The 57,671-nt window shown below is 43.4% G+C and carries 44 protein-coding genes (2 of these 44 cut by a window edge); 14 read left to right on the top strand and 30 right to left on the bottom strand.

Annotation, left to right across the window (positions count from 1 at the left end):
* Positions 1–177, top strand: partial view of a 6-bladed beta-propeller gene (locus QYT14_RS04165; RefSeq protein ID WP_288323974.1) — the 3' portion only. The gene continues 930 nt to the left of window position 1, outside the view; only the last 177 of its 1,107 coding nucleotides appear in the window; its start codon lies off the left edge, out of view; it ends in the stop codon at positions 175–177.
* A 374-nt stretch (positions 178–551) separates the two neighbouring features.
* On the top strand, positions 552–1,322 hold the full coding sequence (locus QYT14_RS04170; protein ID WP_288323975.1) for a TIGR02757 family protein: 771 nt from the start codon (positions 552–554) through the stop codon (positions 1,320–1,322).
* A gap of 1 nt (position 1,323) precedes the next feature.
* On the opposite strand, the gene QYT14_RS04175 is transcribed toward QYT14_RS04170, so the two are convergent.
* The 10 genes from QYT14_RS04175 to nagB all read right to left on the bottom strand — a co-directional run bounded on the left by QYT14_RS04175 (position 1,324) and on the right by nagB (position 20,634).
* Positions 1,324–3,243 (bottom strand): glycoside hydrolase family 97 protein, encoded by a 1,920-nt coding sequence (locus tag QYT14_RS04175; RefSeq protein WP_288323976.1) that lies wholly within the window; start codon positions 3,241–3,243, stop codon positions 1,324–1,326.
* 23 nt (positions 3,244–3,266) lie between these two features.
* Positions 3,267–6,077 carry an NPCBM/NEW2 domain-containing protein gene (locus QYT14_RS04180; protein WP_288323977.1) on the bottom strand — a complete coding sequence of 937 codons (2,811 nt, stop codon included), beginning with the start codon at positions 6,075–6,077 and terminating at the stop codon, positions 3,267–3,269.
* A 303-nt stretch (positions 6,078–6,380) separates the two neighbouring features.
* On the bottom strand, positions 6,381–8,057 hold the full coding sequence (locus QYT14_RS04185; protein WP_288323978.1) for a RagB/SusD family nutrient uptake outer membrane protein: 1,677 nt from the start codon (positions 8,055–8,057) through the stop codon (positions 6,381–6,383).
* Positions 8,058–8,078: 21 nt separating this feature from the next.
* Positions 8,079–11,411 carry a TonB-dependent receptor gene (locus tag QYT14_RS04190; protein WP_288323979.1) on the bottom strand — a complete coding sequence of 1,111 codons (3,333 nt, stop codon included), beginning with the start codon at positions 11,409–11,411 and terminating at the stop codon, positions 8,079–8,081.
* A gap of 254 nt (positions 11,412–11,665) precedes the next feature.
* Positions 11,666–12,631: a FecR domain-containing protein gene (locus tag QYT14_RS04195; protein ID WP_288323980.1), complete on the bottom strand. Its 966-nt coding sequence runs from the start codon at positions 12,629–12,631 to the stop codon at positions 11,666–11,668.
* 65 nt (positions 12,632–12,696) lie between these two features.
* Complete coding sequence (locus tag QYT14_RS04200) at positions 12,697–13,245, bottom strand: RNA polymerase sigma-70 factor (RefSeq protein ID WP_288323981.1); 549 nt, start codon at positions 13,243–13,245, stop codon at positions 12,697–12,699.
* A 108-nt stretch (positions 13,246–13,353) separates the two neighbouring features.
* A complete protein-coding gene (locus QYT14_RS04205) occupies positions 13,354–16,131 on the bottom strand; it encodes a sugar-binding domain-containing protein (RefSeq protein WP_288323982.1) in 2,778 nt (925 codons plus the stop codon).
* A 63-nt stretch (positions 16,132–16,194) separates the two neighbouring features.
* Positions 16,195–17,613, bottom strand: a complete 1,419-nt coding sequence (locus tag QYT14_RS04210) for a sialate O-acetylesterase (RefSeq protein ID WP_288323983.1) — start codon at positions 17,611–17,613, stop codon at positions 16,195–16,197.
* A gap of 236 nt (positions 17,614–17,849) precedes the next feature.
* The gene (locus tag QYT14_RS04215) at positions 17,850–19,838 is read right to left on the bottom strand and encodes a glucosamine-6-phosphate deaminase (protein WP_237038256.1); all 1,989 of its coding nucleotides are present in this window, start codon (positions 19,836–19,838) and stop codon (positions 17,850–17,852) included.
* Positions 19,839–19,842: 4 nt separating this feature from the next.
* A complete protein-coding gene (gene nagB / locus QYT14_RS04220) occupies positions 19,843–20,634 on the bottom strand; it encodes a glucosamine-6-phosphate deaminase (RefSeq protein ID WP_237038255.1) in 792 nt (263 codons plus the stop codon).
* A 563-nt stretch (positions 20,635–21,197) separates the two neighbouring features.
* On the opposite strand from nagB, the gene QYT14_RS04225 reads away from it, so the two are divergent.
* The gene (locus QYT14_RS04225; RefSeq protein WP_288323984.1) at positions 21,198–22,406 is read left to right on the top strand and encodes an ROK family transcriptional regulator; all 1,209 of its coding nucleotides are present in this window, start codon (positions 21,198–21,200) and stop codon (positions 22,404–22,406) included.
* Positions 22,407–22,584: 178 nt separating this feature from the next.
* Here the strand turns inward: QYT14_RS04225 and QYT14_RS04230 are convergent, their stop codons facing one another.
* The 5 genes from QYT14_RS04230 to QYT14_RS04250 form a co-directional block, all read right to left on the bottom strand.
* The gene (locus QYT14_RS04230) at positions 22,585–23,319 is read right to left on the bottom strand and encodes an HAD-IA family hydrolase (RefSeq protein ID WP_237038253.1); all 735 of its coding nucleotides are present in this window, start codon (positions 23,317–23,319) and stop codon (positions 22,585–22,587) included.
* 102 nt (positions 23,320–23,421) lie between these two features.
* A complete protein-coding gene (locus QYT14_RS04235; protein ID WP_288323985.1) occupies positions 23,422–24,768 on the bottom strand; it encodes a glucose-6-phosphate isomerase in 1,347 nt (448 codons plus the stop codon).
* Positions 24,769–24,780: 12 nt separating this feature from the next.
* On the bottom strand, positions 24,781–25,776 hold the full coding sequence (locus QYT14_RS04240; RefSeq protein WP_005936570.1) for an NAD(P)H-dependent glycerol-3-phosphate dehydrogenase: 996 nt from the start codon (positions 25,774–25,776) through the stop codon (positions 24,781–24,783).
* A gap of 10 nt (positions 25,777–25,786) precedes the next feature.
* Positions 25,787–27,517, bottom strand: coding sequence for a lysine--tRNA ligase (gene lysS, locus QYT14_RS04245; protein WP_288323986.1), 1,731 nt, complete (start codon positions 27,515–27,517; stop codon positions 25,787–25,789).
* Positions 27,518–27,591: 74 nt separating this feature from the next.
* The gene (locus QYT14_RS04250) at positions 27,592–28,332 is read right to left on the bottom strand and encodes a DUF6064 family protein (RefSeq protein ID WP_288323987.1); all 741 of its coding nucleotides are present in this window, start codon (positions 28,330–28,332) and stop codon (positions 27,592–27,594) included.
* A 93-nt stretch (positions 28,333–28,425) separates the two neighbouring features.
* Between QYT14_RS04250 and QYT14_RS04255 the strand changes: the two genes are divergently transcribed.
* The 4 genes from QYT14_RS04255 to QYT14_RS04270 all read left to right on the top strand — a co-directional run bounded on the left by QYT14_RS04255 (position 28,426) and on the right by QYT14_RS04270 (position 32,084).
* Positions 28,426–28,974 (top strand): TlpA disulfide reductase family protein, encoded by a 549-nt coding sequence (locus QYT14_RS04255; RefSeq protein ID WP_288323988.1) that lies wholly within the window; start codon positions 28,426–28,428, stop codon positions 28,972–28,974.
* A gap of 6 nt (positions 28,975–28,980) precedes the next feature.
* The gene (locus QYT14_RS04260) at positions 28,981–29,790 is read left to right on the top strand and encodes an N-acetylmuramoyl-L-alanine amidase (protein WP_237038248.1); all 810 of its coding nucleotides are present in this window, start codon (positions 28,981–28,983) and stop codon (positions 29,788–29,790) included.
* Positions 29,791–29,928: 138 nt separating this feature from the next.
* On the top strand, positions 29,929–30,426 hold the full coding sequence (locus QYT14_RS04265; protein ID WP_237038247.1) for a hypothetical protein: 498 nt from the start codon (positions 29,929–29,931) through the stop codon (positions 30,424–30,426).
* Positions 30,427–30,449: 23 nt separating this feature from the next.
* On the top strand, positions 30,450–32,084 hold the full coding sequence (locus tag QYT14_RS04270; RefSeq protein WP_237038246.1) for a flotillin family protein: 1,635 nt from the start codon (positions 30,450–30,452) through the stop codon (positions 32,082–32,084).
* 136 nt (positions 32,085–32,220) lie between these two features.
* Here the strand turns inward: QYT14_RS04270 and QYT14_RS04275 are convergent, their stop codons facing one another.
* The gene (locus QYT14_RS04275; RefSeq protein WP_288323989.1) at positions 32,221–33,108 is read right to left on the bottom strand and encodes a WYL domain-containing protein; all 888 of its coding nucleotides are present in this window, start codon (positions 33,106–33,108) and stop codon (positions 32,221–32,223) included.
* A 130-nt stretch (positions 33,109–33,238) separates the two neighbouring features.
* On the opposite strand from QYT14_RS04275, the gene QYT14_RS04280 reads away from it, so the two are divergent.
* The gene (locus QYT14_RS04280; protein ID WP_288323990.1) at positions 33,239–33,547 is read left to right on the top strand and encodes a hypothetical protein; all 309 of its coding nucleotides are present in this window, start codon (positions 33,239–33,241) and stop codon (positions 33,545–33,547) included.
* A 121-nt stretch (positions 33,548–33,668) separates the two neighbouring features.
* Here QYT14_RS04280 and xpt read toward each other — a convergent pair whose 3' ends face one another.
* The 11 genes from xpt to QYT14_RS04335 form a co-directional block, all read right to left on the bottom strand.
* Entirely contained in the window at positions 33,669–34,235 is a 567-nt protein-coding gene (gene xpt, locus QYT14_RS04285) for a xanthine phosphoribosyltransferase (protein WP_288323991.1), read from the bottom strand.
* A 137-nt stretch (positions 34,236–34,372) separates the two neighbouring features.
* Positions 34,373–34,996 (bottom strand): nitroreductase family protein, encoded by a 624-nt coding sequence (locus QYT14_RS04290; RefSeq protein WP_237038242.1) that lies wholly within the window; start codon positions 34,994–34,996, stop codon positions 34,373–34,375.
* Positions 34,997–35,009: 13 nt separating this feature from the next.
* Positions 35,010–36,362 carry a dipeptidase gene (locus QYT14_RS04295; RefSeq protein WP_288323992.1) on the bottom strand — a complete coding sequence of 451 codons (1,353 nt, stop codon included), beginning with the start codon at positions 36,360–36,362 and terminating at the stop codon, positions 35,010–35,012.
* Positions 36,363–36,513: 151 nt separating this feature from the next.
* Positions 36,514–37,590, bottom strand: a complete 1,077-nt coding sequence (gene aroC, locus QYT14_RS04300) for a chorismate synthase (protein ID WP_237038240.1) — start codon at positions 37,588–37,590, stop codon at positions 36,514–36,516.
* Between the two features lie 275 nt (positions 37,591–37,865).
* A complete protein-coding gene (locus QYT14_RS04305; protein WP_288323993.1) occupies positions 37,866–38,810 on the bottom strand; it encodes an alpha/beta hydrolase in 945 nt (314 codons plus the stop codon).
* 3 nt (positions 38,811–38,813) lie between these two features.
* A complete protein-coding gene (locus QYT14_RS04310) occupies positions 38,814–39,557 on the bottom strand; it encodes a shikimate dehydrogenase (RefSeq protein ID WP_237038238.1) in 744 nt (247 codons plus the stop codon).
* 17 nt (positions 39,558–39,574) lie between these two features.
* Positions 39,575–40,315 carry a bifunctional demethylmenaquinone methyltransferase/2-methoxy-6-polyprenyl-1,4-benzoquinol methylase UbiE gene (ubiE, locus tag QYT14_RS04315; protein ID WP_237038237.1) on the bottom strand — a complete coding sequence of 247 codons (741 nt, stop codon included), beginning with the start codon at positions 40,313–40,315 and terminating at the stop codon, positions 39,575–39,577.
* Between the two features lie 83 nt (positions 40,316–40,398).
* Entirely contained in the window at positions 40,399–41,343 is a 945-nt protein-coding gene (locus tag QYT14_RS04320; RefSeq protein ID WP_288323994.1) for a phosphoribosylaminoimidazolesuccinocarboxamide synthase, read from the bottom strand.
* 32 nt (positions 41,344–41,375) lie between these two features.
* Positions 41,376–42,497 carry a DNA-processing protein DprA gene (locus tag QYT14_RS04325; RefSeq protein ID WP_288323995.1) on the bottom strand — a complete coding sequence of 374 codons (1,122 nt, stop codon included), beginning with the start codon at positions 42,495–42,497 and terminating at the stop codon, positions 41,376–41,378.
* Positions 42,498–42,502: 5 nt separating this feature from the next.
* Positions 42,503–44,560, bottom strand: a complete 2,058-nt coding sequence (locus QYT14_RS04330) for a RecQ family ATP-dependent DNA helicase (RefSeq protein ID WP_288323996.1) — start codon at positions 44,558–44,560, stop codon at positions 42,503–42,505.
* Positions 44,557–45,540 (bottom strand): PhoH family protein, encoded by a 984-nt coding sequence (locus QYT14_RS04335; protein ID WP_288323997.1) that lies wholly within the window; start codon positions 45,538–45,540, stop codon positions 44,557–44,559. The genes QYT14_RS04330 and QYT14_RS04335 overlap by 4 nt, the downstream gene beginning before the upstream one ends.
* Positions 45,541–45,700: 160 nt before the next feature.
* Between QYT14_RS04335 and QYT14_RS04340 the strand changes: the two genes are divergently transcribed.
* Together QYT14_RS04340 and truA are read left to right on the top strand one after the other, a co-directional pair.
* The gene (locus QYT14_RS04340; RefSeq protein WP_237038234.1) at positions 45,701–46,375 is read left to right on the top strand and encodes a DUF5715 family protein; all 675 of its coding nucleotides are present in this window, start codon (positions 45,701–45,703) and stop codon (positions 46,373–46,375) included.
* Between the two features lie 40 nt (positions 46,376–46,415).
* Complete coding sequence (gene truA, locus QYT14_RS04345; RefSeq protein ID WP_237038233.1) at positions 46,416–47,165, top strand: tRNA pseudouridine(38-40) synthase TruA; 750 nt, start codon at positions 46,416–46,418, stop codon at positions 47,163–47,165.
* 8 nt (positions 47,166–47,173) lie between these two features.
* Here the strand turns inward: truA and QYT14_RS04350 are convergent, their stop codons facing one another.
* On the bottom strand, positions 47,174–47,941 hold the full coding sequence (locus QYT14_RS04350) for a TIGR03915 family putative DNA repair protein (protein WP_237038232.1): 768 nt from the start codon (positions 47,939–47,941) through the stop codon (positions 47,174–47,176).
* Positions 47,938–49,212 carry a putative DNA modification/repair radical SAM protein gene (locus QYT14_RS04355; RefSeq protein WP_288323998.1) on the bottom strand — a complete coding sequence of 425 codons (1,275 nt, stop codon included), beginning with the start codon at positions 49,210–49,212 and terminating at the stop codon, positions 47,938–47,940. The genes QYT14_RS04350 and QYT14_RS04355 overlap by 4 nt, the downstream gene beginning before the upstream one ends.
* 145 nt (positions 49,213–49,357) lie before the next feature.
* Here QYT14_RS04355 and QYT14_RS04360 point away from each other — a divergent pair, with 145 nt between their 5' ends.
* Positions 49,358–50,278 (top strand): DMT family transporter, encoded by a 921-nt coding sequence (locus QYT14_RS04360; protein WP_288324190.1) that lies wholly within the window; start codon positions 49,358–49,360, stop codon positions 50,276–50,278.
* A gap of 9 nt (positions 50,279–50,287) precedes the next feature.
* Here QYT14_RS04360 and QYT14_RS04365 read toward each other — a convergent pair whose 3' ends face one another.
* The gene (locus tag QYT14_RS04365; protein ID WP_288323999.1) at positions 50,288–51,547 is read right to left on the bottom strand and encodes a hypothetical protein; all 1,260 of its coding nucleotides are present in this window, start codon (positions 51,545–51,547) and stop codon (positions 50,288–50,290) included.
* A gap of 121 nt (positions 51,548–51,668) precedes the next feature.
* On the opposite strand from QYT14_RS04365, the gene QYT14_RS04370 reads away from it, so the two are divergent.
* The 3 genes from QYT14_RS04370 to QYT14_RS04380 all read left to right on the top strand — a co-directional run.
* The gene (locus tag QYT14_RS04370) at positions 51,669–52,847 is read left to right on the top strand and encodes an AAA family ATPase (RefSeq protein ID WP_237038229.1); all 1,179 of its coding nucleotides are present in this window, start codon (positions 51,669–51,671) and stop codon (positions 52,845–52,847) included.
* Between the two features lie 42 nt (positions 52,848–52,889).
* Positions 52,890–56,435: a pyruvate:ferredoxin (flavodoxin) oxidoreductase gene (nifJ, locus tag QYT14_RS04375; protein WP_288324000.1), complete on the top strand. Its 3,546-nt coding sequence runs from the start codon at positions 52,890–52,892 to the stop codon at positions 56,433–56,435.
* Between the two features lie 878 nt (positions 56,436–57,313).
* On the top strand, positions 57,314–57,671 hold part of the coding region annotated (locus QYT14_RS04380; protein WP_289826310.1) for an RNA-binding domain-containing protein (this coding region is incomplete at its 3' end). The annotated region continues 1,074 nt past the right edge of the window; 358 of 1,432 annotated nt are visible.

The raw sequence follows: 57,671 nt of genomic DNA on the forward strand, positions 1-57,671 counted from the left end.
GATTTTCGTCCGGCTATTGCTTTGGATGATTATACACTGTTGAAAGTAGTGCAGGCTTCCCAAGTCCTCAGGTATGCCGAGAAAAATCCTTCGGTCTTGGAAAATGAGAGATTGAAGAACTTGCAGGAAGATGATAATCCGGTGCTGATGGTCGTGACACTGAAGCAACAGCCCTGAGAAGTTTCCTCTCCTTATCTTCGTTGTTCAGCCAAGTAGCCTTTGTCGTTATAGAGCAAATGCATAGCTTCGGAAAGCCTATTGCGATTGCTTAACCACGGAGGTGGTTAAGTCTGCTCACCGCCGTGGTTAGAGTTAGTCACGGTCGTGGTTAGAGTTAACCACGGAGGTGGTTAATGTATATTTTACTTTCGTTGATAAAAGAAGGAACGGAAGCATTGTATGCTGACTGAGTACTTCATATTATTGTATCATCAGCTGTTGTTGATGGATTTCGATGCATCGGAAAAAACCGGCGGAACTTGCCAATGGTGAAAAGGTGAATATGAAGTTCACTTTGTCGGTATTGTTTGGAACTGCAAACAGTGAAATTAATGAAAGAAAACAAGAAAGAACAAGAGTATTTTGTCTCCTATATCACCAAGCAGCAGTGTATTGGTGAAGAAGTATCGGTTGCCGGTTTTCTTCGGAAATATGCTTCCCGATACCATAATGCCGCTTTTATATCATCCGATCCGGTTCAGTTTCCGCATCGCTATCATCGGAAGGAAGATATAGAAATAAGCGGTTTCCTGACAGCATATCTGAGTTTTGGTGCCCGGCCTCAGATACTGAAGGCGGCAGAGAGGCTGGATGCCGCCATGCATCGTAAACCTTTGGCTTATGTATTGTCGGAAGATTGGAAATCGGATTTCTGTGGGGAGGACTCTTTCTATCGTACGGTGTCGAAAAACAAAATGGCAGAATTGTTTCATTGGTTGCATGGAATATATACAGCATACGGCTGTATGGAGGCGGCTTTGATGGTGTGTCGGGAAGGTTCTCCGATGCAGCGTCTATGCCGCTTATTGGGTGTGTCGGACAAGGCGCCGCAAAAGAAACTGAATATGTTTCTTCGTTGGATGATACGGCGTGACTCGGAAGTTGATTTCGGTATTTGGACTTCTTTTTCGCCTTGCGACTTATTGATTCCACTGGATACTCATGTCAGTGAAGTGGCCCATCGGCTTCATCTTACTCAAAGTAAATCTTATACACTGAATAACGCAAAGACCATTACCCGGGCACTTGCCGAGGTCTTTCCGGGCGATCCGTGTCTGGGAGACTTTGCGTTATTCGGTTATGGAATTAATGAAGGAGAATGACTTATATCTTTTCTATTTTTGCCAAATATCCTCCTCCCGAGAGTAAGTCAAGTTTTAGTGTATTGCCGGATTTGATTTTGCGGTTGCTGATGACGATTTGTTTGTAGTCACCGCTTTTATCCGATGCGATGGTCATCCGGTAAGTGCCTTTGGAAAGGAAATCCGTCTTGAGCTCGCCTTTATAGGGCGTTTCACCGTTAAGTACGGAAAGATACCATGTATCGCCGCTTCTTCTGGCTAAAGCTGCCAGTTCTCCGATGCGGCTTTCGGGCAGTACCTTGGTTTCATCCCAAACCACCGGAACTTCTTCGATAAACATCCGTCCCGGACAGGTTAACATATCTTCCATGTCAGCAGCAAAGATCAGCATGGGGGAGGTAAACACGTAGATACTTGCCAACTGATGGGTGAAGCTGACCGAAGGCGGACAGAATTGTCGGAAATTCAATGGTGTATAATCCGCAGCACCTGCCAGCCAACGGGTAAAAGGCAACACTGTATTGTGATAAGGCCATGCCGGACCGGGTGCCCAACTATTCTCAGCTCCTACGGATTCCAATCCGCGTACAGCTTCTTTTGCCAGAAGGTTGGGATATGTGTAGCTGTCTCCCGTTGGTTTGTTTACTCCATGAAAGATGACCATCAAATGTGCTTTGGCTGCATCTTTCAAAATATTTTCCATTAAGTTGACGGTAAAGAGGTTCTCGGTATGGAAGAAATCAATCTTCAGTCCTTTGACACCTGCTTCGGTACATTTCTTCATAAAGCTGGCTCGTTCGTCAGCATCTACCAGCCCTATGTCGGTTTTGTTGCCCGAACGGGGAGAGGAAGGTCGCCACACCCAAATGTCTACCTTCTTGGCTTTGGCATAGTCTGTCAGTTCTTTTAAAAGCTCCCATTTGGAGCGTCCGTTGGCATTCTTTTCTGTTTCTCCCCAAAGTTCCCAACCATCGTCTACCACTACCGATTGTAGTCCTAGTTCGGCTGCCCCATCTACATATTTTTTATGGTTGGCTACGCTGAGTCGGTCATTGCCTTCTACCAGCCATGTGAAAACAGAACGTCCTGGTTTAATCCATTCCGTATCTTTTCCTTTTGGGAAAAGGGTGGGATTGGGACGGTCAGATACTTGGGCGATGATTTGGTTATTGACTAAACCGTCTAGGTCTTCGGCCAGCATCAGTACGCGCCATGGGGTGGCGATTTCATTTTCTCCGTTGCGCGGCGAGGTAATCCACGGTATGTTACGAACTTCTTCATGCCAGTATTTGGACTGTGGGATACCGGTGATGATTCCACTTTCCACATGTCCTTTGTTTTCTACATAGCCAAACTGTACACGGTTGTTTTCTTTGCCGAATAAAACAGCCCCGTGAAAGTTGAAAAGATTGGCTTCTGTGATGGCGGCATAGGTTCCGTCCGGCAAAAGGAATGTGGCAGGAGGAGCCAGCAATTCGTCTTTGATGGCATCGGTATTCCGGTCTTGATAGGATTGTATCCATCCATATTGGAATGGGCCACTGGCATACCATACGTGTGTGCCTGATGGGAAAGTGTAGGCTGTTTGTTCACCGTAAATGCAACGGGGGCCGTCCGAGGGGATACGATAACGGAGGGCTACTCCGTCATCGAATTCCCATGAGTCTATGTAATAGATACTTCCGTCCTTTTTTTCTATAGTATATGTCTTATACTTTCCGGATGTTGTATTGGCGGTGCTACTCTTTACTTCTTTTCCGAGTAACTGGTTGTCTACATTCATTCCCAAGGGGGAGGAAAGGATGACAGGCTGTCCTTTGAATGAGACGGTGAAGTTGAGTTGGCCTGCCTCTACCCCGATGTTCATTTTGGCCTGTTGTGCTTGAAGGAAGCACGGGATGGAAAAGGCAAATGCCAGATAAGTCAGTTTTCTGAATTTCATGATATTTATATAGGTTTAATTAGTTATTCAATTACATACCAAGTATATCCCCTTGCCGGGATTTTGACGGTAAGGTTCACTGTGTAATCTCTGTTCAGGGTATAGTTTGCCGGTGTACCTTCCTGCTCGCGGATGCTGGCTGTTTTTGTCAGTCCGGTGTAGTAGAGCGGAAGTTGGATATTACGTGTCATTTCTTTGTCGGTAGGGTTATAGAACATGGCCAGCCCTTTTTCTTTTCCGGCAGGATTAACGTGCATGATACCATCCCAGTCGCGGGCATCCGGTTTGCGCAAGTGGATGATATCGCTATTCAGTATGTTTCGGTATTTCTTATACCAGCTGATAATTTCCACCACTACTTTTTTAGTCTCGGGAGTATCATACAAACGCGGGCCGCGATAGCAGGCTTGTACTCCTGCACCATAATTTTGGAACATCAGTGTTTTGTATTCGTATAAATGTTCACTCAAAGGCTCCAGTGTGGCAGCTGCTCCGCCTCCTTGGTATTCCACCAATGGGACAAAGCTCCATAAGGAGGAAGGAATACGTTCGAAAGTGCAGTCATAGTTCAGTTGGCGGGTGTGGATAAGCTGTCGGTCGCGTGGTAATGACCAGTTGACTTCACGATAGCCGATGCCTACCTTGGTAGAGCCGTTCAAGAAATAAAAGTCGGGTACATTGAGGTAGATTCCGTTTTCGCACATCCAGTGATAAAGTTCTGTTATCTTATAAAATTGATTCCATTGCGAGTCCTTCAGTCCTTTATGGTGGGGATGGACGGTCGAGGCACAGAAATCTCCCGGATAAGAGCCATCGTGTTCAAAGCAACGCATTCCGGTTTTCTCGAAGAAAGTCTTTATCTTATGGAAATATTCATAGCCCCAGTCGCTGCACAGGCAGGGCGAACTGCCGAATGTCATGCCGCCTCGCTTCCCTGTTTTCGGATTGATGACATCCACCTCGTCGCTGATCCAGCGGCTGGCAAGCAGAGAGTAGCACCCCATTTCGATGCCTTTGTCACGGGCGTAGTCCACAAACGCTTTGTATTTGGCTATGTTTGCATCCGATATGTCTTCGGCATTCAGGCCCGAACCAAAACTCAGGATAATCATTTCATAGCCTGTTTCGGCACATTGGTCGATGGCACGGTACACTGTTTCCGGATGGGTTGAGGTGAGATGCATGAAGATGGGATTTTCTGTAGTCCACGGTGCGATGGTGCGGTACATTTTGCGGGTAAACAGTCCTTTACGTTCACGGTCGTAGCTGTCGAACGGCATTTCGTAGACACTGAAAGAACGGAAAGTTCCTTTGGACGGAACGGCCTGGTCGGGTCCCATTTTGGGAGAAACTTCCAGTATGCAAGGGGTTTGCAGCAAATAGTTCCGTTGCGAGGTATAATCGGGATCGGTCACCCATTTTTCGGTAATGTCTGTTTCTTTTTCCGTGAAACTTCCGGCACAGGCATAATCGCTTTCTATATGGATATTGGGCAAAAGGAACTTGGAAGGGTCACCCCCTCCGGGAGATTCAGGTTCGGCAAAAGCGAGGTATTCCAATTGGAATGTGTCGATGTTGATAGGCAGGCCGGATTGGTTTACCACTTCAAATCGTTTGCGGATGACGGGAATTTTATCGTATACCGATACATGGAGTTTCACAATGACATCTTTTAGTTCCTTGTCACCACGCAAAGTAAAGATGATTTCACTGCCGGTTGCCGTTTCTTTATTGAGTGCCCAGCGGCTGCGTGCCCATTTAATATCTTCCTTGATGGGGGCAATTTCAAAGTCTTCCACCAAAAAAGATTCGGGAATGCTAGTCATGTTCTCTATCCATCTATCTTCAATGTAAGCTCGTTCCGGCTGTCCGGCCAATCCCCCGATTAAGTGTTTCTTACCATCAATTTGTATGCTTCCTTCACTGCTGACAGCACGAAGCATACTTTCTCCGGTCATTCGGTTGATGATATTGGTTGTGGCCAGATTCGGAAAAATCCGGAAAGTGCGGGATACCATTGGATTGGCTACGATAATGCTTTTACCGTCTGCTGAAGCATAGATGCCTGCTTTGGCTTTTTCGGGTGTGATCAACCAGTCAAAGTCGGTTTTTGTAGAGGCGGCCACGGATAAGACAGGGAGCTTGCTGATTTTATCTGCCAGTTTGCGGGATACATTGGTTGCCATTTCCGGCCCTTTTCCTGCATATCCCGCATGGACGGTTTCGGGCTGGGTTGATTTATACTCAATGGTCGGAGTAATCCACAAAGCATTGTCACCACTGCCACCATCGTCTGTTGGTTCTACCAATAATTCTAATATACGGATTCCTTTTAAGTCTACATCTATGGAGAGAGGTGATTCCTTGCCGTGCAGGATGCCACTGTTGTAAAGCTCTTTGCCGTCGCCTTTCACAATAAAGCAAACAGATCCTTTATCTATTTTGCCACTTGTGCCGGCCAGTCCCAAGAATTGTTTATCATTGCCTTCTTTGCGAAAATAAAGTTTTGTTCCGTTTACTAATGGAAGGATGGCCAAGCTTTTGTCCGAAATATCGATTTTGCTGTCTGCGATACCTATTTGGGAACGCAGACGCGTGGCATCTCCGTGAAGGTCTATTTTCAGGATGCTTTTGGCATGGGTACCTATCACTTCATTGTAAGTTTTTCCATTGATGGCGGCTTGTTCTCCGGTGACAGACTTTCCATCCTGTACTTTTCCATACTCTTGCCACATTTGAGATAGGTCTAGTTCTGATAGTTTTATCGTATGTTGGGCTTGCCCACTCAGGCAGACAAAGAGAGCGCCGGCTAGTAATAAATTCTTTTTATTCATATAAATCTTTTAAATGTGTTTTTATTTATTGTCAATATCTGTCTTTTCCGGTTGGACAGGTTCCTGATGGTAGTATCAGGTGTCTTCTGGTGGCAGGACTGCAACAAAAGGACAGAAATGGCTTTTTATGTAACAAAGGAAAGAATAATAAATGTATAAATCAATGGATTTTCTTGTTTAAAACATGGATTATGTTTTTGTGTTCCATTGATTTGAGATAAGAGTGTGTCAAAAGCTCTAAATGACAGTTATATCGTAAATCATTATTTTGACACACTCTTTCCTTTTTAGTATTTCTATTTCCTATTCATACGGATTGAATGTTCCGTTGTCCCAATCTTGCGTTTGCTCCAACTTGGAATTGGTTTCTAAATGCTTGTTGGGAATGGCATAGAAATAATAGTTGTTTTGGAAATTGATTTCATATTTCTGGTCTAATACCACCACCGAATCTTTAAAATAGGTCGTATAGTCTTTGTCTATGTCTATATTGTCTTTTATTTTGTCGAATTCGATGGGGGAAATCTTTAGTTTGGGCAAAAGACCATGACGTCGGGTTCCATTCATTTCGGATGCGAACATGCGTCGTCGGCGCAAATCCCAGTAGCGTTTGCCTTCATAGGCAAATTCTATTTTACGTTCCAACATGATGGCAACTATCATTTCATCGTGTGACATGTTTGCTTTCAGACCATACATGCCATTGCTTCCGGCTTCTATTCCGGCGCGTTGGCGAATGCGTTTTAAAACTCCGTAAGCTTCATCCAGTTTCCCATTTTCGGCAGCACATTCGGCATAGTTCATCAAGACTTCGGTAAAACGTATTTCTATCCAGTCGGTACTGCTTCTTTCAGTATAATAGGGAGTATAGCTTACATTGATGGCTTTCCGGCAATAGAAACCGCTGCTGCTGGGGTTCAGGGTAGAGTGTCCTTGGTATGTCCATTGGATTCTACCTTTTTTACCACTCAATTCCCATATGCATCCATTATAGGCTATGGTGCTGGTGAAGCGGGGATCACGGTTTTGCCAGAAGTGAAGCGGGTCATAATCGGGCGATTCTGTAATGGGAGTACCAGTAATCATTGGGTAAGATTCTACCATTTCCTTTGTAGGTTGGTTGCAGCCCGAATAATTTTGTGCTTCCGACAAAGGGCGTGTCGCAGCATCCCAATGGTGGGTCAGGTCGGGTTCCTGGTAGCGTGTAACGAATAATACTTCTTTATTCATTTCATCAAACCAGATATTCTCATAACTATCGTACAGCCCATATCCGTTGGCTTCTATTTGTTCGGTTGCCATTTTGTTGTACGTATATGCTGTTTCCCAGCGTTCCGCTTTGTTCTCTGGATTGAATTGCGGACTGGCATAATAGAGCAGAATCCGGCCTTTCAGTGCCATTACGGTTGCTTTTGTAAAGCGTCCTTCGTCATCTCCTGTCCATTTCCAGGGCAGGGCATCGATAGCATCGTCCAAATCTTTGATGATTAAGTTGATGCATTCCGAAGTTTTGTTACGGGTGACATATAAGTCATCGGTCAATGCCTGCGGTTCCAGAATTATAGGAACTCCACCGTATAAACGTACCATCTGGAAATATCTCCAAGCTCTTAAAACAAGTGCCTGGGCTTTTAATGAGGTTTTGGTTGCGTTATCTATATTTCCGGTTTCGATACTGCTTAACATGATATTGATGTTACGGATTTCTTTGTATGGCCAACTATCTATTGAGGCTGTGGTGAGCTGACCGTATAAAATACCTGTTTCACCATAAGCTTCGTCTGAATACCCGGCTACGTTCTGATCCCAGCCCGGAAGGTTGTCACGATACAATTTGTTCAGATAAGCAGTAGCATATTGGGCATTGTTCCAAACATCTTCTTCGGTGATGGCAGATAAGTCTTTTTTATCTAAAACATCAATACATCCCGAAAGGGCGGCAGCTGTTAATACGCTATATAATAAATATTTTATTTTCATGATATTTTCATATTTAAAGAGTTAGAAACTGACATTGATACCAAATGAATAAGTCCGCATCAACGGGTAATTCATGATGCTTGAGTTCTCCGGATCATAAGCTTTAATTTTATCTTGCAGCAGGAACAGGTTGGTTCCCATCAGGAAGAATTTCATTTGTGAAAGACCCCATTTGGATACCAGTTGTTGCGGCAGCTGGTAAGTGATATTCACATTCTTCAAGCGCAGGAATGAAGTATCTTGAATCCAGAAAGTCGATTCCTCAGAAGCTCCGTTGTCGGCTCCTGCCCTTGGGAACTTGGCATCCGTGTTCTCCGGTGTCCAATAATCTGCCCTCCATGCATATGCGGAAGCTTCCATTCCTTCCCATTCTGTACGCTGGTCATAAAAACGTTTACCTCCGGCTACACCTTGGAAGAATAAGTCCACACTTAATCCTTTCCATGCCCCACCCACGGAGAAGCCGTAATTGATGGGGGATTTGGTATGCTTTATAATCCATTCTTTATCATTATCGTCAATCTTTCCATCCGGTTCGTCCGAGTTTGCACCTCTTATATCCCTGTAATTCAGCATTCCCAGTTCCGGTTTTTTCCCAAAGATGGTATATCCTTCGGGCAGTGCGTCGAGGTCGGCTTGTGTACGGATGATGCCGGTTGCCACATATCCCATGCTGCGGTCTGTGTTATATCCTAATTCTGATTTATAAGGACGTAAGTTTTCAGCTTCGTCTTTAGTGATTAGCTTATTGGTGGCGTAGCCAAAGTTGGCATTGATATTATAGGTAAAGTCTTTTCCTATTTTGTCTTTGTAGGAAAGTTCTATTTCGAAACCTTTCGTGTCAATCGTTGCGTAGTTTTCTTTAGGCATGACTCCTCCGAAGGTGGAAGGCAGGCTGGCCAGGCGGTCTCCTAAAATATCGTAGGTATGTTTATAGAATCCACCGGCACTTAATGACAGGCGGTTGCGTAAGATCTGCATATCAAATCCGTAATCTATATCTAATGACTTTTCCCAAGTGATTTCGGCATTGGGGATTACATCAGCGGAAACTCCGTTGCTTAGCGCACCGAAATAGGCGCCTGAATTCAAGTTGTAGCGTTGCATCCATTGCCAGCCTCCCACAGCATCATTTCCCAGCAAGCCTATGGAGCCGCGGAGTTTCAGGTAATCAATGAAACGGACGTTGTTTTTGAAGAAATTTTCTTCTGAGATCCTCCATGCTGCCGATACTGACGGGAAGAATCCCCAACGGTGTTTTGGGTCGAAGTTGACAGAACCGTCATAGCGGAAGGAGGCTTCCAGCAGGTATTTGTTGTCGTATGTATATCCCAGGCGGCCTACATAAGAAAGGCGACCGCTTTCTGAACCTTTACCGTTGAATGTCGAATCTTTAGGATCGGAGCTTCCGGCAAAAATCTGGTCTACGGCCGAAGAGATGAAATAGTTGCGTTGTCCGTCCATCCAGTCGGTTGTGCCTTCATACTGTTCGTATACAAACAGGGCGTTGATATCGTGCTTGCCGAAGGTATTGTTGTAAGTCACCATGGCATTGAGCTGGTAGCTATTGTCGTTATTGTATTTTTCGTATAGGAAATCTCCGTCATCTCTGGTTTTCACATAGTCTAGTTCATTGGTCTGTATATGGTTGTGTGAACCTGTGGTCTTGAAAACATACAGGTCGTAAGGACGGCTGAACTGTTTAATGAAAGTATGCCGTTCATATTTGTTGTATGCCAGTTTCAGGCTTAAGCCTTTGATGAAAGGAACATCATATTGGAAGGCTACGTTTACTTCATAGTTGGAATAACGCTTTTTATTGTATCCGCTATTTCCATTGATTACTTCCATCGGGTGCCATGCCAGGTAGGTTCCGTTGGGTTTCCCGTCAATATAAGGGGCAAAAAGTCCGCGGCGCAGTAATCCGTTGTATAGGTTGTTCATATTGTCGTTGTCATTGTCCCATTTCCAATAAGGTTTATGGTCGTTGCGTGTATCCATGTTCAAGTTCAAAGATACTTTCAGGTCTTTGGTGATATTGGCGTCAATATTGCTGCGGATACTGTATTTTTTGAAATTAAGGTTGTCGAATGAACCTGTTTCGTAATAATAGTTTCCACCGATAAAATAGCGCACCTTGTCATTACCACCGTTTACATTCAGCGAATGGCGGGTGACAACGGGGGATTTCCAGGTCTCATCCATCCAGTCGTATGAGTGATTTTTGTAATATTCCAGTTCATCTTCGGCATAATATTGAGCATCGCCTTCAGGAACCAAATGGTTGCGCAAAGCTTCATTGGTGTATAAAGCTTGCTCGTATGCATTGAACATATCTGGTATCTTGGTTGCTTCCGATACACCGATTGATCCTGTATAATTGATGGTCGGTTTGCCTATCTTACCTTTTTTGGTAGTAACCAGGATAACACCGTTGGCGGCACGCGAACCATAAATGGCCGCCGAAGCGCCGTCTTTCAAAACGGAAAGGTTTTCTACTTCACTGGCGTCCAGCCCATCGAAGGCAAACTTGTCACGGACCACGCCGTCAATGATGTACAGCGGGTCGGTGCTGTTCCAAGTACCGTCGGCACGGATGGATACGGATGAGCCACCTCCCGGTTTGCCGGCTGTTTGGGTGATGTTGACTCCGGCCAACCGACCGCTTAGTGCATTGGAAAGGTTGGAGGCAGGTACATTTTCGATTACTTCGGAATTAATGGAAGCTACCGAACCGGTCAGGTTGACTTTTTTTTGGGTGCCATAGCCTATCACAACGACTTCTTCAAGGGCTTGTGAATCTTCCTGAAGGATGATGGAAACCATGCTTTTATTGCCTATCGCTATATTTTGGCCGATGTAGCCGATATAAGAGATAGCTAAGGTTGCTTTGTCCCCTACTTCAAGGGTAAAATGCCCATCTATGTCTGTAATGGTTCCGTTGGTCGTTCCTTTTTCCAGTACACTGGCACCGATGATGGCTTCCCCATTTTTGTCAATGACCGTCCCCGTCACCTTTTTTTTAGTTTGCTGTGCAACATGAGTTTTATCGTTTTTGGGGGAGAATACGATGTAATTGTTGGTATGTTCGTATTTTAGATTGGAACTTTTCAACAGTTCTTTTAGCATTTCGCTTACTTTGGCTTTCTTCTTTGACAAAGTAACAATGCTCTTCACATTCAGTTCTCTGTTGCTGTACACTACCAAATAGTCTGTCTGTTTTTCTATTTCAGAGAAAAGGGTTTCTACCGTTACAGCGTTTGAAGGTAGTTCTATTACAGCGTTTTGTGCTTTACCGGTAGAAGCAAATAAGGGGAAAGCACAGAAAAACGTCAAAAATATAGTTACTTTCATAATATTTAATGTCCTGTTTTGCGTTTTTAGGCATAAAAGATGCCCTAACAAAGGTTTTATTTTCATATCTTTGTTTCCGATTAAGTTAATAATTTCTAGATTTTTGAAAGGGTTTGGAATACGTTATGCTTAATGTCGGGTTGGCAGGTGTTGGCGCATCTGCCGACTTCTTTTTTGATTAAGGCATACGTGTGGATGGATATTCTTCTTATGTTTTCATGGTTCTTCTTGATTTTATGGATTAGACAATAAGGTTAACGGTATAAAGTAATTTCATTCGTATTCTCTTTTTGTTTTATTTTGAAAGGGTGTATTTTCTGGATAATCCGCAAGACCTCCATTACCCCGTCGCGCTGGCGGAACTTTCCTGTGTATTCGTATTCCAGTATGGAGGTGTCTTTGACGATGATTTTCACGTCATAATAAAGTTCCAGTTTTTTCAATATATCTTTCAGCTTTTGTTTGTTGAAAGCATAAAGACCGTCTTTCCAGATGATGGGGTCTTTAGTGATGGGTACCACCAAGAAACGTCCATTGGCAGTTGCGGTTAGCTGTTGTTCAGGGCTTAACAGAACTCCTTGTTGTTCTTGTTCGGGATGGTAGACGCGTACGGATCCTTCCAACAGTGCAACGGTCACTTCTTCGGTAGGATAGTTGAACACATTGAATTGGGTGCCGAGTGCTTTTACATCCACCTTACCGGTAGAGACTATAAACGGCAAAGAGCCTTTCGCCACTTCAAAGAAAGCTTCTCCGCTGAGTTTTACCCGGCGTTCCTCACCGAATATGGAAGGATAGGTGAGGGTGGAACCGGCATTCACCCATACTTTGCTGCCGTCCGGCAGTACAATATGTGCGCGTTGTCCGGACGGGACAGAGAGTTTCTGAGTGACAGGTTGTGGTATATCCATAGTGATAAACGAGTAAGTAACCCACCATGTGGAAACCATACAGGCAATGACGATAGCTGCATAGCGTAACAAATGGAATGACAATCTTTTCTTTTTTTCTATCTGTCGGGCTTTCATGAAATGCTTCAGGCTTTCCTTACCTAATAATTCGTTTTTTTCTTGTGGGTGGAGTTTTACCAGTGATTGCAAGTGCTGGCAATTTATCATTTCCTTCTTCAGTTCTTGGTTGGAAAAGGCCTCCTGCAGTAAAGCTTTCCTTTCTTCTTTACTGAGTTCTCCTGCGTAATATTTTATAATTCGATGGTCCATTTTTTATCTGTTCTGTATAGTAAACGAAGGAAGAGAAAGAATCCGCCAAAAGAAAATGAAAAAAATCAGGGAAGAGCAAATAAAAAAAGAAGTAGAGGCAGGCAGTCTTTTAATTCCTCGCGTAATTTTTTGTATGCAATGGCCATTTGTGATTCTACGGTATTGATGGAAATTTGCAGTTCTGAGGCTATTTGCTGTTGTTTTTTACCTTCCAGTTTGTTCATGACAAAAATGCTTCGGCACCGTTCGGGGAGTTTCTGCAGAGCTTGTTTCAAACGTTCTTCTATGCCGGTTTCATCGGGGAAGTTAGTATTGAGGATTTCCAAAGAATCATATTTCATGCGTAAGGCCATATCAAATTCGCTTTGCATTTCGGCTACAGCTTCCTGTTCGTTCACCCGTTTGCGTAAGTAGTCGAGGCATTTGTTTTTGATGGAAGTAAACAGGTAAGCTGTAAGGTTGGTGTATGCGTCCAACCGGTCGCAGTGTTCGTATAAATGTAGGAACACGTCTTGAACGATGTTTTCGGCATCACTTTCGGACAATATATATTCGCGTGCGAAATAAATAGCACGCGAATACCATGTGATATAGAACTGTTCAAAGTTTGTCATGACGAATCACTTAAATGATTTAAATGCAAAATTAAGATTTTATATTGAAATATTTAAAAATGATAAGGATGAATGACTTATGGATGTTTTTTTACTATAAAAGAGTCTTTATAGCAGTTGCTGTATTTGTTCTTTTTTGAGTTCCGTATCAGGATGGAATGCCGGACTGCTCATGTATTTTTTCAAGCTATATAACAGTTGTCGGGCTTCGGGGCGTTTATCCATGTCTTGCCAAAAGTCTATACCTGAAACCAATATTTTTCCTTTACCTACTTTAGCTTCGAACAATAAGGCTAAGGGGCGATTGGTAAACCAGTCGTCGATGACGCGGACAATGGGATGTAGCTTGGGAGAAAGTTCGCAGAACTCAATTGCTCCGGAATGGCTCATGGCATCCCACCATTGGTAATCGCTATGATATTCTGTGGGGAATTCACTTAGAGCCGGATGTGCGGGATTGCATAATATGCCCAAGGTGTGAGGTGCTTGTTTGGCAGTCCATGCCGTATTCCAGAAAATGCTGGAGAAGCCTATCTGGATATCGCCCCCCAGTTCTTTGGACAAACTTCCTTTCTTTAGTGAAAGTAATACTGTGGCTCCTTTCTCAAGTGTGTTTAGGGTGATGGCATCCAAGCGATCGGTCATACAGATTTTATTTTCATTGGGAATGGCTTGTTGGGCTGTTGGGTATACCCAGATGTTCCAGTCATTTTTTCTATTGTTTACTGAAACTTCTAACACCAAGCGTTGTGGTGTGGTTACGGTAGTGAGTGGAGCAACTATTTCTCCTAAAGCAAAATTATTGCCGACAGGTATTTCTTTTGCATTCCATTCTCCTGATTGGAGGATGTTTCCTGTAACATCACGTAAAGTCCATCCGGTAGTTGCGTTTTTCAGAGGGCTATCTCCGTAGTGAGCGACCTCTACAGATGCTTTCAAAGTTTCATTGTTTGTGAAAATTAGTTTGGGCAGGCGTGCCAATGGTACGGTGGCATTGCAGAAACGGCTGTATTCTTCGGGAGAGATATATCCTTTCTCTTCCCAAAAGGCATCAAGCACACCTACCAGTGCGGTGCCTTGTCCCGGAAAATCGTATAAACCCAGCAATTGGAATCCTCCGAAGTCTTTAGTGCGGAGGGCGGCTTCTATGTCGGCTTTGTAACAAAGTACTTGTAATTTTCCAGATGCTAGAAGGAAACTATCGGCAAGGGCTTCCATGCCATTCTCTTGTAGACTTTCTTGGAATATTTCAAAGTTGGTAGGGCGCATTACACCTGTATACTTTTTCATTTCTTTAAAATTGGGATAGACGCACCATTGTCCTATTTCATGGCTTACTATGGGCTGAGTGAACCGGTTAATATATTCAGACCAATCGTAGTCCGTACGTGGTGTTTGGGCATTGATGATACTATTCAACCCTTGTCCCCATCCCTGTATGCGTGGCGAGGGATCGCTTAAAAAATCACTGACAGGCAAGTTGGGCCATCCGCCTGCAGTGCTATAAATTCGCCTGTTATCTTGTTTTTTCCAATAGGAGGTAAATTCGGCCAGATAATTATTGCTTCCTGCACCGGCAGGTTCATTGCCGTACATCATCATGCAGAAAGAAGGATGATTGCCAAAAGTTCTCACTATAGCTTCGCTTTCTTTTAGTATAAAGGCGTCCAATGGTTTCCCATCTCCGATGGTGGTGCTGCTGTTTGCCCAGGATGAGCACTCTATTTCCAGGTACATTCCCATTTTGTCGGCTGCACAAAAAGCAGCTTCGGGAGGACACCAGGAATGAAAACGTATATGATTCATACCGTGATTACGGCAGGCTGTGAATATCTTTTCCCATGAGGCTTGGTCGGTAGGTGGGTAGCCGGTTTTGGGAAAAACTGCACAATCCAGTGTTCCACGTAGAAAGACAGGACGTCCGTTGATGGTGATGTGGCGGTTTATTACTCTGAAATCGCGCATACCGAACTGCTCTGTATGAGTATCGGTAACCGTTGTTTCTTGATTGGTCAGGCTGGCTTTCAATGTATATAAATTCGGATTGAACTCATCCCACAGACAAATATTGTCTCCTAATGGAAGTATTGTTTCGGTTTTGTTCTCGCCGGGAAGGAGCACTACTTCTTGTTGTATGCTTTTCCCATTGGCTTTTAAGGTTAGAATAGCGGTGACTTTTGTCTTTTTTCTGTTTTTCAAGCATGTTTTTACGCGAATGTTTTTAGCACTGATATCAGGATAAATATCTGTGTGTGCTATGTTTACTTGTGGGCGGACTTGCAGGCACATGTCGCCTATTACTCCGTTCCAGTTACCTTGCGTGTGGTCTGAAATACTGTGTGAGTTTTCTCCCGGATCAATGTCTTTTATTCTGTTATCTATACGTAAAGTGAGTGTATGCTTGCCGGGAGTGAGTACATCGGATAAATCATATTGATGGGGAGTTCCGAGTGTGTTCTGCATGCCTATTTCTTTATCATCTACCCATAAACGTGTTTCCCAATGGCATCGTTCCAGAAAAAGAGAGATATCTTGCTGTTTCCAGTCGGTTGGAATATTTACTTCTTTCCGATACCATGCTGCACCTTTGTAGTATTTTACTGGTTGTAGCCAAAAAGGTATTTTGATGTTATCGGAGTTACGATATTTGGCATAACGTTCATTCTTAAAATAAGACTCATCGTTGATGCTTCCTGTCCAAGGTGTGCTAATGTCAATATCTTTTCCTAATCCATTGGAAGCCATGGAACCGGGCAACAGGATGCTGCCGCTCCAATTGGTGGAGTCTGTAGTAAATTGCCATTTACCTGTCAGATTAATCCGGTTTTCAGGTTGTGAACATGAAAGTGTTAACAGGGATAAGAATAATAAAGTGTTGATTTTCATTTGTTTGATTGCTTATGGTAATTGGTTAATGATATGTCAAATGTTGTCTCCTGCCCGTATTTTTTATTTCCTATCTGTGCGGAAAGGTGCTACAGGAAGTCCTTCTGCATTGAATAAATTTCCTACAGTCGCATCATCGAAACAGTAACGGACAGCAATCGGCTGTTTTACTTTGGGTGAAGAAACTATCAGCAGGTTTTCTTTGATATGTGCATTGGCAGGTACGAAATTTCCGTCATTTCCGGCTATCGTTACTCCTCTGATTTTTTTGTCGGGACATACTAATTTCTTTTCTGTATGACTAAAAGAGAGGATAGCTTTTCCTTTTTTGATGGTCATTTGTGTGAAGAAAGGTGTTTCATAACCTTTTTTTAATACTTTGTAAGTTTTTCCCAATACCAAATTAGCCAGTCTAAAGCCGGCTTCAGCTTTTTGGGCGGGATGGATGTTGTCAGGGTCACCAATATCGGTAGTGGTTATCAGTCCTACATTATCAACTCTATGTGCTACTTGTTCTTGTGCTTCACGTATCAATGCGGGACCATTATTGGTAGAGTGATAGTTGTATGGAGCTATTTGAACCATATAAAAAGGAAAATTTTTACCGAAGCCTTTTCGCCAACTTGCAATCATTTTTTCCATGAGCAAATTATATGATGACGGATTGTCTCTGTTTGATTCTCCTTGATACCAAATGGCTCCGGCAATGTCGTATGGCATTAACGGATGAATCATGCTGTTGTAAAGAACTCCCGGTGTTACCGGCCACCAGGGGTAAGGTTTGTTTATTATTGCTTCGGCAATGACTTTGTTGTTTATGACCGTGTCTTGCGGAGTCCATACTTCTGCAGGAGTTCCTCCCCATGCGGAAACAATTAATCCTATGGGTACATTGAGTTTCTGTTGCAGACGTTTGCCGAAAAAATAAGCTATGGCACTTCGCTTTTGCATTACTTCGGGGGTACATTGTTCCCATTGTGCATAGCAATTTTCTTGTGGAGATTTGCTCCCTTGTTTGCTCAGACTGAAGAAACGTATGTGAGGATGGTTAGCGTTGTTAATTTCTTCTTGCTGGTTATGGATTCCGTTATTGGGGCTCCATTCCATGTTTGACTGTCCACTGCATAACCATACTTCGCCCAATAGGATATCTTTCAGTATTATTTTGTTTTCTTTCCTGTTATTGGTGAATATTTGCAGGGTGTACGGACTCCCATGTCCGCAGGTGGGAATTTTGGTGCTCCAACGTCCGCAGTCATCTACAGAGGTTGAAATGGTATCATTGGGCATCCAGCTTCCTACTAATTTGACCGTAGTGCTTGCTTCTCCCCAGCCCCAAATAGAAACAGTACTTTGCTGTTGGAGTACCATGTGGTCCGAGAATATGGTCGGTAAATGTATTTGGGTAGAAGTTTGCCCATTTGTAACTGCATTATAGCATAATGCAAGAAAAATAGAAATAGTTTTAATAGTTCTTTTCATTATATTGTATAGATTAAGGTGAATGAATATTCCTGATAGAGGAATAGATTTACAAAAGAAATAATAATTGTTGTATAATCCCATAGATATTTTAGCTTAAATGATGGATTATATTTCTATTTTTGAGGGGGAATATTGTTTGGATGAAAATAAAAATCCCCGGTCAGGATATCACATCCTCCGGGGATTTACTTTTACTTTAAAGGTTAGTATAAATAGGTTAGGTCTTATACTTCTTATAGTGGAACATACTCTACAAACGCTTCCATTGCTTCATAGCATGCCAAACCTAGCTGGTCATACAATGCTGCTGTGCCGCGGTTGCGGTCTTCACTACGTTGCCAGAACAGACGTTCGTCATTACCCAAGAACGGTGCACTTTCCATCTGAGACTGGTGTTTCAAGATGGAGTTACGTTTAGCACGCAGTTCTTCGGGGCTGAACGGAACAGCCATTTCGATATTCTCTATTTCCCATTCTGCCCATGCACCACGGTACATCCATGTGCGGCAGTCTTTCAGCCATTCAGCTCCTGCTTCCTTTTCAATATCGATGGCGGCAAGAACAGCATCGGTACATACGCGGTGGGTTCCGTGCGGGTCAGCCAAGTCGCCGGCTACGAATATCTGGTGAGGCTTCACTTCGCGTAACAAATTCAGTACGATTTCTACATCGGCTTCGCTGATAGGATTCTTTTCAATCTTACCGGTTTCGTAGAACGGCAGGTCGAGGAAGTGGCAACGGCTCAAAGGAACTTGGTTGAAAGTACAAGCTGTGCGGGCTTCACCGCGGCGAATCAGGCCTTTGATGGTCAGGATGTCGCGTGTGTCCATATCGCCTTCCTTTTTTGCTGCAAGGAATTTCTTGATTTCAGCATACTTGTTTTTGATGGTCTCGTTGGAGTTGTCATCGAACAGTTGGTTGAAACCATTGATAAAGTGCATGAAACGTACCACTTCCTCATCACCTACGGCAATATTTCCGGAAGTCTCGTATGCAACGTGCACCTCATGACCTTGTTGAACCAAACGGCGCAAGGTGCCACCCATTGAGATAACATCGTCGTCAGGGTGCGGAGAGAAGATTACCACACGTTTGGGAAACGGTTTTGCGCGTTCGGGACGATAGGTATCATCTGCATTCGGTTTGCCGCCCGGCCATCCGGTGATGGTATGCTGCAAATCATTGAATATTTTAATGTTCACGTTGTAAGCAGAACCATAGAGTGCCAGCAGTTCGCTCAATCCGTTTTCATTATAGTCTTTGTTGGTAAGCTTCAGAATAGGCTTTTTCGTCTTCAGACATAACCATACGATGGCACTGCGAATCAATTTGTCATTCCACTCACAGTTGGTTACCAGCCATGGACGTTGGATACGGGTCAAGTGAGATGCTGCTGCCAGATCAATGCAGACATTTGCATTGTTGTGCAGCTGCAGGTAAGAAGCGGGAAGTGTGTCACTTACTTTATCTTCTACTGCTTTTTTGATGATATCGGCTTTGTCGTCGCCCCATGCCAACAGATAAACCTTGCGTGCTGCCATGATAGTGGCAACGCCCATAGTGATGGAACAAGGAGGAAGATTGTCAACACCCAGATTGTGTGCGGCTTCGGCACGCGAAGTGGAGTCAATCAGAATCAGTCGGGTAGGTGAGCTGAGGCTTGAGCCCGGTTCGTTCATGGCAATATTACCTTCACGGCCGATGCCCATTAAAATGATATCCATACCGCCAAATGTCTGGATGCGTTGTTCATACAGACGGCAGTATTCGATTACGGCTTCCTGAGGAATAGTACCGTCAATCGTAAACACATTCTGCTTATCGATATCTATCTGGCCCAAAAACAGTTCGTTGAGTTGTGCGAAACTGCTTCCTGCACCTTCGGCGGCCAAAGGATAGTATTCATATAAGTTGAAGATGACTACATTGCGGAAACTCAGTCCTTCGTCTTTATGCTTACGGACGAGTTCGGCATATAGCGGACGCAATGAAGCACCTGTTCCGGCACCAATCACGCAGAATTTTCCTTCGCGCTGGCGTTCCTGAATCTTGGCAGCTATTTCATTGGCGATGTGTTGCACTCCTTCGTCCACCGTTTCGTAGATGTCTGTCGGCACCTTTTCAAAACGGGTGAGAACGGAACGCTCTACCGCATTTTCGGGTTTATAATACTTCGGAGATACTCTGTTAAGAGAAATCTGCGAACTTAAATTTGTTCTCATAAAGTTACAAATTAGCTTTTTCGATGTCTTTGAAATACTTGTAAGTACTTACTTTCAGTTCATCTGTAGCTGATTCATCACAAACAATGATGCCATGTTGATGCATTTGCAATGCACTGATAGTCCACATTTGGGTGATACCGCCTTCGACAGCATGTTGCAATGCGCGGGCCTTGTTGTGACCGTTGCAGATAATCAGCACTTCTTTGGCTGAAAGAACAGTTCCTACACCTACTGTTAACGCAGTTTTGGGAACTTTGTTCACGTCATTGTCAAAAAAGCGTGAGTTTGCAATGATGGTATCGGTAGTCAGTGTCTTGATACGGGTGCGAGAAGACAGAGAAGAGCCCGGTTCGTTGAAAGCGATGTGGCCGTCAGGACCGATACCGCCCATAAACAGGTCGATGCCACCGATTTCGGCAATCTGCTTTTCGTAGTTTGCACATTCAGCTTCCAAGTCTGCTGCGTTTCCGTTCAGGATATGTACATTTTCTTTCTTGATGTCGATATGGTTGAAGAAATTCTTCCACATGAATGTGTGGTAGCTTTCAGGATGGTCTTCGGGTAGACCGACATATTCATCCATGTTGAAAGTAACAACGTTCTGGAAAGATACTTTTCCTTGCTTGTTCAGTTCAATCAGCGCTTTGTACATACCCAGCGGTGATGAACCGGTAGGACATCCCAATACGAATGGCTTTTCGGGAGTAGGGTTTGCCGCATTAATTTTACTTGCTACATAGTTTGCTGCCCATTGTGACAGTTTTTGATAATCAGGTTCGATAATTACTCTCATGGTTCTTTCTTTTTAAAGTTTTAAGTTAACTATTCGTTTTATTCTATTTATTGTCTGTTTTAGGATGAACTATTCACCCGAGATGCAATATTACTGAAAATCGGGGACATTCCCTTCAATAAATTGTTTTTTTCTTCCTGAAGGAGTGATTTTCTTTGTTTTATTAGCATTCTCTTTCGTTTTTATGGAAAATAACATTAAAAAACGGTTTTTCTAAAATGAAAAAGAGAGAATGGGATGGAAGGTCGGATGCATGCTATCTTCTTTAATTTATTAGGAAAGAAATAGGGGGGGATGCAGGTCATGGCTGATATTGATATGTAAATGATTTAGTAATGGAGTGCAATGAGTGAATTTATTTATTATATAGGGCTTATTTAATAATCGCCTGATTTGTGGGTGCGTAAACGGTATTGACAAATAATTCTTTGAAATTAGAAATAATTGACAGAAAGGTATAATATATTAGGTTTTATAAAATCTTTTTGCAAAATTCTCTCTTTGTGGAATGTGCTTTCATAAAAAAATAACTATATTTGTGAGCATTAACGGAATATTTTAATATGGGTGATAAGTTGTTGAAAGAGATAGAAAAAGGCTCTAAGTTGGCTGTGATGAAGAAACGTATCATCACACATTATATTTATAATGGTAGTTCTACCATTACTGATTTGGCAAGAGAAATGGATTTGAGTGTACCTACTGTCACAAAATTCATTGATGAAATGTGTGAGGATGGGTACATCAATGACTATGGAAAGTTGGAAACCAGTGGAGGCAGACATCCTAGTCTGTATGGACTGAATGCAGAGTCTGGCTATTTTGTCGGAGTAGAGGTGCGCCAGTTCTCTATTCACATGGGGTTGGTTAACTTTAAAGGTGACGTGATGCAGCTAAAGATGAACGTACCTTTTAGAGCGAAGAATACTCCTGAATGCTTGGATGAGCTGTGCAAGATAATAAAACAATTCCTTCAGAAACTTCCGATAGAACAGGATAAGGTATTGAATATTAATGTGAATCTTTCGGGACGTGTAAATCCTGATTTGGGATACAGTTATAGTATCTTTAATTTTGATGAGCGTCCGCTGTCGGATATTATTTCTGAAAAATTGGGCGGTTTCCGGGTGTCGATTGATAATGATACGCGTGCAATGATATATGGTGAGTATATGCAGGGTGCGGTGAAAGGTGAAAAGAACATCATTCTCATCAATGTCAGTTGGGGGCTGGGTATGGGCATTATCATTGATGGAAAGCTTTATAAAGGAAAATCAGGTTTCTCCGGCGAATTCGGACATAATTACGGATATGAAAATGAGATTATCTGTCATTGTGGAAAGAAAGGATGTATAGAGACTGAAGTTTCAGGTTCTGCCTTGCAGCGTATTTTATTGGAGCATATTAATAATGGAGAGACTTCTATTATTTCGAACAGTAGGAAGAACCTTGAGGAAATAACGCTTGATGATATTATTGCTGCTGTGAACAAAGAAGATTTGCTTTGTATTGAGTTGGTAGAAGAAATTGGCGTGAAGTTGGGAAGGCATGTTGCCGGATTGATTAATATATTTAATCCTGAACTGGTGATTATCGGCGGTGATCTTTCTCGCACAGGAGATTATCTGATACAGCCTATTACGACGGCAATCCGCAAGTATACGCTCAACTTGATGAATCGCGATTCTGTGATTGTGGAATCTAAATTGAAGGAGAGAGCCGGTATTATCGGTGCGTGCATGCTTTCTAGAAGCAAATTGTTTGAGTCTTAGCCTTTCTTTCGGTATATCTAGGGCAGATTAAATCCGCCCGAATGTACACGGTAAATCTTGAGGATGTGTAGACACTCTCATAAACTAAAAGTCACCCTCGCCACAGGTCGTTGTAGCGAGGGTGATTTTGATAAAGGGAGAGTTTTGACAGCTCCAGGTAACAATGTAACAGTTCTTTTTATTTGTATGCCAGTTCTCGTTTTAATATTTCCCAATCCTCATTAAATGCAGGCATGGAAGGAAATAACAGGTTTGCCCCTTCATCCCATAGCACTTGGTCGGGCAAAGGACCGGTGTTTACCGCAATCGTAAAGATGCCCGCAGCTACTCCGGCTTGTACTCCTAATGGCGCATTTTCTATAACGAGTGCTTCATTGGGCTGGAGGTGGGCTTTCTTTAAAGCCATTAAGTAAGGTTCGGGATTAGGTTTACCGTATTTTACGTCGAAAGCGGTAACCATCAGTTCCTTTTTAAATATGCCGGGGAAATTGTGGTTTAGTCTGTCTAATAGAGAGGTCTGTCCCGAACCGGTTACTACCATCGGAATGAGGCCTTCTTCTTTGATTTTTATCAGAACCTCATAGGCACCGGGCATTCTTTCTGCTATAGGGCATTTGTTGAATTCCTCAGTTTTTGCCTGATAAATCGCTTTGATTTCTTCTTCTGTAGCGTCATGTCCGCGTTCACGGCGGCTTACGATGTTTATCGTTGAGGCTCCTGTACGGCCTTCGTGCATGTAAGCTTCATCACGACTGAGCCCGAAGCCGAAACGGAGCATCACTTTGTGCCATGATTCGGCATGATTGGGCATAGAGTTGAATAATACGCCATCCATATCAAATAATACGGCTTTCAGATGGATGGCATCGTATCCGTGAGATTGGAGATAATTGTTTATTGCTTTTTGGAACATTCTTTTATTGTATCATAATGAAGCACGGATTACACAGATTCGCAGTCTTTAGTGGAACTGCATTCATCCGTGAAATCCGTGCCTAAATAAAAATCTTATAAATTATAATCTAGCTTGGATTGCTTTAGATTCTTCTTCGTATCCCGGTTTGTTCAACAGAGCGAACATATTCTTTTTGTATGCTTCCACACCCGGTTGGTTGAAAGGATTAACACCAAGAATATAGCCACTGATGCCGCAACCGATTTCAAAGAAGTAAATAATTTCTCCCAAATAGAATTCGTTCAGTTCAGGAACAATCAGACGCATATTGGGAACACCACCGTCTACGTGTGCCAATTGAGTACCCAGTTCTGCCATCTTATTTACTTCATCTACACGTTTTCCGGCCAAGAAGTTTAATCCGTCGAGGTTTGCCTCATCCGAAGGAACTTCAAGTTTATGATTCGGCTTCTCGACAGAGATTACTGTTTCGAAGATAGTACGTTCGCCTTCCTGAATCCATTGTCCCATAGAGTGGAGGTCTGTTGAGAAGTCTACAGAAGCGGGGAAGATACCTTTGTTTTCTTTACCTTCAGATTCTCCATACAGTTGTTTCCACCATTCTGATACATAATGCAATTTAGGCTGGAAGTTTACTAGAATTTCAATCTTTTTGCCGTCTTGGTATAAGGCATTACGGGTTGCTGCGTAAACGGCTGCGGGATTTTCTGCGAAAGGTGTATTGGGATTGCTGCAAAGAGACTCCATTGTGCGCGAACCTTCCACTAATTTAACGATGTCATATCCGGCTACTGCAATAGGCAATAAACCTACGGGGGTCAATACAGAGAAGCGACCGCCTACGTTATCCGGAATAATGAATGATTTATAGCCTTCCTTGTCGGCTGTTACACGTGCTGCTCCTTTTTTGGCATCGGTAATGGCTACAATTACTTTTTTTGCCATTTCTTTGCCACGTTGGTCTTCGCATTGTTTTTTCAGCAGGCGGAAAGCCAAAGCTGTTTCTGTAGTAGTACCTGATTTAGAGATATTAATTACACCGAATTTCTTGTCTTTCAAGAACTCTGTCAGTTCGAACAAGTAATCTTCACCGATATTATGTCCTGCGTAAATGATAGTCGGAGCATTTTTCTTTTCCTGCAACCATTGGAAGCTATTAGACAAAGCCTCAATGATGGCGCGTGCACCAAGATAACTGCCACCGATACCGGCAACGATGACTACTTCACAGTTTTCGCGAAGTACCCGAGCTGTTTCTTGCAAATCAGTCAAGTGTTCGGCAGTAATTGATGAAGGCAAGTGTAGCCAGCCTAAGAAATCATTACCTTTACCTGTACCGTTTTCCAGTGTTTCAATGCAGGTTTTTACCTGAGGTGCATAAGCAGCGATCGTTTCTTTTGAAACAAATCCGGCTACTTTGTCGATGTTTAAACTAATATTCTTCATTGTATCTGAATTTTATCTGAATGAATCAGTTAATAATTTTATCTCAATCATGGGCGAGATGCGCTCGTACAATATATTGTAAACGGCATCTACGATGGGCATGTTCACGTGCAAGTGCTTATTTAACTCCTTAATACATTTTGTGCCGTAGTAGCCTTCTGCTATCATTTCCATCTCTATTTGTGCGCTTTTTACGGAATACCCCTTACCAATCATTGTACCAAACACACGGTTTCGGCTGAAATTGGAATAAGAAGTAACAAGTAAGTCTCCCAAATAAGCAGAATCGTCGATAGAGCGTTCTACGGGGTGTACGGTGTTGAGGAAACGATTCATTTCCTGTATGGCATTCGATATCAATACTGCTTGAAAGTTATCGCCATATTTCAAACCACTGCAAATACCGGCAGCAATGGCATAAATATTCTTCAATACAGAAGCATATTCGATACCTGCTACATCGGGGCTTACTGAGGTCTTGATATAATGTCCGGCCAGTTGGCGGGCAAAGATTTTGGCTTTGTCAATATCCTTGCAACCGATAGTCAGATAAGAAAGACGCTCCAAAGCGACTTCTTCTGCATGGCAAGGTCCTGCGATAACGGCAATGTTGTCTTCGGGAACACCGTATACTTTATTAAAATAGTCGGAAACAATCAGGTTCTCGTCGGGGACGATACCTTTAATAGCTGTGACGATGAACTTGTCCTTTATTTTGGTTTTCAGCTTTTTGAGGTGGCTTTTTAGATAAGGAGAGGGAGTTACAAATATCAGCGTATCCGACTCCTTGACTATCTTGTTTATATCTGACGAAAAGTTGATGCGCTTGATGTCAAAGCGCACACTGGTCAGATAAGCCGGATTATGGCCGAGACGTTTGAATTCTTCAATTCGGTCGTCACGACGCATATACCAGTTGATTGATTCAGACTGAGCCAAGACTATCTTTGCAATAGCCGTGGCCCAGCTGCCACCACCCATTATTGCTATTTTACCGGGCAATTTCATGTTTTGTCAATTAGATTTTGCTAATCCATCCGGCTACTTCATCTACCGTCGGATTGGTCAATTCCAATTTATATTTCTTATTTATACCACAGATGTCTTGGTGTAACTTCTGCGGGTTTACATCTTTCATATCACTCACTAAGTTGTAACCGGCTTTTTGAATGGCGGGAACCCACTCTTCTGCAATGCCTAGTTCCATGAACTTGGTTGCCGGGTCTTTCGGAGTAATTTTTTCAGGACGCATCTGCGGGAAGAACAATACTTCCTGAATATAAGGTTTGCCTGTCATCAGCATCACTAATCGGTCGATACCGATACCGATACCCGAAGTGGGAGGCATACCATATTGTAATGCACGCAAGAAATCCTGGTCAATAATCATTGCTTCGTCATCACCCTTGTCGGCCAGCTTCATCTGTTCCTTGAAACGCTCTTCCTGATCAATCGGATCGTTAAGCTCAGAATAGGCATTCGCTAATTCTTTACCATTTACCATCAATTCAAAGCGTTCTGTCAGTCCCGGTTTAGAACGGTGCATTTTTGTCAGCGGTGACATTTCTACCGGATAGTCAGTAATGAAAGTCGGTTGGATATAAGTACCTTCACAGAACTCTCCGAAGATTTCGTCTATCAGTTTTCCTTTACCCATTGTTTCATCAATCTCTTCCATTTTCAGCTCTTTGCAAACCTGACGTATTTCCTCTTCAGTCTTATCGTTGAGGTCATAACCGGTCTTTTCCTTAATGGCTTCCAAAATGGGCAAGCGGCGGTAAGGAGCCTTAAAACTGATTGTTTTTCCGTCAATAATACTATCTGTACTTCCGTTTACAGCAATACAGATGCGTTCCAATAATTTTTCGGTGAAGCTCATCATCCAGTTGTAATCCTTGTACTGAACATAAAGTTCCATACAGGTAAACTCTGGATTATGGTTCTTGTCCATACCTTCATTACGGAAGTTCTTGCCGATTTCGTATACACCTTCAAAACCACCTACGATGAGTCGCTTCAGATAAAGTTCTGTTGCAATACGCAGATAGAGGTCTATATCCAATGAATTATGGTGTGTTGTGAATGGACGTGCACTTGCTCCACCGGGAATGGATTGAAGGATAGGAGTTTCCACTTCTGTATAACCGGCTTCATCCAAAGCGGTACGCAGTGTTTTAACTACGATGGCACGTTTCTCAAAAGTTTCTTTTACACCTTCGTTGACAATCAGGTCGACATAACGTTGGCGATAACGCAATTCCGGATCTTCGAATTTGTCATAAGCTACGCCATCCTTATATTTTACGATAGGCAGCGGTTTCAGGGATTTAGACAGTACAGTCAGCTTTTTGGCATGGATACTGATTTCACCCATCTGTGTTTTGAACACGTATCCTTCGATACCAACGAAGTCACCAAGATCCAGCAGACGTTTGAATACTACATTGTATAAATCCTTATTTTCATCCGGACAGATATCATCACGGGTAATATATACCTGAATACGGCCTTTGGAGTCTTGCAATTCGATAAATGATGCTTTACCCATTACACGGCGGCTCATCATACGTCCGGCTACCGATACTTTGCGGGGTTCTGCTTCATCTTCTTTGAACTCGGCTTTTATATCTGTAGAAAATGCGTTGGTTACATACTCAGCTGCGGGGTACGGGTCAATGCCCATAGCGCGCATTTCATTCAGACTGTTCCGTCTGATAATCTCCTGTTCACTTAGTTCTAATACGTTCATCCTGTTAAAACATTAACTCAATTTGGAGGCAAAAATACGAAAGATTTTGCAAAGTACCTCATTTAGACTTATTTTTATTTCGATAAGTCTCCATCTTGTGCCAGTTCACATACCATGGAAATCATAAACAACAGACTGATGGCTCCGCAAGCAACAAGGAGAGTAATATTGATGAGACGTGCTTTTAAGTGGGTTGCAGTGTGCAGGTTGGCCGCTATGTATTCTTTAAAGAAAAGGTATAATCCGGGAACGGCTGAACTTGCCAGTAAGAAATCTTCGGGAATCTGGAAGAAATAAGTTTTGGTAAAACCGATAAGTGCCCAATGACACAGGAATAAAATGAGGAAAAGATTGACTCGTCGTGAAAAAGCCAGTAATAGTCCGATGGTGAATACTGCTACCGAACACGGCATGACCGGAGAAGTCATCATGGGGAAATGCATACCGCGGGCCGCAGAAAACAGGGGGTAGGCCAAAGGAAGGAAACATAATAAGACGGCCAGTTTCTGGTGTTTGTGGTTCAACTCGAAGGGAGTGTAATCCACTATTAAATCGTAAATCCAGAAAAGGCACATGATTCCCCAAAAAAGAGCTAATGCATTGCTGTAGCTGCGCGGGTCACAATAAATATGATAATAAACTACGGCTACCCATGCATTGATAAAAATAAGATAAAGCTTCATTCCCTTTTTCTTTGAAGGGGTGGGATGGTGGAATAATGAGTAGGTAAGCCATAAGCCAACAAGGGTGATAATTAGTTGGTAAATCCATGTTCCGGCATTATACTGAGCGATTGTTTCCCAAAAAATATTCATCTTGATGTGGTTATTGGTTAAATTCGGGCGGCAAAATTACAAAAAAACGATTGAATAGTCTATCTTTGTGGCAAATTATAAATGGAGAATGCAATGAAAAAGCTTATGAGTTTAATGATGTTGGTTTGCGCATGCTTGCTCAGCCAACCGATGCAGGCACAGAAGAAGGATGTAACTCCTGATGATGCCGGTTATATAGTGAAGGTAGGCGATATGGCCCCTGATTTCGAAATGGAACTGACAAACGGACAAAAGGTGAAACTTTCCGATTTGCGTGGTAAAGTGGTTATGCTTCAGTTTACGGCCAGTTGGTGTGGCGTTTGTCGTAAGGAAATGCCTTTTATAGAAAAGGATATTTGGCAGAAGCACAAAGATAATAAGGCGTTTGCTCTTTACGGAGTAGATCGTGACGAACCGCTTGATAAGGTAGTAGCTTTTGCCAAGCAGACAGGGGTGACTTATCCTTTAGGACTGGATCCGGGTGCAGATATTTTTGCAAAATATGCAGACCGTAAGGCCGGTATTACTCGTAATGTGTTGATTGACAAGACCGGTAGGATTGTGATGTTGACTCGTCTTTATAATACAGAAGAGTTTGCTTCATTATGTAAAAAGATAGATGAAATGTTGGGTGAAAAGTAATTGGGAATGAGATTTATAATAATACTGATTACGTCATTATTTGTCTTGTCTCTTTCATCGTTTGCACAGAATAAGAAGCCTCGTACCGGCAAGGAACCTCTTTTTGGAAAAGAACTTGCCACTTATCAAATAACCTCTAACGAGCTTAGTGGAGCTTGTTTCTATTTGGTGAGTGGGCATGGAGGTCCTGACCCGGGGGCAATCGGTATTTATCAGGGGCGTCAGTTGCATGAGGATGAATATGCTTATGATATCATTCTTCGTTTGGCACGTGAACTGTTGACACGGGGAGCGAAAGTACACATTATTATTCAAGATAAGAAAGACGGTATCCGTAACGGCCATATTTTATCGAATAGCAAGCGGGAAACTTGTATGGGAGATCCTATTCCTTTGAATCAGGTGGAACGGCTAAAGCAACGTTGTAACTGGGTTGACAAGTTGTTTAAGAAAGATAAAAGTAATTATAAACGGGCAGTCTTTATTCATGTGGATAGCAGGAGTAAGGGGAAGCAAACGGATGTGTTCTTTTATCATGCTCCGGGCAGTAGCAAAGGTAAACGCTTGGCGAATAACTTACATCGCACTTTTGATAAGAAATACGACAAGCATCAGCCCAACCGAGGTTTCACCGGAACGGTGAGTGAACGTAACCTTTATGTGTTGCGCAACACGCAACCGGTGGCGGTGTTTTTGGAACTTGGAAATATTCAAAACAAGCGCGACCAGCAAAGACTGGTATTGCAGAACAACCGTCAGGCATTGGCTAAATGGATAGCAGAAGGCATAGTAACTGATTATAAGAAAGGGAAGTAATGGACAACTTCCTTTTTTTTATATTCAATAAGAAAAATTTGTTAAACTAAAGATGTACTATTGCCTGTGCCCGACAAATTTGTATATTTGACACTCGTATATCTGAACTATCGAGTGAAAAACTAAACACAAACAATTATGAGTAGTAATATCTTCTTAATTATCGCTCTTATCACAACTGGAATCTTTGTGATACAATTTATTCTTTCTATTTTTTTCGGAGACATTGATACGGATGTGGACGTAGATGCTGATATCAGCAGTGTGGTGTCTTTTAAAGGACTTACCCATTTTGGCATTGGCTTTGGCTGGTATATGTATCTGGCGGGAAATACGGATGTAGTCAGTTATATCATAGGTATATTAATAGGTCTTTTCTTTGTGTTGGCTGTTTGGTTTCTCTATAAGAAAGCTTATCAGTTGCAGCAGGTAAACCGTAGTGAAAAAACAGATCAATTGGTGGGAAGGGAAAGTACTATTTATTTTAAGCATGGTGATGGAAAATATACCGTCCAGATAAAGCGTGATGGTGCTATCCGTGAGATGGATGTGGTTTCGGAAAGTGGAAAGACTTATCAAACCGGAGATAAAACAATCATTACAGCTTATAAAGATGGTACATTATATATTCAATAATTGAAACTTTAAAGAAATAATCTATGACACAAGAAATGATGATTATGGCTGCTATATTGGTAGCAGTCATTTTACTTACTTTTATCGGTATCCTTTCTCGTTACCGCAAGTGTAAAAGTGATGAAGTACTCGTGGTATACGGTAAGACAGGTAATGACAAGAAGTCGGCGAAACTGTATCACGGTGGTGCTGCTTTTGTTTGGCCCATTATACAAGGGTATGAATTTCTGTCTATGAAACCGATGCAGATAGACTGCAAGTTGACCGGTGCCTTGTCTGCACAGAATATTCGCGTGGATGTACCTACTACTATTACGGTAGCCATCAGTACCGACCCCGAAGTGATGCAAAATGCAGCCGAACGCATGTTGGGGTTGACTATGGACGATAAGCAAAATCTGATTACCGATGTCGTTTACGGACAGATGCGTTTGGTCATTGCCGACATGACTATTGAGGAACTGAACTCGGATCGTGATAAATTTCTTTCAAAGGTGAAGGATAATATCGATACGGAACTTCGTAAGTTCGGACTTTATTTGATGAATATCAATATCAGCGATATCCGTGATGCTGCTAATTATATTGTCAACTTAGGTAAAGAAGCCGAGAGTAAAGCGCAGAATGAAGCACAGGCAAATATTGAGGAACAAGAGAAATTGGGTGCAATCAAGATAGCCAATCAGATTAAGGAACGTGAGACAAAGGTTGCCGAGACTCGTAAAGATCAGGATATTGCGATTGCCGAAACCAAGAAGCAGCAGGAAATATCGGTTGCCAATGCCGATAAAGACCGTATCTCTCAGGTAGCTATTGCCAATGCGGAAAAAGAGTCTCAGGTGGCAAAAGCTGAAGCCGAAAAGAATATTCGCATAGAACAAGCTAATACTGAAAAAGAAAGTCGTATTGCCGAGTTGAACTCGGATATGGAGATTAAGCAGGCTGAAGCTGCCAAGAAAGCGGCTATCGGACGAAATGAAGCACAAAAGGCTATTGCACAATCTGATGCGGAACTGGCAGTGACACAGGCCAACGCTGACAAACAAGCCGGTGAAGCGTCTGCCCGCTCGGAAGCAGCCGTGCAGACTGCTCGCGAAATTGCCCAAAAAGAAGTAGAAGAAGCGAAGGCACGTAAGGTGGAATCTTCATTGAAAGCAGATAAAATTGTTCCTGCTGAAATAGCCAAACAGGAAGCTGTTTTGCAAGCGGATGCCGTTGCTGAGAAAATAACCCGTGAGGCAGAGGCACGAGCAAAGGCTTTGCTGGCTCAGGCTCAGGCTGAAGCTCAGGCTATCAAGATGAAATTGGAAGCGGAAGCAGATGGTAAGAAGAAATCATTACTTGCCGAAGCTGAAGGTTTCGAAGCAATGGTGAAAGCTGCCGAATCGAATCCGGCAATTGCCATTCAGTATAAGATGGTAGACCAATGGAAGGAAATCGCCGGTGAACAGGTGAAAGCATTTGAACATATTAATTTGGGTAATATTACAGTGTTTGACGGAGGCAACGGTGGGACAAGTAATTTCTTGAACACGTTGGTGAAAACAGTGGCTCCGAGCCTTGGGGTACTTGATAAATTGCCCATTGGAGAGACAGTGAAAGGAATCATTAATCCGGAAGAAAAGAAAGAGGAGAAGACGGAAGATAAGAAAAAATAGAGATTGAATTTGTTCAGCTTATATAGTGTTGTTGGACATTAAAGAGCTGAAGGTGGAAGTTGTATCAAAATAACACCGGCTTATCATTTTGTGGTAGAGGCGGGTAACTTGGGAGTTTTGATACACTTCCTTTTGCTTATGGCAGTTTTGTTTGATACATTTCTATCATCTTCATAGCCTCTTCTTTTATCTTAATCCTTACTGAAGTAGGAGAGAATACTTCTATATTACTGCCGTATGATAACAATTCCTGTATCAATTCATAGGATAAATAGGCTTTAATCTGAAAAATACCTTCTTTGATTTCCGTTTGGGAATGAGGGATAGGGCGGGTACGAAAGTAAGGAATCTGTCTGCTGTTTACCTTAAAGACGATAATCTCCAGCTCCAAGTGGGGAGAATAGGTAATGCCATAACAATTATTGAAATAAGAATGCTGGTTAAAGTCCTTGGGAATAGAGAACGCTTCTTCTGTAAGAGCAATGTCTTCTATTCTGTCGAAAGAAAAAGTCCGTATTTGCTGATGACGGGAAGAGAATCCCAACACATACCATCGCTGTTTGAACACCTTTAAGCAGTAGGGTGAAAACAAAGTGGTATATTTATTATCGTTGAAAGGGTGATAAGATAATTCTATCTTTGCGGACATTTCCATTGCTTCCAGTATGTCGGGGAGGTAGAAGTATCCATAAGCGGGTTCTTCAAGCAAGATGCGTTCTTGCATAGTCCGGTATCTTTGCAAAAGATTGGAAACGGACAGAGTTTTTAATAACCAGTTTCGAATACTGTTTTCTTGAAATATTTCAGGGTCTTCAAAATAATACTCATGTGTTTTGGCATTGTAGTCAATATTTATGTCAAACAATCTTTCTACTTTGTTTCTTGTCTCTTGAAAAGTTCGTCTTCCTAAGCGTTTACCATAACTGATATTGCTTTTCTCCCATGCTTTTTCTATCTGCTCTCTAGTGGCTTTCTTTTTTCGGTATAAGAAATCAGCCAACCACAATGCTTTGTCTGTGACCATTGTATTTTTGATTTATTTTCTTGCAAACATAATAAAAAAAAGAGCAATGCACATATATCTTGTGCAGAAATGCCGGACCTTTGCAATAGAGATAGAGAAAATAATTGTTTTACTAAAATTTGAAAAGATTATGGCATACTTTACAGCGCTTGAGTTAATTAAAGTGGAAGGCAATAATGAATCGGTAGTGTGTAGAACGGAAGACGTCGGTTTTGATCATCAAAAACTCCGTGCCCTTTATTTCTTTCGTGAGCTATACGATGGTTATATGGATTATTTTTTGGAGGTATCTAAAAAGCAGTTGCCCGAAGTATATAAGAAAATAAAAAGTTCTTGGGCGGATAAATCTAGCGATGAAGCATTGGAGGCTATTATATCACGTACTGATTATGATTATATCCGCATTAATATTTATGAGTTTGATTACGGAATGGAATAAACTTAACTTATTCTGCTTCCATTCTGTTTTTTACCTTTGTATAATTTCAACACTAACTTTTGGCTATAACATGAATTGTACTTACACTGATATCCGAAGCCGGATATCAGTGTAAGTATGATTATCTTATTTTGATTTCACAATTGTCCAAACTATCAATGATAGCCAGTGATTCAATGCGTATGCCCGCGTTGCGTAAGTAATCACCACCGTGTTGGAATGACTTCTCGATGATAAAGCCCATGCCTGCAAGTTCGGCTCCCGCTTTCTCTACCAGGTCGATAATACCTTTGGCGGCATTGCCATTGGCGAGGAAGTCGTCAATAAAAAGAACACGGTCCCCTTTTTGGAGAAAGTCTTTACTGACACAAACATCGTAAGAGTGGTCTTTGGTGAAAGAATATACACTGGTGGTGAGCATATTTTCCATAGTGACGGGCTTTTTCTTCTTTGCGAAGACCACAGGGAGTTCAAGCAGATATCCCACCATGATGGCAGGTGCGATTCCGCTGGCCTCGATTGTCATTACTTTATTGATGTTGGTTGAGGCGAAACGACGTACAAATTCCACGGCTATAGATTTCATCAGGATGGGGTCCATCTGGTGGTTGATGAAGTTATCTACTTTTAGGATACCTCCTTCAAAACATTTGCCGTCTCGTAAGATTCGTTCTTTTAATACTTTCATTGGTTGTGTGACTTTTGATAATGGTGGTAAAATTACAAATTCTCCGCCCAAATACATAAAGCAAGTTGTTTTGGGCGGATTTTATTCATTCTTACAGCGAAATATAACAATACTTGTTTCTTACATGCTATCTGGCGTTACCATTGGTTGTAATGTATGTTTTCCTGCTTGAATTTATCTTTTGGTTCCTCATTGCGTTGGGGATAACCGATAGGGATTAAGTTGAAGGGTACAATATATTCGGGCAATGACAGGACGGCGCGTACATTTTCTATACGTTGTTCTTCCGGATAAACAGCTGTCCATACAGCTCCCAATCCCAAAGCCTCGGCTGCCAGCAATAGATTTTCGGAAGCTGCAGAACAGTCCAACATCCAATATTGTCCGAGTTCTCCATTCAATGATTTGGTTAAATCACCGCAGACCACGATGGCCATGGGTGCTTCCGCAGTCATTTTGGCATACGGCAATACCTGTGCCAAATGGTTCAATACTTCTTTGTCGTCTATTACGATAAAAGACCAAGGTTGCTTGTTCACAGCCGAGGGAGCAGCCATAGCCGCTTTTAGCATGATGTCCACTTTTTCCTTTTCCACAGGTCGGGATGTATAAGAACGGACACTCTTGCGTGCCATAATTATTTCGATAGCACTTTTCTCTTTTTTGATATTTTCGTTTTTATCCATATTTTGGCAACTTTCCATCGTCATTACTGATAACACAACAGCAGGTAATAACTTGAATATTGTATTTGTATTCATTTTTAGTAAATGATTAGTAATTTAAGTGGAACTCGACCACTGCTTCAATTCCCTTACGGAAAATATCGAGGGGAATGTTTTCATTGGGAGAGTGAATAGCGTTGCTTTCCAATCCGAATCCCATCAATACCGTTTTTATACCCAGAATCTGTTCAAAGTCGCTGATAATGGGGATACTTCCTCCTCGGCGAACGGCAAGCGGCTTTTTCCCGAAGGCTTTGGTAAATCCTTTTTCGGCAGCTTGATAGGCAGGGAGGGTTATAGGGCAAACATAACCTTCGCCACCATGCATGGGAGTTACTTTTACTTTTACATAATCGGGAGTGACAGTATTGATATAATCGACAAACAATTTGGATATCTTCTCATGATTCTGGTGCGGAACGAGACGGCAGGATACCTTGGCGTAAGCCTTTGATGGCAATACGGTTTTAGAGCCTTCACCCGTATATCCTCCCCAAATACCACAAATATCGAATGACGGACGACAACTGTTACGCTCCAACGTAGAATATCCTTTTTCGCCTTTCAATGCCTTTACATCAATGGCGGCCATATATTTTTGTTCGTCGAAAGGTATTTGGGCAATCATTTCGCGTTCTGCGGCAGGCACTTCTTCCACATCATCGTAGAAATGAGGAACCGTGATGCGACCGTCTTCATCAATGACTTTTGCCAACATGCTGCATAAGGTATTGATGGGGTTGGCCACTGCTCCGCCGAAATGACCTGAGTGAAGGTCGCGGTTAGGGCCTGTCACTTCGATTTCCCAATATGCCAGCCCGCGTAGTCCGGTAGTCAGCGAGGGAAGGTCGGCTCCCAGCATACTTGTATCCGAGACAAGGATAACATCAGCTTTCAACAGTTCTTTATGCTCTTTGATGAAAACATTCAGACTGGGTGAACCGATTTCTTCTTCTCCTTCGAAGATAAATTTTACATTGTGCTTCAACAGTCCGTGCTTCACCACATATTCGAAGGCTTTTACCTGAATCATGGATTGCCCCTTATCGTCATCCGCACCGCGTGCCCAGATATGTCCGTCACGTATTTCGGGCTCAAACGGTTGGCTTTTCCAAAGTTCCAGCGGCTCTGCGGGCATTACATCGTAATGCGCATATATTAATATTGTAGGGGCTTCGTCGCTGATATGTTTTTGTGCGAATACCAATGGGTTGCCTTGAGACGGCATAATCATTGCTTCGTCTGCTCCCGCCTCCAGCAACAGTTCTTTCCAGCGTTGGGCACAAGCAAGCATGTCGTCTTTATGTTCGGGCAATGCACTGATACTGGGAATGCGAATGAGACTGAAGAGTTCTTCCATGAAGCGGGCTTCATTTTCTTTAATGTATTGTTTAATTTCCATAGCTGAATGATTTTTTATCGGGTTAAAGTTAACGCTCCCGAGGAAAAGAAAAAAATTATAAAACTTAAATAAAGAAAAAATGTACATATAAAAAGCCCAAAGAGAAGCACACAGGCTGTTTGTCTCTTTGGACTTTCTATAAAGATAATTCTTATAATTGAGTGGTTCTGTCTATCAAATAGTAATCTAAAATGGTGATGGCTGCCATGGCTTCTACAATCGGAACGGCGCGGGGCAATACGCAGGGGTCATGACGTCCCTTGGCTTTCATAGTGGTGTCAATGCCATTGACGTTTACGGTGTGTTGTTCCATTAGCACTGTTGCGACTGGTTTGAATGCAACACGGAAATAGATATCCTGTCCGTTGCTGATGCCGCCTTGAATGCCGCCGGAGTAATTGGTTTTTGTTTCCACCCGTCCGCCGTTGTTGTAGAATACATCATTTTGTTCGCTACCCCTCAGTTCCATGGAGTCGAATCCTTGTCCATAGGCAAAGCCTTTCACGGCATTGATGCTCAACATGGCATTTCCCAATGCAGCGTGCAGTTTACCGAATACAGGTTGTCCCAATCCGATAGGACATCCTTTAATCACACAACTAATCACACCACCGATGGTATCGCCTTCACCTTTGACTTTCCAGATAAGTTCTGCCATTTCTTTTGCTTTTTCAAGGTCGGGACAACGGACATCATTGCTTTCAATCAGGTCGAGGTCGTAGCTTTTATAGTCTTGCTCCAACTTGATAGGTCCCACTTGTGAGGTATAGGCTGTCACGGTAATGCCCAGTTGCTTTAAAGCAAGTTTGGCAAGTGAACCGGCCACTACGCGCGAAATTGTTTCACGCGCCGATGAACGTCCTCCGCCACGATAGTCGCGGATGCCGTATTTTTCCATATAAGTATAGTCCGCATGCGAAGGGCGGAAGAGATTCTTTATATTCTCGTAGTCGTTGGAATGTTGGTTCTTGTTCCATACCACGAAACCAATGGGACAGCCTGTAGACTTTCCATCAAAGATGCCTGAAAGGAACTCCACTGTGTCGGGTTCCTTGCGACTGGTGGTAAGGAGCGATTGTCCGGGACGGCGGCGGTTCAGCTCCTTCTGTACAAAATCCATATCGATGTCGATACCTGCCGGAAAACCGTCAATTACACCACCGACACCGGGGCCGTGAGACTCACCGAAACTCGTTAATCGGAAAATGTTACCAAATGAATTAAACATGTTGTTTGTAGTTTTAAAAGTTTCTATTCGTAAAGATAACGATTTTCCTGAAACAATGGTTATCTTTCAGGTAAAATTTTACTTTTCCACTCTTAATCCTTTGTATACTCTTCACGGCTTTTTTTATCGTGTCTTTAGCCGGTCTAAGGCTTTTCTTCCTTAGGGTTAAGTCTTTTTATACAGCTGACTATTACGTCCCATTGCGGTAGGACGTAGTAGCCTGCCATTCAAAAAGCTTAAGCCTTCCGTATGAAAGGCTTAGTACTCCTTATAGATTAAATAAACCGGTCTGTAAATGCTTTCACCCTTTCCGTATATTCCTTGGTGTGGATGAGATATGAATGTGCATGGTCGGCATCCGGAACTATCCATAGCTCTTTAGGTTCAGGTTTTGCCTCATATAATTTGTATACCATCCAGGTCGGAACATAATCGTCTTTGTCACCGTGAATGAAGAACATGGGGAGCTGGCATCGGGCGACTTGTTTTAAAGCGGATGCTTCTTTAAATCCCCATCCATATTCCAGTTGGCATAGCCAGTCGGCTGTGTACATTAATGGAAATTGGGGAAGGCCGAACTGGGATTTCAGTTCTTTGGAGAATTGGTCCCATACATTGGTATATCCGCAGTCCTCGATAAAACATTTTACATAGTCGGGCTGAGGTTTCCCCGACACCATCATTGTCGTGGCTGCTCCCATTGAGATGCCATGTACCACCATACGGGTGCTGTCGCCATATATTTCGTTGGCTGTTTTCATCCATTGCATGACGTCTTTACGGTCGAGCCATCCCATCTGAATGGCATCTCCTCCGCTCAGTCCCGTGTCTTTAAGGTCGGGTAAGAGAATGTTGAAGCCTAGCTCTTTGCTATACATATAGCCAATCATCATCATGCGGATAGCGTTATCGGTATATCCGTGAACAATGACGGCGGTTTTCGAGGTAGGCTGTGCGGCAGCTACATAATAGGCATGCATTTTGACATTGTCCGGGGCATAGATAAATGTATCTTTAAGAGCACCTGCGTTTTGCAAACTGTCTTTCCACGGCTTTAGATAAGGGTAAGTGTCGAACATATACTGCCATGAGCCGGCCAAATCCCTTCCCCGGTTATCGGGACGAAGAGAGTAGTTGAGCATATATTGGCTGGCTCCCAGCAGAATAACGGTAAGAAGAACGAGCACAAGGCCCGTTCCGATAAGATATTTCTTTTTCATACTTTATTTATTCCATATATCCCAAGCACCGAAAGCCTGCAACAGCAGCATCTCCAAACCGTTTTTGGTGACAGCTCCCTTGTCGGCTCCTTTCTTCATGAATAGGGTGGTGTCGGGATTATACAACAAATCATAAAGCAAATGGTTGGGGGTAAGGCACTCGTATGGAATATGGGGATATTCGTTGGCACGAGGATACATCCCCACCGGTGTACAGTTGACGATTACTTTGTATTCGTCCATCACTTCAGGTGTTAAATCTTCGTATGTGAACATCCCTTCGCGGGGGGTGCGTGACACGAATTTAGCTTCCAGTCCTAACTTTTTAAGTCCATGGTAAATGGCTTTGGAAGCGCCCCCTGTGCCTAGTATCAAAGCTTTCTTGTGCTGCGGTTCCAACAGTGGCTCAATAGATTGGGTAAATCCCAGAATATCAGAGTTATATCCGATTAGTTTGATTTTTCCTTTAGCGGGGCGGATGATTTTAATCACATTTACAGCACCGATGGCGGCTGCATCAGGGTCTAATTCGTCTAAATAAGAAATGACTTGTTCTTTATAAGGAATGGTGACGTTCAGACCTACCAAATCATGATTTTCCAGCAAAACGCCGGGCAGTTCCTTGATGGAAGGTATTTCGAAGTTTACATATTCGGCGTCAATATTTTCGGAGTTAAACTTCTCATTGAAGAAGTTCTTTGAGAAAGAATGTCCGAGTGGATAACCTATCAAACCATATTTTTTCATAAAACTCTTGCTTTTAGTTATTTTGTTGCTAAATAAAGTGTACAGATACCCAATGTCAATCGTTTAAAGTTTACTTGGCTGAAACCGGCTTTGCGGATGATGTCAGTCATGATTTCTCCTTGTGGAAAAGCCTTGATGGATTGGGGTAGGTAAGTGTATGCACTTTGGTCTTTGGAAAGAAGTTTTCCGAGGGTGGGGATAACTACTTTGGAATAAATGGCATATAATTGTTTCATAGGGAACCAATCCGGTTCGGAAAGTTCGAGGATGACTAATTTTCCGTTGTCGTCGAGTACGCGGTGCATCTCACGCAACCCTTTATCGAGGTCTTCAAAATTGCGTACGCCGAAGGCTACTGTGATAGCATCGAAGCGTTTGTCGGGGAAAGTGAGTGCCGTACAATCTTCTTTGGCGAAGGAAATGCGGTTCTCCAAGCCGGCAGCTTTTACTTTTTCACGCCCCACATTCATCATGCCTTCCGATATGTCCGTGCCTATCAGTTCTTCGGGTTGAAGGATGCGGCAGGCTTGAATGGCAAAGTCACCGGTGCCGGTGGCTACATCCATCATACGTTGCGGATGAAAAGGCTTCAGCCAGTTGATGGCTTTGCGGCGCCAACTTTTATCTATATTCCATGATAGGGCATGATTCAGTTGGTCGTAGGCAGGAGCAATGTTGTCGAACATTTTCTCTACCTGCACGCTTTTCTTTTCGTCGGCGTTGTAGGGCTTGATATTTTCTTGTGGATAGTTAGTCATACGCTTCTTTATATATAGGGGGAAATCCGGGGCGGATTCAGTCCGTCCCGGATACATTCTCCTTTTTAAACGAGGAGAGTCATTTATTTCAGGTATTCGGTAATGTTCTTTTCGATACGTTCGGCGATATTGTCTGTATTTGCTTTTACAAACTTCTCACCGGTGATATGTTCGAACAATTCCATATAGCGTTCGCTGATAGAGTTTACGATTTCGGGAGTCATTTCAGGAACCTGTTGTCCTTCTTTACCCTGGAAACCGTTTTCCATCAGCCATTCACGTACAAACTCTTTAGAAAGTTGTTTCTGGGGTTCACCTTTAGCAAAGCGTTCCTCGTAACCTTCCGAGTAGAAATAGCGGCTTGAGTCGGGAGTATGGATTTCGTCCATCAGGTAGATAGTGCCGTTGTGCTTACCGAATTCATATTTGGTATCTACCAGAATCAATCCGCGTTCGGCAGCGATTTCTGTACCGCGTTTGAACAAAGCCAATGTATATTTCTCCAAAATTTCATATTCTTCAGGAGTAGCCAAACCTTGTTTCAGGATTTCTTCCTTCGAAATATCTTCGTCGTGTAGACCCATTTCAGCCTTGGTGGTCGGGGTTACAATGGGTTCCGGGAACTTCTGGTTTTCTTTCATCCCTTCGGGAAGTTTCACACCGCAGATTTCGCGGACACCGTTTTTATAAGCACGCCATGCGCTACCGCAAAGATAACCGCGAACGATCATTTCTACAGGGAATCCCTGGCACATAACACCTACGGTTACCATAGGGTCGGGAGTAGCCATTTTCCAGTTGGGGCAGATGTCGGTGGTTGCATCCAGGAATTTGGCTGCAATCTGGTTCAGCATTTGTCCTTTGTAGGGGATACCTTCGGGCAGAACTACATCGAATGCAGAGATACGGTCTGTAGCTACCATTACTAACTTTTCGTCATTGATGTTGTACACATCACGCACTTTGCCGTGGTACACGTTCTTTTGTCCCGGAAAGTTAAAGTCTGTTCTTGTTAATGCTTTACTCATGTCTTTTTTATAATTATAAAATGAATATTCTGTTAAAACAGTGTTGGTTCGTTATTACTGTCTTTTATCATAAAACGCTTAGGTGATTGATTACTTGCCTCAATGTCTTGCATCTTTTGGAGGTAATCTGTCATTTTCCGGCTTGACCAGTCTAATTTCAGTCGCTCGATGATTTCTTTGGAGCTTAATTTCTGTCCCTTCAGTATTTTTTTTATTTTGTTGTTTAGACTTTCATATTCGCAATTGGGTTCGTCGACAATTCCCATAGCAATTTCCGCTTCACAAGCGTTTCCCTGCAAAGATACGGAAATAGCTCCTTTTTCTATTAAAAGTAAGTTGGCATTTTTTTCCAAAGGTGCCGGTTGGCGGACATATACCTTGCGTTTTTTGCGTAATCCATCAATGACTCCCGACCAAGTCCCTCCTTTGTTATCGGATTCTGCAACATAGATATCTGTTGCCAATCCGTAGATATAGATGTTTCTTGCCATGGCCAGTCCTGCATTCCATGGGGCTTTGGGCTGAAAAGTACTCAAGACCAATACTCGGCCGGCTATGATGTCTTTGTATAGTGCTTTAAAACCAGAAGTGAAAGAAGTGATGCCCTGAGGTAGGACAACTATACTTTTCCCACCATATTTGAGAGTGGAGTCCAATGCCTGTTTGTCCACTCCTTTGGCATACCCGCTGACAACAACTTTATCCTCTTGTGCTGCCCGGCGTGCTATGTTGTCGGTAAAAATCAAAGAAGTGTTTCCTGCTTGGCGTGAACCGACAATGGCTATGCTGTCCTCTTGTAACAATCGTTTGTTCCCTTTGATATATATCAGGGGAGGGGCATACGTCTTTTTCAGATTTACTTTCAATGCTTTGGGATAATCCGAAGAGGTTATAGGAATCATATCATATCCTTGTTCCAGTAAATCTTCTGCCAAAAAAGAATAGTTGGGCAACTCTGCTTTTGCAGCTTGTAACCATTCTGTCTCCTCGTCGGACAGTTCAAATGTTTCTTTCCATATAGACGAATCACTATGAAAGAAATCGGATAAATCCATTTCTTTTTCGTAACAGCGGACTATCAGGTTATTTTTGCGTACTGTCCGCATTCTTTCTGTATGGGCTAATGCCATCCAATAAGCATATTCCTGTTTCATGATTTTTAATCCTTTCTTTTTTCTAAGTCATCACCGCCTATTGTTTTTGCTATTACCAGGGGAGCTATTTCTATAGCTCCAGCCTTGGAAAGCATTTTTCCGATTTCTTTGATGGTTGCTCCGCTGTCGTAAATGTCATCTATTAGTAAGATGGATTTTCCGATTATAAGCTCCGGTTCCGTCAAACAGAATGCTCCTGCTACATTGTCTTTTTTCAAGATACTGTTTTGAAATACTTTCTGCGCATCCGTTTCTCTGGTCTTTTTCAATTGGTCGGATATGGGAATCTTCAGTACAACACTTATTTTATGGGCAAAGTTTTTCACTAAGTCGCCAGATAAAGTTGGGGGTACATATAATATCAAGTCGAACTGTTTGTTGCCATATCGTTTTCGGAAAGCCTGTAATGTCATTTTCAATAATGAATCTGGAAAGTCTCCGCCTTGTTCGTATTTGCATCTGTGGATGCAGGTGCCTATATGGGATATTCCGTAGTAAGCACCAGCCACACCGTTTATCAGGTTACTTTTGCTGCTTTCTACTACTAATTCGGGAAAGTAGTTATCCCAAAAACTTTTGATGAGTTCTTTATCTTTTTCTGAAACCTTCACTTTCCGTTTCACCAAATCCGTATTGTCGCAGTTCTTATGGAAATTCAACTCTGTGTCTCCCAAAAAATCACAAAGGTACTTCATGCGTGGTTTTTGTGTGAATACATAGTCTACCATACTGTCTAAGTCTTTCAGCTTGGCTGAACGCACTTCTTCGAATATGGTAGTGTCCAATGGATTGGCACCGAATTGATATTCATATTTTTTACAGCCGTTATATATCACTTCTTTAATGATGTCTTGCTCTATCAAGTCTGCTTTTATCACCATGAGGGGTGTTTGTTTCAGGTTTGTTTTTCGCATGAGGTCGTACAGGCCTAAGGGTTCTTCTTGCAGCAGGCTTATGACCTTTAAGTATGTATTGGTTGTAGGCCGTGCCGATTCAATAAATACTTTTGGAAGTTTATAGTCCTCTTGAACTCCGTTTGCATCTTTCGATGAGTTATAGAACAGAATGGCTACGGTGGGTTTTCCGTCTCTTCCGGCACGCCCTATTTCCTGATAATAATGTATCGGTGAAGCCGGTATTTGTGTATGGATGACAAAACGGATATCCGGCTTGTCAATACCCATGCCCAAGGCATTGGTGGAAATGATGCATTTCCAGCGATTCTCCATGAGCCCTTGTTCTATTTCTTTTCGTTGCTCGCCGTCAAGTCCTGCATTATAACCGATGCAATCTATTTCATTTTGTTGAAGCCAACGGGCATATTGTTCTGTTTGAATGCGTGTTCCCACGTAAATTAATCCAGTGCCCGGTAGTCTTTTTAGCCAATGTGCCAGACCTATCATCTTTTCCTCTTCGGATTGTGTCTCGACGACATAGAGGTGGAAGTTGTCTCTTAGCAGGTTTCCTCTAATTGTTTGCAGATTACCACCGATTTGTTGTTCGATGTCCTGTTGTACGCGTAGGGTAGCGGTTGCGGTAGTAGCCAATACCGGCATATCTTTGGGCAATAAATTCACTAAGTTGATGATGCGCCTGAAAGCCGGTCTGAAGTCATGTCCCCATACGGATATGGTATGTGCTTCGTCAATGACAATCATGGATAATTTCATTTTTCGTGTGGCTTCTATCCATTCTTGATTTTCCTGTCGTTCGGGTGCAATATATAAAATTTTGATATTCCCTTCCAATGCATCGGCAATGGCTTGGGTGTTTTCTTCCGGAGCTTGTTCCGAATTTATATAGCGTGCAGCAATACCTTTGGCTTTTAGAGCATTTGTCTGGTCGCGCATCAAAGCAATGAGTGGTGAGAATATGATAGTTACTCCGTCAAAAAGTATGGCAGGGAATTGATAACAAAGCGATTTTCCAAAACCGGTTCGTTCTATCAGCAGCATACGTTCTCCTCTAAGCAATCTTTCTATGGTGTTCCATTGCTCGTCGTAGAAATGTTCAAGTCCGAATACTTGCTTTAATATAGTTTCTGCCTTACTGCGTGTTATCATTTCTCTTTTTCTATTTTCTGTTTCGCTTTTTGCTCGGCTTTCTGTTTTTCCTCGAACTTCTCATAAGCATCCACAATGCGGGTTACCAGCTTATGTCGCACGATATCTTTTTTATTCAGTTCGATAAAGCTGATACCCTTTACTCCTTTCAGAATTTTCAAAGCCTGCACCAGTCCCGAAGTTTGTGATGAGGGCAAATCTATTTGCGTCATATCTCCCGTAACAATCATTTTGGTGTTCATGCCCATACGGGTGAGGAACATTTTGATTTGCTGTGTCGTGGTATTCTGAGCCTCGTCCAATATCACCACGGCATCGTTCAGTGTACGTCCGCGCATAAATGCCAGAGGAGCAATCTGAATCACATTCAGTTCCATATATTCTTTCAGCTTGGCAGCCGGAATCATATCCTGCAGAGCATCATACAGCGGTTGCAGATAAGGATCAATCTTATCTTTCATATCACCGGGAAGGAAACCGAGTTTTTCACCGGCTTCCACAGCCGGGCGGCTTAGAATGATTTTCTTGATTTCCTTGTTTTTCAGAGAGCGTACAGCAAGCGCGATAGCGGTATAAGTCTTTCCGGAACCGGCCGGACCGATGGCAAACAGCATATCGTTCTTTTCGTACTCCTGCACCAGTTTCAACTGATTGGGGCTGCGAGGCACGATAGGCTTCCCCGTCACACTGAATACAATCGTGTCGCCGGTCTTTTCCACTTGGGGTTTGCGTCCTTTGACAATATCCAGAATGACTTCCTCCTTCAATGAATTATACTGGGCACAATATTTTTCCAGTGCCAGAATACTCTCTTCGAAAGCACACATTTCTTCTTCGTCCCCCATCACTTTAATGACATTTCCACGTGCCACGATTCTCAGCTTGGGGTACAAAGCTTGTATCATTTGCATATTGGCGTTGTTTACACCATAAAAAATAACAGGATCAATATCCTCTAAAACAATATGTTTTTCTATCATTTAACTAGTTTAGGTACAGATGTACTATTTTATAGGGTGCAAATTTAATGAAAGGTTTTCATTGTTTTCATTTTCCGGGGCAATTTATTTGCATAAGCTTTTCCTGAAAAAAGATTTTAGGTTATCTTTGCCCGGCAATAATGAAAAAGACAATAAAGTTATGAATTATATGAAATGTGCATGTTGCACACTGTTTTCTCTTCTGTTTACTTTGACGGTGTCTTCGGGGTGTAAGGAAAAAGATATGTCCATGAAGATGAATGAACCTCGTAATATAAAAGGTGTAATCAGTTATAAACGCAGTTTTGGTGATTTGAATGATACTCATTTGAGTGTGGCAAAGCGGATTGGTATCCGCCCTTTGGCCTCCCGTGCAGAAGCGGAAGGATTGGGCGGTAAGTTGGTGGAGGTTGCTCCATGCGAGCGATATGCCATGGATTCGCTTACACATTCCATTCCTTTTTTGGTGCCGAAAGCCGGTGCATTATTGGATACTATCGGAGCTAATTTTCTGGATTCACTGACTTGCAAAGGATTGAACCCGAATCAAATCATCGTTACTTCCGTACTTCGTACTTCCGACGATGTCAAGCGTTTGCGTCGCCGTAACGGAAATGCTTCCGCAAACTCAGCTCATGCTTTCGGAACCACATTTGACGTGAGTTACCGTCGTTTCAAAAAGGTGGAAGACCCTGACGGACGTCCTATGCAGGATGTGAGTGCCGATACGTTAAAACTTGTTTTGGCTGAAGTGTTGCGTGACCTTCGGAAAGCAGACAGATGTTACATTAAGTATGAGTTAAAGCAAGGATGTTTTCACATCACTGCCCGCTAATCCGGACTGTTGTTTTTAAACCTCTTATTTAGATTTTAAAATGCGATACTTTATATATCTAGCTTACGACGGAACAAATTATCATGGTTGGCAAATCCAGCCCAACGGTATGAGTGTGCAGGAAGCGTTGATGCGTGCGCTTTCCACTTTCTTGAGAAAAGAGATAGAGGTGGTGGGAGCAGGACGCACGGATGCCGGTGTGCACGCCCGGCTCATGGTGGCGCATTTTGACTTTGAGAGTGAATTGGATGGGGCGCAGATAACGGATAAGCTGAACCGTCTGCTTCCTCCCGATATTGCCGTATATGGCGTAAAGCGGGTGAAGGATGACGCGCATGCCCGCTTTGATGCTACTTATCGCACTTATAAATATTATGTAACTACCCGGAAAGAGCCTTTTAACCGTCAATACGCATGGCGCCTTTTCAATGAGCCGGATTTCGGGAAGATGAATGAGGCGGCCCGTACTTTGTTTGATTATACCGATTTCACCAGTTTTAGCAAGTTGCATACCGATGTAAAGACGAATAATTGCAAGATAATGCATGCCGAGTGGACACAAGTCAGTGAAACGGAATGGGTATTTACAATTCAGGCAGACCGCTTTTTGAGGAACATGGTCAGGGCTGTGGTGGGTACATTGATAGAAGTGGGCCGTGGAAAACTCTCGATAGAGGGTTTCAGGCAAGTCATAGAGAAAAAGGATAGATGCAGTGCCGGAAGCTCAGTGCCGGGACACGCTCTGTTTTTGGTCGATGTGGGATATCCGGAAGACCTGTTCATCCTGTAAGGAGGAGATTATTGCTTTTCGGTAAGATATTTCCAATAGCGCACAGGCATATCTTGCCGGTGTTTTCTCGGATTCCGCCGTTCCTTGATGCAGATAGCCTTGAAATAAGTCTTCCATAATTGTTGGAAGAGCTTCTCATCGTTATCCATCAGGCTTTCGTTCAACATACCTGTGACCAAATGGGCCTGCCGGGGATTTTCAAAAGTAACTTCTTTCATCTCTTTCAAGTCGTAATAATATCCGTATTGCCGTTTCACGTCGTAGATTAGCCACGGTTGGTCGGCAAAGCGGTCTTTGAAATGCTCCACAGTCAGGGGAAGAGCATTGAACTGTGGTTCGACAGCGGCAAAGAATGTTCCGTCCACAGCTTTCTGAAAGCGGACGAACTGCATCAGGTGTATTCGCTCTCCATCCACCTTCTTATAGATTTTTGACAATTCAAGAACGTCTGCATCTGCAAAGTTTGTCTCGATGGAACGAGGCGAGTCGATTGCTTTTCTCATATAGCGGAACAACATTTTGTCTACTTCCGGCAGCTCCGACAGCCAGCAATAGGTGAGGGCGGACAGGGCATGGCAGGATATTCTCTTCTCTAATCCGCGCCACACGCGCATTGCTTTGCCTTCATCGGTGATGACGGTAAAGGTTTCGTTGTAAAATAGCGGTAGCGGCTCACCTTCCATCAAAAGCAAGTCGGGGAAAGTCTTGCGGGAGTAGGCATCAAAAATGCAGGTTAGCAAGCCTTCGAAGGTATGGTCGTAGATAAAGATATTCATTCGTTTTCGGGTTCTTCAAATTCCAATATCAGTTGTCGTTCATCTGTCTTTCTCTTAGGCTTGGGTACCAACAGTTTCCGTACTCCCGAAGGGGTGAGTTCGTTTACCGTTCGGGTGGGGAGCTCGTTGCAGGTGATAAAATATTGTGCTTTCTTCATCACTACTCCTATTTTCTTCAACTCATAGAATCCCAATTTCGAGAAGCGGCGCGAAGCGACGATAAACCTAGCCGATTTAACCCCGATGCCCGGTACACGAAGTATCATCTCGTAGTCGGCCTGGTTGATGTCTACCGGGAATTGTTCGGGATGCCGAAGTGCCCAGCTCAGTTTGGGGTCGATTTCCAAATCAAGGTCGGGGTAGGAATCATCCACAATTTCTTCCACTTTAAACTGATAAAACCGCAACAGCCAGTCTGCCTGATACAAACGGTTCTCGCGTACCAAAGGGGGCTGCTTCAGTGCCGGAAGTCGCTTGTCGTAAGTATTGACCGAAATATAGCCCGAATAATAAACGCGCCGCATCGTGGGGTGTCGGTACAGTGAAGAGGAAAGATACAATATATCCTTATCTGATTCCGACGTGGCTCCGACAATCATCTGTGTGCTTTGCCCGGCAGGGACGAAGCGTGGAGCATGGCGGAACTTCTTTCTGTCCTCTTTATTCATGAGCACCCCCTGTTGAATGTAGCGCATGGGTCGGTATACACTTTGGTGGTCTTTTTCGGGAGCGAGAAGTTTGAGATTCTCCTCTTTAGGTATCTCTATGTTTACGCTCAGACGGTCGGCATAGAGTCCGGCCTCGTTCACCAGCTCGCGACTGGCACCCGGGATGCTTTTCAGATGGATGTAACCGTTGAACCGGTGTACGAGCCGCAAGTCTTTGGCAATCCGTACGAGGCGCTCCATCGTGTAGTCGGGATTTCGCACTACGCCCGAGCTCAGGAAAAGTCCTTCGATGTAATTGCGCCGGTAGAACTCGATGGTGAGGTCTACCAATTCGCTCACCGAGAGCGTGGCACGGGGAATGTCGTTACTGCGGCGGTTGATGCAGTAGGCGCAATCGTAAATGCAATAATTGGTGAGCATGATTTTGAGCAGCGAGATGCATCGCCCGTCCTCAGCAAAACTATGGCAGATACCCCAACCTCCAACAGTGTTTCCCAGTGTGCCCGATGAATTGCGGCGCACTGTCCCGCTGCTGGAGCAGGACACATCGTATTTGGCAGATTCCGCCAGTATCTTGAGTTTGGCAAGGACGTTTTCGTTCATATCTTCAACAGGGATATTTTCGCCAAAAATACAGATAGTGTTTGAAACAGGCAAGGGCTTTCTGATTATTTATATCAAATTGGATATTCCTTTTCGAGGCTTTTGTTGTAACTTTGCACCCGATTAAAAAACAGGTAAAAAGATGATGTGGTTACTTTTAGCTTTTCTCTCGGCGGCATTGCTGGGATTCTATGATGTATTTAAAAAGCAGTCGTTAAAGAACAATGCAGTGATTCCCGTACTCACGCTGAATACGTTGTTCTCCAGTTTGATATTCCTTCCGTTTATTGTGCTGTCGGCATGGCGTCCCGATATATTGGAAGGCGGACTTTTCTTTGTTCCCGTGGTGGGGTGGGAGGTACACCGATTTATTGTTTTGAAGTCTGTCATTGTCCTTTCTTCGTGGATATTGGGATATTTCGGCATGAAGAATCTTCCGATAACCATTGTGGGGCCGATTAACGCCACCCGTCCGGTGATGGTATTGGTGGGAGCCTTGCTGGTGTTTGGCGAACGACTGAATCTCTATCAGTGGATAGGGGTATTGATGGCGGTCTTTTCTTTTTTTATGCTGAGCCGAAGCGGAAAGAAGGAGGGCATTGACTTTAAACATAATAAGTGGATTTATTTCATTGTGATGGCTGCTGTGTTGGGAGCTGTCAGCGGACTGTATGACAAATATCTGATGGCACCTGTCAGTCAGGGAGGCATCGGGCTGGACCGCATGGTGGTGCAGTCGTGGTATAACATTTACCAGTTGTTTATGATGAGTGCCGTGCTGATGCTGCTGTGGTGGCCGAAGCGACAGGCGACCACTCCTTTCCGCTGGGATTGGTGCATCATACTGATATCCATCTTCCTTTCGGCTGCCGACTTTGTCTATTTCTATGCATTGAGTCTTGACGGTGCCATGATTTCCATTGTTTCGATGGTGAGGCGAGGTAGCGTGATTGTTTCCTTTATTTTCGGTGCAATGGTGTTCCGCGAGAAGAACCTCAAAAGCAAAGCGGTAGACTTGGCACTGGTGCTTATCGGTATGATATTTCTTTATTTCGGAAGTCGGTGAGGGGGGTCGTCAGATAGTCCCGACAAGAATATACGCCTGATAAGCAGTCTGTTGGTATATTGGAGTGAGGGACAGGTAGCCTGATTTTATCCTTCCTCCCTCTAACAGCAGAGGGTGCTGGAGGCGCAAGAACCGGTCGGCCTGTTCCGCTTCACCGGGCGAAGCATAATATTCTATTGCGTAGCGGCCTTGCACACGGTCACACACATATCTGTCATAAACCATCCGGGCCACTACTCCCATATTCATCCGCAGATTGATTTCCACACAGGGATGAATGGCATAACCTGTCTTCGCCAAAGACGTGCGACATATCATCATGTCCACTCCCAGATAACCTTCATACCCGCCTATGGTGTGTGCCAGTTCATCTGCCATCCGTCTGCAGAGCCGATGGAATACGGATGTGGGGACGTAGGCCGACAGCTTTTTCAGAATATCGGCATCGGCTGCCAAAAGATTTTCTTTATAAATGCCACGCTTGTCCGTTTCAAACAGAGAATAACCTGCAAAGCGCACCTCACCCTTTCCGTTGCTGAAAAATTCCATTGCAAAGTCTTTCACCTTATCATAAAATGGTTCGCCCACCACTGCCTGCTGGGTGTGGAGCACGTGTTGCACCCAACCTTTCAGCGGGCGGGTAAATGCTCCCGAAGTGTACTGAATCCCTCGTCCGCTGCCCGACCATGGAGACTTCAGCACGGCCTGCGGATACGAACGGACAAAGTATTCGACTTCCTCCTCTGTGTGAAACAGAAAAGATTCACCTACAAACGGAGTATGGGCCTCCGTATCTTCAGGAAGAGTGGGAAAATCCTCCATCGCACCATTATATTCCGATACTGCAGACGAGGAATATAACCGTTGCCCCCTATGAATGGAAGACAGTACACGCACCGCCGTCTGGCGCCCCGACAGTTCACGGACACGCTTCATCTCTTCATCCGTAAGACAGGCTGAATCCGTTATTCCTGCCTCGTGTAACCGACGGAGCAAAGAGGGGTTCCAGCCCCAGGGAGATATCTTAGTATAGGAAGAAGATAGTCCGGTGACAAACTCCACAGCAGGCAGCAGCGGAGACAGAACTTTCATTTGTATGTCGTGGGGAGCAACATCTGTCAGCACCGCATCTCCCGGTGCGGCATACCACGCCGGGAGCACCGACAAATCGGCTGCCATCCGTCGCGCACTGGCCGGCGGCATGTAATACGAATCACCACACGCCAATGCCATATCATTTTCAGGGTTAAACAGATAAAGAGTTTTCATTTACAGTGCAAAGATAGGAATTTCCCTGTCTATTAAAAGAAGAAAAATAATAATATTTTGCTATCTCCAGTTTGCAATTTGAATTAGTATTGCTATATTTGCAGCCGATAAAAAAGCAACCATGGAAACCTTTTACAGAACACACAGTTATCTGGTGGAACATACAAATGCTCCTGTTCGCCGGGACCTGATGGACGAAATAGACTGGAACGACAGACTGATCGGTATCAAGGGAACTCGTGGCGTGGGGAAGACGACTTTCCTCCTGCAATATGCAAAAGAAAAGTTCGGCACAGACCGTTCATGCCTGTTTATCAACATGAACAACTTCTATTTCTCTAAATATACACTGGTGGATTTTGCAGGAGAATTTGTCAAACGCGGAGGCAAGGTCTTGTTGATAGACCAAGTGTTTAAATACCCCGAATGGAGCCACGACCTACGTGCGTGTTATGAAAAGTTTCCCGGGCTGAAAATTGTATTCACGGGTTCGTCCGTGATGAGGCTGAAAGAAGAAAATCCCGAACTGAGTGGCATCGTAAAGGTGTATTACCTGAGAGGTTTCTCTTTTCGCGAATACCTGAATCTGCAAAGCGGAAACAATTTCCGTGCCTATACCTTACAAGATATTTTAGAGAATCATGAACAGATAGCGAAAACAATCTTGCGCAACGTCAAACCGCTTGATTTTTTTCAGGATTATCTGCATCACGGTTTCTATCCGTTCTTCCTTGAGAAGCGCAACTTCTCGGAGAATTTGTTGAAAACCATGAACATGATGATAGAAGTGGATATACTTCTTATCAAACAAATTGAATTGAAATATCTCTCGAAGATAAAAAAATTACTATATTTGCTAGCTGTGGACGGACCTGTGGCTCCGAACGTCAGCCAGTTGGCTACGGAGATTCAAACCTCGCGTGCCACGGTGATGAATTACATTAAGTATCTGGCAGATGCGCGTCTCATTAATATGGTGTATCCGAAGGGGGAGGAATTTCCTAAAAAACCATCAAAACTGATGATGCACAACACCAACCTGATGTATTCCATTTATCCGGTGAAGGTCGATGAACAAGATGTTCTGGACACCTTTTTTATGAACACAATGTATAAAGACCACAAACTGTATAAAGGCGATAAAGGCACTTCGTTTATGGTAGACGGTAACTTGCACTTCCGCATCTGTGCCGAAGGATGCAAGTTCAAGAACAACCCGAACGTATATTATGCCCCCCACAAGCTAGAATTGGGACACGGCAATCAGATTCCGTTGTGGCTTTTCGGCTTTTTATATTAAGAGATAGAGAATAATTTTAATTACCTAATAATTAGTAATTGTATGACTAAACAAAAAAAATTCATCACTTGTGATGGTAATCAGGCAGCAGCACATATCTCGTATATGTTCTCTGAAGTAGCTGCTATCTACCCCATCACTCCGTCGTCTACTATGGCTGAATACGTAGACGAATGGGCTGCCGCAGGTCGTAAAAACATCTTCGGCGAAACAGTTTTGGTACAGGAAATGCAGTCAGAAGGGGGTGCAGCAGGTGCTGTTCACGGTTCTCTTCAGGCAGGTGCGTTGACTACCACTTACACTGCATCACAGGGATTGTTGCTGATGATTCCTAACATGTACAAAATTGCCGGTGAATTCCTGCCTTGCGTGTTCCACGTATCGGCTCGTACGTTGGCTTCTCACGCATTGTGTATTTTCGGTGACCATCAGGACGTAATGTCTGCACGTCAGACCGGTTTCGCAATGTTGGCAGAAGGTTCTGTACAAGAAGTTATGGATTTGGCCGGTGTCGCTCATCTGGCTACCATCAAGTCACGTGTTCCGTTCATGAACTTCTTCGATGGTTTCCGTACCTCTCACGAAATTCAGAAAATCGAAATGCTGGAAAATGAAGACCTGGCAGGTCTGATTGACCAACAGGCTTTGGCTGAATTCCGCGCACGCGCATTGAATCCCAACAAGCCGGTTGCCCGTGGTATGGCTGAAAATCCTGACCACTTCTTCCAGCACAGAGAATCTTGCAACAACTTCTATGAAGCAGTTCCCGCTATCGTAGAAGAATATATGAATGAAATCTCCAAAATCACAGGCCGCAAATACGGTTTGTTCGATTACTATGGTGCCGAAGATGCAGAACGCGTCATCATCGCTATGGGTTCTGTTACAGAAGCTGCTCGCGAAGCTATCGACTACTTGATGAGCAAAGGTGAGAAAGTGGGTATGGTTGCCGTACACCTGTACCGTCCGTTCTCTGCTAAACACTTCCTGGCTGCTGTACCTAAGACTGCCAAGACTATCGCAGTTCTTGACCGTACTAAAGAACCGGGAGCTAACGGCGAACCTTTGTATCTGGATGTTAAAGACTGCTTCTATGGTGCAGAAAACGCTCCGGTTATCGTAGGCGGCCGTTACGGTTTGGGTTCTAAGGACACTACTCCTTCTCAGATTTTGGCTGTATTCAAGAACTTGTCTCTGCCGATGCCGAAGAATCACTTCACTATCGGTATCGTAGACGACGTCACTTTCACTTCTCTTCCTCAGGAAGCAGAAATCGCACTGGGCGGTGAAGGTATGTTCGAAGCTAAATTCTACGGACTGGGTGCCGACGGTACAGTAGGAGCCAACAAGAACTCTGTAAAGATTATCGGTGACAACACCGACAAGCACTGTCAGGCTTACTTCTCATACGACTCAAAGAAATCAGGTGGTTTCACTTGCTCTCACTTGCGTTTCGGTGATACTCCTATCCGTTCTACTTATTTGGTAAACACTCCGAATTTCGTAGCTTGCCACGTACAGGCTTACCTGCACATGTACGATGTGACTCGCGGACTTCGTGACAACGGTTCATTCCTGCTGAATACCATTTGGGAAGGTGAAGAACTGGCTAAGAATCTGCCTAACAAAGTGAAGAAATACTTCGCACAACATAATATCACTGTTTACTATATCAATGCCACTCAGATTGCACAGGAAATCGGTTTGGGTAACCGTACCAACACCATCCTGCAGTCAGCATTCTTCCGTATCACAGGCGTTATTCCTGTTGACTTGGCTGTAGAACAGATGAAGAAATTCATCGTTAAGTCATACGGCAAGAAGGGTGAAGACGTGGTGAACAAGAACTACGCAGCCGTTGACCGTGGCGGTGAATACAAACAATTGCCTGTTGACCCCGCATGGGTGAACCTGCCGGATGATCCGAAGGCTGAAAACAACGATCCTGCTTTCATCAACGAAGTGGTTCGTCCTATCAACGCTCAGGATGGCGACTTGCTGCCGGTTTCTGCATTCAAGGGTATCGAAGACGGTACTTGGCATCAGGGAACAGCTCAGTACGAAAAACGTGGTGTAGCTGCATTCGTTCCCGAATGGAATGCTGAAAACTGTATCCAGTGTAACAAGTGTGCATACGTTTGTCCTCACGCTTCTATCCGTCCGTTCGTGCTCGATGCTGAAGAACAGAAGGGTGCTCAGTTCGAAACACTGAAAGCTGTAGGAAAGCAATTTGACGGTATGACATTCCGTATCCAGGTTGACGTACTCGACTGTCTGGGTTGCGGTAACTGTGCCGATGTTTGTCCGGGCAATCCGAAGAAGGGTGGCAAGGCTTTGACCATGAAACACTTGGAAAGCCAGTTGCCTCAGGCTGCCAACTGGGAATATTGCTCTAAGAATGTGAAGAGCAAACAGCACTTGGTAGACATCAAGGCTAACGTGAAGAACTCTCAGTTCGCTACTCCGTTGTTCGAGTTCTCAGGAGCTTGCTCAGGTTGTGGTGAAACTCCGTATGTGAAACTGATTTCTCAGTTGTTCGGCGACCGTGAAATGGTTGCTAACGCTACCGGATGTTCTTCTATCTACTCAGGTTCAGTACCTTCAACTCCTTATACTACTAATGAAAAAGGTCAGGGTCCTGCTTGGGCTAACTCACTGTTCGAAGACTTCTGCGAATTCGGTCTGGGTATGACTTTGGCCGACAAGAAACTTCGTGCACGTATCGAAGCTGCCATGAAGGATGCTATCGCCAGCGATACTTGTCCTGCTGAATACAAAGAAGCATTCCAGGAATGGATGGACGGCAAAAACGATGCTGACAAGAGCAAGGCTGCTGCCGAAAAGATTATCCCGATGGTAGAAGCTGCTAAAGACAAATGTGCAAACTGCGCTACAATCGCCGAATTCAAGAACTACTTGGTGAAGAAGAGCCAGTGGATTATCGGTGGTGACGGTGCTTCTTATGATATCGGTTACGGTGGTTTGGACCACGTGATTGCTTCAGGCGAAGATGTAAACATCCTGGTATTGGATACCGAAGTTTACTCTAACACCGGAGGTCAGTCATCTAAAGCCACTCCGCTGGGTGCTATCGCTAAGTTTGCCGCTTCAGGTAAGCGTGTTCGCAAGAAAGACCTTGGTATGATTGCTACTACTTACGGTTATGTATATGTAGCTCAGATTGCCATGGGTGCTGACCAGGCTCAGACCTTGAAAGCTATCCGCGAAGCAGAAGCTTACCCCGGACCATCATTGGTTATCGCTTACGCTCCGTGTATTAACCACGGTTTGAAGGCCGGTATGGGTAAGAGTCAGGCAGAAGAGGCTAAGGCTGTAGAATGCGGTTACTGGCACTTGTGGCGCTTCAACCCGGCTTTGGAAGAAGAAGGCAAGAATCCGTTCATGCTTGATTCTAAAGAACCGAAGTGGGAAGAATTCCAAGACTATCTGAAGGGTGAGGTACGTTTTGCTTCTGTAGCAAAACAATATCCTGCTGAAGCTGCTGACCTGTTTGCTGCTTGCGAAGAAATGGCTAAGAAACGTTATGCTTCTTACAAGCGTATGACTGCTATGAATTGGGGTGAATAACTCAATCATATAAATTATTAAGGAAAGGGGATGTGCCGTGAGACACATTCCCTTTTATTATATCATCGCCTTAACGCTTAGCATGAAAATCGCTAGTGCATTCCTTGTTGGCAAGACATGGAACATACCATCTGAACAGAAGAACTGAAGATGTTCTATTACCGTGGTTTTCATCAGTGGGGTAAAATCAATGACTATTTGACTGGTACTTGCCTCAGTACACAAGATAATTTCAAGGAATTGATGTCATATTTCAAAATAAAGGAATAACTGTTTTTTTTGAGTTTGTACCTGTCGAGGAGGTGGCTAACAGGGTAAATAGTACCCTCGAAAAGTACCCTGTAAGCGAAGAAAGTTCGGTGGAAAAGTACCCTGTATCGCCTTTTTTGTTTGTTTCCTTGCTGCAGGTAAGCCACAAAACATTTATGCAATAGCCATTATCATGCTATTAGCTGAGTGAGTATATGGCTGGTAATACACAGAACTCAAGCAACAATTATCTACTTGATTCCATAGAAAACGCATAGCAATCATGAACCCCATAAACGCAAAAAGCGTGCAACCCACCAGAGCTGCACGCTTTTGCTTATTGTTTGTTATCTGTATCTTTATCGGAATCATTTGACTTCCTCAAAATCAACGTGATATATCTATCAGCGACTTGCGTACACGTGTTGCAAATATAACGCAAACCCGAAAATAAGCATCCATAAGCAACACAAGCTCTTGCTCACAAAAGTACGATTTTTATTCATAAATAACGAGATGTAAACGCATAAAAATCAAAAGAAAGCGATACTTTTAACAGATTCTTCGGTTTTATCCTTACCTTTGTGTATGATATTGGGATGTTATACCCAAACAACAATAAGAAAACGATGCAGATACATAACAATACATTGATAGCGGAATGCTCAACTTACGATTTCAAGGAAATGTTGGAACGTAAGAAAGTAAAATCGTGGCTTAAATCCGTGTCGGCTTTTGCTAATACGGATGGTGGCAGTTTGTTCTATGGAGTGAATGATGACGGCATAATTGTAGGGTTGGAGAATCCACAAGCCGATGCTGATTTTATCAGTGAAATGATAAAGGCAAGACTTGACCCTGTGCCGGAAGTTCAACTTATTCCGATAGAACACGAAGGGCATACCCTGCTTGAAGTGAAAGTAAAGGCAGGAACGCTTACACCTTATTACTATTATCAGGATGGGACACGTACTGCATATGTACGAG

Origin of the sequence: uncultured Phocaeicola sp., assembly GCF_948499155.1 — a bacterium.
Classification (GTDB): domain Bacteria; phylum Bacteroidota; class Bacteroidia; order Bacteroidales; family Bacteroidaceae; genus Phocaeicola; species Phocaeicola faecalis.

Excerpts from the sequence above, each read along its gene's own strand:
- QYT14_RS04170 (WP_288323975.1), top strand. The coding sequence starts at position 552 with ATGAAAGAAAACAAGAAAGAACAAGAGTATTTTGTCTCCTATATCACC.
- QYT14_RS04175 (WP_288323976.1), bottom strand. The coding sequence starts at position 3,243 with ATGAAATTCAGAAAACTGACTTATCTGGCATTTGCCTTTTCCATCCCG.
- QYT14_RS04180 (WP_288323977.1), bottom strand. The coding sequence starts at position 6,077 with ATGAATAAAAAGAATTTATTACTAGCCGGCGCTCTCTTTGTCTGCCTG.
- QYT14_RS04185 (WP_288323978.1), bottom strand. The coding sequence starts at position 8,057 with ATGAAAATAAAATATTTATTATATAGCGTATTAACAGCTGCCGCCCTT.
- QYT14_RS04190 (WP_288323979.1), bottom strand. The coding sequence starts at position 11,411 with ATGAAAGTAACTATATTTTTGACGTTTTTCTGTGCTTTCCCCTTATTT.
- QYT14_RS04195 (WP_288323980.1), bottom strand. The coding sequence starts at position 12,631 with ATGGACCATCGAATTATAAAATATTACGCAGGAGAACTCAGTAAAGAA.
- QYT14_RS04200 (WP_288323981.1), bottom strand. The coding sequence starts at position 13,245 with ATGACAAACTTTGAACAGTTCTATATCACATGGTATTCGCGTGCTATT.
- QYT14_RS04205 (WP_288323982.1), bottom strand. The coding sequence starts at position 16,131 with ATGAAAATCAACACTTTATTATTCTTATCCCTGTTAACACTTTCATGT.
- QYT14_RS04210 (WP_288323983.1), bottom strand. The coding sequence starts at position 17,613 with ATGAAAAGAACTATTAAAACTATTTCTATTTTTCTTGCATTATGCTAT.
- QYT14_RS04215 (WP_237038256.1), bottom strand. The coding sequence starts at position 19,838 with ATGAGAACAAATTTAAGTTCGCAGATTTCTCTTAACAGAGTATCTCCG.
- nagB (WP_237038255.1), bottom strand. The coding sequence starts at position 20,634 with ATGAGAGTAATTATCGAACCTGATTATCAAAAACTGTCACAATGGGCA.
- QYT14_RS04225 (WP_288323984.1), top strand. The coding sequence starts at position 21,198 with ATGGGTGATAAGTTGTTGAAAGAGATAGAAAAAGGCTCTAAGTTGGCT.
- QYT14_RS04230 (WP_237038253.1), bottom strand. The coding sequence starts at position 23,319 with ATGTTCCAAAAAGCAATAAACAATTATCTCCAATCTCACGGATACGAT.
- QYT14_RS04235 (WP_288323985.1), bottom strand. The coding sequence starts at position 24,768 with ATGAAGAATATTAGTTTAAACATCGACAAAGTAGCCGGATTTGTTTCA.
- QYT14_RS04240 (WP_005936570.1), bottom strand. The coding sequence starts at position 25,776 with ATGAAATTGCCCGGTAAAATAGCAATAATGGGTGGTGGCAGCTGGGCC.
- lysS (WP_288323986.1), bottom strand. The coding sequence starts at position 27,517 with ATGAACGTATTAGAACTAAGTGAACAGGAGATTATCAGACGGAACAGT.
- QYT14_RS04250 (WP_288323987.1), bottom strand. The coding sequence starts at position 28,332 with ATGAATATTTTTTGGGAAACAATCGCTCAGTATAATGCCGGAACATGG.
- QYT14_RS04255 (WP_288323988.1), top strand. The coding sequence starts at position 28,426 with ATGAAAAAGCTTATGAGTTTAATGATGTTGGTTTGCGCATGCTTGCTC.
- QYT14_RS04260 (WP_237038248.1), top strand. The coding sequence starts at position 28,981 with ATGAGATTTATAATAATACTGATTACGTCATTATTTGTCTTGTCTCTT.
- QYT14_RS04265 (WP_237038247.1), top strand. The coding sequence starts at position 29,929 with ATGAGTAGTAATATCTTCTTAATTATCGCTCTTATCACAACTGGAATC.
- QYT14_RS04270 (WP_237038246.1), top strand. The coding sequence starts at position 30,450 with ATGACACAAGAAATGATGATTATGGCTGCTATATTGGTAGCAGTCATT.
- QYT14_RS04275 (WP_288323989.1), bottom strand. The coding sequence starts at position 33,108 with ATGGTCACAGACAAAGCATTGTGGTTGGCTGATTTCTTATACCGAAAA.
- QYT14_RS04280 (WP_288323990.1), top strand. The coding sequence starts at position 33,239 with ATGGCATACTTTACAGCGCTTGAGTTAATTAAAGTGGAAGGCAATAAT.
- xpt (WP_288323991.1), bottom strand. The coding sequence starts at position 34,235 with ATGAAAGTATTAAAAGAACGAATCTTACGAGACGGCAAATGTTTTGAA.
- QYT14_RS04290 (WP_237038242.1), bottom strand. The coding sequence starts at position 34,996 with ATGAATACAAATACAATATTCAAGTTATTACCTGCTGTTGTGTTATCA.
- QYT14_RS04295 (WP_288323992.1), bottom strand. The coding sequence starts at position 36,362 with ATGGAAATTAAACAATACATTAAAGAAAATGAAGCCCGCTTCATGGAA.
- aroC (WP_237038240.1), bottom strand. The coding sequence starts at position 37,590 with ATGTTTAATTCATTTGGTAACATTTTCCGATTAACGAGTTTCGGTGAG.
- QYT14_RS04305 (WP_288323993.1), bottom strand. The coding sequence starts at position 38,810 with ATGAAAAAGAAATATCTTATCGGAACGGGCCTTGTGCTCGTTCTTCTT.
- QYT14_RS04310 (WP_237038238.1), bottom strand. The coding sequence starts at position 39,557 with ATGAAAAAATATGGTTTGATAGGTTATCCACTCGGACATTCTTTCTCA.
- ubiE (WP_237038237.1), bottom strand. The coding sequence starts at position 40,315 with ATGACTAACTATCCACAAGAAAATATCAAGCCCTACAACGCCGACGAA.
- QYT14_RS04320 (WP_288323994.1), bottom strand. The coding sequence starts at position 41,343 with ATGAGTAAAGCATTAACAAGAACAGACTTTAACTTTCCGGGACAAAAG.
- QYT14_RS04325 (WP_288323995.1), bottom strand. The coding sequence starts at position 42,497 with ATGAAACAGGAATATGCTTATTGGATGGCATTAGCCCATACAGAAAGA.
- QYT14_RS04330 (WP_288323996.1), bottom strand. The coding sequence starts at position 44,560 with ATGATAACACGCAGTAAGGCAGAAACTATATTAAAGCAAGTATTCGGA.
- QYT14_RS04335 (WP_288323997.1), bottom strand. The coding sequence starts at position 45,540 with ATGATAGAAAAACATATTGTTTTAGAGGATATTGATCCTGTTATTTTT.
- QYT14_RS04340 (WP_237038234.1), top strand. The coding sequence starts at position 45,701 with ATGAATTATATGAAATGTGCATGTTGCACACTGTTTTCTCTTCTGTTT.
- truA (WP_237038233.1), top strand. The coding sequence starts at position 46,416 with ATGCGATACTTTATATATCTAGCTTACGACGGAACAAATTATCATGGT.
- QYT14_RS04350 (WP_237038232.1), bottom strand. The coding sequence starts at position 47,941 with ATGAATATCTTTATCTACGACCATACCTTCGAAGGCTTGCTAACCTGC.
- QYT14_RS04355 (WP_288323998.1), bottom strand. The coding sequence starts at position 49,212 with ATGAACGAAAACGTCCTTGCCAAACTCAAGATACTGGCGGAATCTGCC.
- QYT14_RS04360 (WP_288324190.1), top strand. The coding sequence starts at position 49,358 with ATGTGGTTACTTTTAGCTTTTCTCTCGGCGGCATTGCTGGGATTCTAT.
- QYT14_RS04365 (WP_288323999.1), bottom strand. The coding sequence starts at position 51,547 with ATGAAAACTCTTTATCTGTTTAACCCTGAAAATGATATGGCATTGGCG.
- QYT14_RS04370 (WP_237038229.1), top strand. The coding sequence starts at position 51,669 with ATGGAAACCTTTTACAGAACACACAGTTATCTGGTGGAACATACAAAT.
- nifJ (WP_288324000.1), top strand. The coding sequence starts at position 52,890 with ATGACTAAACAAAAAAAATTCATCACTTGTGATGGTAATCAGGCAGCA.